This is a genomic window from Streptomyces sp. NBC_00386, from assembly GCF_036063235.1.
Lineage (GTDB): Bacteria > Actinomycetota > Actinomycetes > Streptomycetales > Streptomycetaceae > Streptomyces.
Genome location: NZ_CP107950.1, coordinates 5,291,133 through 5,348,673, shown reverse-complemented (window position 1 = coordinate 5,348,673; position 57,541 = coordinate 5,291,133). Strand labels below are relative to the sequence as shown.

Sequence of the window (57,541 nt, the reverse complement as noted above, 5' to 3'; positions counted from 1 at the left end):
GAATCGATCATCGGCAACTGGTTCGCCAAGGGCGGCGACCGCCGCGACCGGACGGTCCTCGCCACCAAGGTGTACGGGAACATGGGCGCCGAGGGCGACGCGTGGCCGAACCACGACAAGCTCTCCGCCCTGAACATCCGGCGCGCGGTCGAGGCGAGCCTCAAGCGGCTCCAGACCGACTACATCGACGTCTACCAGTTCCACCACGTCGACCGGTCCACCCCCTTCGAGGAGATCTGGCAGGCCGTCGACGTCCTGGTGCGGCAGGGGAAGATCCTCTATGTGGGGTCCAGCAACTTCCCCGGCTACAAGATCGCCCAGGCCAACGAGATCGCCGCACGCCGGGGCGGGACCATCGGCCTGGTCAGCGAGCAGTGCCTCTACAACCTCGCCGAGCGCCGCGCCGAGATGGAGGTCATCCCGGCCGCCGAGGAGTACGGGCTCGGCGTCATCCCCTGGTCGCCGCTGCACGGCGGACTGCTGGGCGGTGTGATCAAGAAGGAGGTCGAGGGAGGCCGCCGGGCGAGCGGCCGGTCCGCCGACGCCCTCGCCAACACGGCCGTACGCGCCCAGATCCAGTCGTACGAGGATCTGCTGGAGAAGCACGGTCTGGAGCCCGGAGAGGCCGCGCTGGCCTGGCTGCTGACCCGTCCCGGCGTCACCGGCCCCATCGTGGGCCCGCGCACCGCGGAGCAGCTCGAATCGGCGCTGCGCGCGGTGGAGCTGGAGCTGTCGGAGGAGGTCCTGGAGGGGCTCGACGAGATCTTCCCGGGTCCGGGCCCGTCCCCCGAGGCGTTCGCCTGGTAGCGGGGCGGCGTCCAGCGGTGGCGGTCGCTGTCCGGCCGCCGCCGCCAGGGCCACGGCGGTCGCTATCTGACCGCCGCCGCCATGGCCACGACGAAGAACATCAGCACGAGCACACCGGCCATGATCCGGTTACGGGTCTTCGGGTTCACGCCAACGAGGTTAACGGGCCGCCGGGCCGGTCCCGTCGCCCGCCCCCAGTGGGCAACCGGCCACCGTTTCGTATCGGGGCTGCTCACCGGGCACTCCCGACGTCGGCAGGTTGCTGCGGACGAGACACAGCTCACCCACCGTCCAGGGCTTCCCGGCGAACGCGTCCAGCGCGGCGACGTACGGCTTGAAGTCCGCGGAGTCGCGGCTGCGGGCCACCGTCAGGTGCGGCCGGTAGCGGCGGTGCTCCTCCATCTCGACGCCCGCCTTGCGTCCCGCCGCCTCCGCCCGGTCCGCCAGCAGCCGCATGGTCTGGATGTCCCCCGCCGCGCCCACCCACAGGGCACGCCCGCCGAAGTGCCCGCCGCCGCGCAGGGACAGCGGGAACGGGTCGGTGCGACGGGCGGACCGCAGCAGCCGTTCGGTGAGGTCCGGGACGAGGTCGTCGGCGACCTCTCCGTAGAACGCGAGGGTGAAGTGCCAGCCGGGGCGGCCCGTCCAGCGCAAGGCGTCCGCACCCGGCGTCCGCTGCAACGCGTCCACCGCAGGGGCCAGTTCACGCACCGCTCCGGCAGGAGGCAGTACCGCGGCGAAGAGTCTCATGGGGCCAGCCTTCCAGGGAACGGCGATCAGCACACGGGAGTGCGCGAGGCGGCCGGCCGCGTGAGCCGGCCGACCGCCTCCGAACCACCTGGTCACACCGCGGTGGCGAGCCGCTCCTCGCTCCGCTCGCGCGGGACGAAGCGGATCCTGGGGCGGCCGTGATGCCACCCGAGGGAGACCCGCAGGCCGCCGAGGCGGGCCAGGACCAGACCGATCGCCGTCGCCGCGGTCATCGAGACCAGCCCGCCGAGCGCGAAGCCCACCCGGGGACCGTAGACGTCGGTGACCCAGCCGACCAGCGGCGCGCCGAGCGGCGAGCCGCCCACGAAGACCATCATGAACAGCGCCATGACCCGGCCGCGCATGGCCGGGTCGGTGGCCATCTGGACCGAGGTGTTCGCGGTGACGTTCACCGTCAGTCCGAAGATGCCGATCGGGACCATCAGGAGCGAGAACAGCCAGAGCGTGGGCGCCGTGGCGGCCACCACCTCCAGCGCGCCGAAAGCCACCGCGGCCGCGATCAGCACCCGCAGCCGGGCCGTACCGCGCCGGGCGGCGAGCAGCGCGCCGGCCAGCGAACCCAGCGCTATCAGCGTGTTGAAGAGGCTGTAGGCCCCGGCGCCCGAGTCGAAGATGTCGTCCGCGTACGCCGAGAGCCAGACGGGGAAGTTGAAGCCGAACGTGCCGATGAAGCCGACGAGGACGATCGGCCAGACCAGTTCGGGGCGCCCGGCGACGTAACGCAGGCCTTCGCGGAGCTGGCCCTTGGCGCGCGGCGCCCGCTCGACGACGTGCAGTTCACGGGACCGCATCAGCAGCAGGCTCGCCAGCGGGGCCACGAACGACAGGCCGTTCAGCAGGAAGGCCCAGCCGGTTCCCACGCCGGTGATCAGCAGGCCCGCGACGGCGGGTCCGACCAGCCGCGCGGACTGGAAGTTGGCCGAGTTCAGGCTGACCGCGTTCTGCAGCTGGCCGGGGCCGACCATCTCGGAGACGAAGGACTGGCGTGCCGGGTTGTCGACGACGGTGGCCATACCGACGGCGAAGGCGGCGAGATAGACGTGCCAGACCTGGACGTGGCCGGAGAGGGTGAGGAAGGCGAGCACGAGGCCGGTGAGGGCCATCGCCGTCTGGGTCACCAGCAGCGTGGGGCGCTTGGGGAGACGGTCGACGAGAACACCGCCGTACAGGCCGAAGAGCAGCATCGGCAGGAACTGGAGCGCGGTGGTGATACCGACCGCGGCGGAGGAGCCGGTCAGGCTGAGCACCAGCCAGTCCTGGGCGATGCGCTGCATCCAGGTGCCGGTGTTGGAGACGACCTGGCCCAGGAAGAACAGGCGGTAGTTCCGGATCTTCAGCGAGCTGAACATCGAGGAGGAGCGGGGGGAGTCGCGGGCGGCTGTGGAGTCGTGGGTGGCTGGTGCGGGGGCGGAGTGTGCTCCGGATCCCGTACTCAAAAGGGCTCGCCTCCAGTGCGATCGTGGACGTCGGCGTCATGGGGGGCGTCGGCGCTTGCGGGGAAGGGCGGACCCTCCGTTGCTCCGAGACCGGTGATCCGGACCGGGACCAGCGATCCGGCCGGTGACCGGCGACCCGGACCGAGATCAGTGATCCGGACCGAGACCGCTGATCAGCGTCGTGACCGGTGATCCGGACCGGGATCAGGGAGCGAAGGAGGACCGCCGTCGGTCAGATGTGCGCGAGCTTCTCCAGGACGGGAGCGGCCTCGCGGAGCTTGGCCCATTCGTCCTCGTCGAGGGCCTCGACCAGTCCGGCAAGGAACCCGTTCCGCTTGCGGCGGCTCTCTTCGAGCATCGCCTCCGCCTTGTCGGTCTGCGTCACCACCTTCTGGCGCCGGTCCTCGGCGTGCGGCTCCAGCCTGACGAGCCCCTTGGCTTCGAGCAGCGCGACGATGCGGGTCATCGACGGCGGCTGCACGTGTTCCTTGCGGGCGAGCTCGCCGGGCGTGGCGCTGCCGCAGCGGGCGAGGGTGCCGAGCACCGACATCTCGGTGGGGCTCAGCGACTCGTCGACCCGCTGGTGCTTGAGTCGACGCGACAACCGCATCACTGCGGAGCGCAAGGCGTTCACGGCGGCCTCGTCGTCGCCATGGGTGAGGTCAGGCATGTTCTTTAGCGTAACTCATTACTCTCGCTAAAGAACAATGGGGCCCCCGTGAAACGCGCCATCCGACACGGGGATCACTCATATGAGTGAGATCGCACCGGAAAGTGACCCGATTCCGGTCGGGAAGAGGCGACCCTCGACTTCATGGGGACCAGCGTGCTCAGCCTGCGTATCGACGGGGAGCTGCTCGACCGGCTCCGACAACATGCCGCGAAACGCGGAATGAGCGTCCAGGACTATGTGGTCCGGACGCTCATTCGCGACGACTTCGACGAGCGGTTCCAGACCGCTGTCGAGGAGACGGAGAAGTTCTACGGGGTCACGTGATCCCCCGCACGGCCGAGGCCGCTCAGGTCAGGCCGAGGGCCGGCATGAGGTAGTAGAAGGTGAACACGGCCGACACCACGTACATGGCGACCGGGATGTCACGGCTGCGGCCCGCCGCCAGGCGCAGCACGACGAAGGTGATGAAGCCCATCCCGATGCCGTTGGTGATCGAGTAGGTGAACGGCATCATCATCATCGTCACGAAGGCCGGGATGGCGATCGTGTAGTCCGCCCAGTCGATCTCCTTGACCGAGTGGGACATGATCAGGAAGCCGACCGCGATGAGCGCGGGGGTGGCGGCCTGGGCCGGGACCATCGTGGCGACGGGGGTCAGGAACAGGGCGACGGCGAAGAGCGCGCCGGTGACCACGTTCGCGAAGCCCGTACGGGCACCCTCGCCGACGCCGGCCGTGGACTCCACGAAGCACGTGGTGGCCGAGGAGGAGGAGGCACCGCCCGCGGCGACGGCGATGCCGTCGACGAAGAGGACCTTGTTGATGCCGGGCATGTTGCCCTGCGCGTCCGTCAGCTTGGCCTCGTCGCTGATGCCCATGATCGTGCCCATCGCGTCGAAGAAGCACGACAGCAGCACGGTGAAGACGAAGAGGATGCCGGTCAGCACGCCGACCTTGCCGAAGCCGCCGAAGAGGCTGAACTGGCCGATCAGACCGAAGTCCGGGCTGGCGACCGGGTTGCCCGGCCACTTCGGGGTGGTCAGACCCCAGGACGGGACGGTGGTGACGGCGTTGATGATCACCGCGGCGACCGTCATGGTGACGATCGAGATGAGGATGGCGCCGGGCACCTTGCGCACGATCAGCGCGAGGGTGAGCAGGGTGCCGAGGACGAAGACCAGCACGGGCCAGCCGTGCAGGTGACCGTCGGTGCCGAGCTGGAGCGGGACGGTCGTCTGGGCGATGTCCGGGATGCGCGTGACGAAGCCGGAGTCGACCAGGCCGATCAGCATGATGAACAGGCCGATGCCGATCGCGATGCCCTTGCGCAGGCCGAGCGGCACCGCGTTCATGACGCGCTCACGCAGACCGGTGGCGACCAGGAGCATCACGATGAAGCCCGCGAGGACCACCATGCCCATGGCGTCCGGCCAGGACATCCGGGGCGCGAGCTGGAGGGCGACGACCGTGTTCACGCCGAGGCCCGCCGCCAGCGCGATCGGCACATTGCCGATGACGCCCATGAGGAGCGTGGTGAAGGCCGCGGTCAGCGCGGTCGCCGTCACGAGCTGCCCGTTGTCGAGGTGGTGCCCGTACATGTCCTTCGCGCTGCCCAGGATGATCGGGTTCAGCACGATGATGTACGCCATCGCGAAGAAGGTGGCGAAACCGCCGCGGATCTCCCGCGGAAGGCTGGAACCCCGCTCGGAGATCTTGAAGAAGCGATCGAGGGCGCTCTGCGCGGGCCGGGACTCCGGCTCCTGCGGGGCGGGGGCCTTGGTGGCGGCCGAGGTGGACATGCGGGTCCTCAAACGTGCGGGGGACGGGGAACGTGATCGAGCCTGGTCAGCGATCGACCACCAGAAGGTTTCCCCCAGATCCCTTTTGGTGATTCATACGAATACAACTGGCCAGACTCGGACCGTTTCAGTATGAACATATGAGTCAGAAATCGCTATCTCCGCGCGTAGACCCTTGCCGCACAAGGGAGGCCGGGTGCGGACACAACCGGTCGCCGACCCTCGTAAGCTGTGCACATGGCGAAGTGGACCCCCAAGCACGAGGCGCCGGAGCCCCTGGAGGGCCCCGTCGTCGCCACCATCACGGGCGGCACGATCCTCTGGTTCGTCCTCTTCCTGGTGCAGCTGCCGTTCTACGGCTGGTTCGACGACCACGGACACCTGTGGTGGCTGTGGACCTGCCTGGCCGGCGCGGGCCTCGGGCTGATCGGCATCTGGTACGTCCGCAAGCGTGACGCCGCGATCAAGCGTGCCCAGGCTGCCGACTCCCCCGCCACCCCCGTGACGGAGTAGGGGCTCTTCTCCACCCACGGCAGCATTGCCCGCCGTCTCCTCTCCTCCCCAAGTCGGAGGTTTGGCCCACTCGGCGGGTGAAGCCGCAAATCCGCACGTACCGTCGAGGGCATGACCCACACCGACGCGGACGCCGGACTCGATCCGGTTCACCCGGTGCCCATACGCGTCTCCCGGCGTGCCGAGGGGCTGTCGGCCGCCGAGGTGGCCGAGCGGGTCGCGCGCGGCGAGGTGAACGACGTCCCGGTGCGCAGCAGCCGCTCCATCGGCGAGATCGTCCGGGCGAACGTGTTCACCCGGTTCAACGCGATCATCGGTGTCCTCTGGCTGGTCATGCTGTTCGTGGCACCGTTCCAGGACAGCCTGTTCGGCTACGTGATCATCGCCAACACCGGGATCGGCATCGTCCAGGAGTGGCGGGCCAAGAAGACCCTGGACTCGCTCGCGGTGATCGGCGAGGTGAAACCGACCGTCCGCAGGGACGGGGTCGCCGCCGAGGTGAGCTCCTCGCAGATCGTGCTCGGGGACCTCCTCGAGATCGGGCCGGGCGACAAGGTCGCCGTCGACGGCACCTGCGCGGAGGCCGACGGGCTGGAGATCGACGAGTCGCTGCTCACCGGCGAGGCCGACCCCGTGGTCAAGCACGCCGGCGACCCGGTGATGTCGGGCAGCTTCGTGGTCGCGGGCAGCGGCGCCTTCACGGCGACGAAGGTGGGCCGGGAGGCGTACGCGGCCCAGCTCGCGGAGGAGGCCTCGCGGTTCACGCTGGTCCACTCGGAGCTGCGCAGCGGTATCTCCACGATCCTCAAGTACGTGACGTGGATGATGATCCCGACCGCCATCGGCCTGATCATCAGCCAGCTCGTCGTCAAGCAGCACGGCTTCAAGGACTCCGTCGCGCGGACCGTCGGGGGGATCGTGCCGATGGTCCCGGAGGGCCTGGTCCTGCTCACCTCCGTCGCCTTCGCGATCGGCGTCATCCGCCTTGGCCGAAAACAGTGCCTCGTACAGGAACTTCCCGCCATCGAGGGCCTCGCCCGCATCGACACCGTCTGTCTCGACAAGACCGGCACCCTCACCGAGGGCGGCATGAACGTCACCGAGCTGCGGCCGCTCCACGGCACCGACGAGTCGTATCTGCGCAAGGTCCTCGGCGCCCTCGGCGAGTCCGATCCACGGCCGAACGCCTCCCTCCAGGCGATCACCGCCGCCTACCCGGACAGCGAGGAGTGGCGCTGCACCCAGTCCCTGCCCTTTTCCTCCGCCCGCAAGTACAGCGGCGCCGGCTTCAGCGAGGGCAACGGCGAGTCCAGCACCTGGCTGCTCGGTGCCCCCGACGTCCTGCTGGCCCCCGGGGACCCGGCACTCGGCGAGACCGAGCGGCTCAACGAGGCGGGGCTGCGGGTGCTGCTGCTCGCGAGGACCACCAAGGACCTCGGCGACCCCGGTGTCACGGAGGCCGCCCGACCCGCCGCCCTGGTCGTGCTGGAGCAGCGGCTGCGCCCGGACGCGGCCGACACCCTGCGCTATTTCGCCGATCAGGACGTCAAGGCCAAGGTCATCTCCGGCGACAACGCGGTGTCGGTGGGCGCGGTCGCCGGAAAGCTGGGGCTCACCGGCGAGGTCGTGGACGCGCGCCGGCTGCCGGACGAGCGCGAGGAGATGGCGAAGTCCCTGGAGAAGGGAACGGTCTTCGGGCGGGTCACCCCGCAGCAGAAGCGGGACATGGTCGGCGCCCTGCAGTCACGCGGGCACACGGTGGCGATGACCGGCGACGGCGTGAACGACGTCCTGGCCCTGAAGGACGCCGACATCGGGGTGAGCATGGGCTCGGGGTCCGAGGCGACCCGCGCGGTGGCCCAGATCGTGCTGCTGAACAACAGCTTCTCGACGCTGCCCTCGGTGGTCGGGGAGGGCCGCCGGGTCATCGGGAACATCACCCGGGTCGCGACGCTGTTCCTGGTGAAGACGGTCTACTCGGTGCTGCTGGCCGTCCTGGTGGTGTGCTGGCAGGTCGAATACCCGTTCCTGCCGCGCCACCTGACCCTGCTGTCGACCCTGACGATCGGCGTCCCGGCGTTCTTCCTCGCCCTCGCCCCGAACAAGGAGCGCGCCCAGCCCCACTTCGTACGGCGGGTGATGCGGTACTCGATCCCGGGCGGCGTGGTCGCGGGAACGGCGACCTTCGTGATGTACCTGATCGCGCGCCACTACTACACGGGAGAAGGCTCGCTGGAGGCGGAGACGAGCGCCGCGACGCTGACGCTGTTCCTGGTCTCGATGTGGGTGCTCGCGATCATCGCCCGGCCCTACACCTGGTGGCGGATCTGCCTCGTCGCCTCGATGGGCGGGGCGTTCCTGCTGGTGCTCGTGGTGCCGAGGCTCCAGCACTTCTTCGCTCTGAAGCTGGTCGGCACGACGATGCCGTGGGTCGCGGTGCTGATCTCGGTGACAGCGGCGGCCGTCCTGGAGTTCCTGTGGAGATGGGTCGACCGCCGCGTGCCCGCGTAGGGCTACGTCACCTGATGGCCGTGCGTCCGGTCACCGCACGTCGACGTAGTCACCCGCGGCGCTGACGGCCGGGGTGGTCGAGGTGCCCGCGAAGCTGTAGCGGAAGTAACCGTCGACGGTGGCCGTCGTGGTCGTCTTCAGGTTGCCGGAGCTGTCCGTCTTGACCGTCTTCAGCGTGGTGTAGGTGCTGCTGGTCTTCTTGCGGAACTGCAGCTTCACCGGCTGACCCGTGTAGCCGTGGTACTTGAGGTCGTCCCAGTTGGCGCGGGACAGCTTGCCGGTGACCGTGACGGTCTTGCCCTTCTTCACCGGCTCCGGCGCGGCGTTGACCGTCTGCGTGGAGGCGCGCTGCACCCGGGCGGTCTCGTAGGCCTCGCTGACGATGTAGTCGCCGTCGTTGCCCACGGCGGCGGCCCACACCCTCCAGGTACCGGCCAGGATGTTGCCGTAGATGTTGTCGTTCGGGTCGGCTACGACCGTGACCTTGCAGGTCCCGGTGGTGGCGCCGGTGGCGGTGCAGGTGCCCGTCTCGGCGTCCGGGACGATCGCGCCGTCGACGTTGTCCAGGTCCGAGCCGTGCCACAGCATGGCGTAGCCGTCGTAGATGCCGGTCGGGTCGGTGGCCGTCACCGTGATGGTGAAGGTCTTCTTCTGGGTGGTGCCGACGACGATGTCCTTGCCGCTGTTGACGGTGACGCTCGTGATCTTGGTGTCGCCGACGACCTCGTCCGCGGCCGTGGAGCCGGTGAACGGCGTGATCTTCGAGGTGGACGGCGCCATCGAGGCGAGCGACCTGTGACCGTCCGCCTGCGCGGCCGGCACGGCGAGAGCGGAGAGAGCCAGGGCGCCGGAGACGGCGGCCACAGTGGCACGTATGCGCATGCGTTCCCCACGTAGAGAGTGGGCCCCGGCGATGGCCGGTCCTGACAGTTCGTCACCACTGGGACCCGAGTGATGGTGGAGTCTGATGACCCGGAAGAGAAGATCGCTCACAACCGCCAATAGTTGTACGCCTGTTGAACTTTTTTCTGCGGCCGTGCGAGCGGACGGGGACAGACGGGAATCCCCGGCCCGAGGAGGGCCGGGGATTCAGGTCGGATCAGGTGACCGGGTCACGCGACGGGATCACGCGACCGGATCAGGTGCTACCGCACGTCGACGTAGTCACCCGCGGCGCTGACGGCCGGGGTGGTCGAGGTGCCCGCGAAGCTGTAGCGGAAGTAACCGTCGACGGTGGCCGTCGTGGTGGTCTTCAGGTTGCCGTGGCTGTCCGTCTTGATGGTCTTGACGGTGGTGTACGTGCTGCTGTTCTTCTTGCGGAACTGGAGCTTCACCGACTGGCCCGTGTAGCCGTAGTAGTCGTGCAGCTCCCAGTTGGCGCGGGTGAGCTTGCCGGTGACCGTGACGGTCCTACCCTTCTTCACCGGCTCCGGCGCGGCGTTGACCCTCAGCTTGGAGTAACGCTGGAGCTTGCTGGTGGTGAGCGCGTCCTGGTCGATGTAGCCGACCTTGCTCAGGTCGGCGCCGTCGTCGCTCGGGTCGACCCCGTTGAAGGCGACCGCGAGGCCCATGGCCTTCCACGTGGTGGCGTCGGCGTTGACCAGTTCGTCGCCCGGGTAGATGTCGATGGTGCTCTTGCAGGTGGCGGTGGTCGACGAGGTGACGGAGCAGGACGGGAAGTCGTCACCGACCAGGATGCCGACCCGCTCGTCGAAGGAGCCGCGGTAGAGCTCGACGTCCAGGAAGAAGTCGTCGGCGGTGATGTCGACGGAGGCGCCGTGCTTGACGCTGAAGGTGACCGGGACGGTGACCTGGTTGGCGATGCCGGCAACGATCGGCTTGCCGCCGTTGACCTTCACGTTCGAGAAGGAGAGGTCGAGGGCGTAGGGCGTGCCGGTGGTGGAGCCCGTGGATCCGGTGTACGCGGCCTTGCCCGAGGCGGTACGGGCGACATCCTGCACCTTGGCGATGTCCGCGCGGTGGTCGGTGGAACCGGCGGCGTGGGCGCCCGGCGCGACGAGGGCGGAGAGAGCCAGGGCGCCGGAGACGGCGGCCACGGTGGCACGAAGACGCATGCGATCCCCCAGTGAAGACAGGGCCCGGTTGTGGTCGTTCCTCACGGCTCGCGGTCACAGGGGCCCAAGTGATGGCGGAGTCTGATGACTCGTTAGGAAGATCGCCGGGATGCTCGAACGGTTGCACGGAAAACGAAATCTTTGTGCGGTCCATACGGAGATCGGGACGGATATCGGGACAAACAGAAATCCCCGGCCTTGAGGCCGGGGATTTCCGGTGACATCAGGTGGTACCGCGTGTTCAGGCGGTACCGCGTGTTCAGGTGTTACTGCACGTCGACGTAGTCACCGCCGGCGCTGACGGCCGGGGTGGTCGAGGTGCCCGCGAAGCTGTAGCGGAAGTAACCGTCGGCGGTGGCCGTGGTGGTCGTCTTCAGGTTGCCGGAGCTGTCCGTCTTGACCGTCTTGAGCGTGGTGTAGGTGGTGCTGCCCTTCTTGCGGAACTGCAGCTTCACCGACTGGCCCGTGTAGCCCTGGTACTTGGCGTTGTCCCAGTTCGCGCGGGTCAGGGCGCCGGTGACCGTGACGGTCTTGCCCTTCTTGACCGGCTCGGGGGCGGCGTTGACCGTCAGCTTGGACAGGCGCTGGACGTTCTTGGTGCCCAGGTCGCCCTGCCACTTGGCGTTGTCGCTGTCGTCGACGGCGAGCGCGCCGACCTTCCAGGCACCGGCCTGGGCGTCGGTCAGGTCCACCTCGGCGGAGCCGGCCGGACGGAACTCGATCTTGGCCGTGCACTTGGCCACCGTGGAGGAGGAGGCGGTGCAGGTGCCGGGGTCGTCGCCGAAGATGACGTCGGTCGGCGAGGTGACCGAGGTGCCGCGGTAGAGCATCGGGCCGTTCACGAAGGAGCTCAGGCTGACGCTGGAGGGGTGCGTCACCGTGTAGGTCGCGCTGATCGTGACCTGCGCGGAGGCGCCGACCACGATGTTCTTGCCGCCGTTGATCACGACGCTGGAGAAGGTGACGCCGGACAGCGGGTTGCCTGCGGCCTGCGCGGCCGGCACGGCGAGAGCGGAAAGGGCCAGGGCGCCGGTGACGGCGGCCACGGTGGCTCGTATGCGCATGGGGTTCCCCAAGTGGAGAAAGGGGGTCCCGGCGGTGGTCGTTCCTCACGGCTCGTCGTCGGCACGGGACCCAAGTGATCGATGAGTCTGTTGACTCAAGGGTGAGATTAGTGAGGGGTGGGACTGGTTGTACGGGCGGGGTGAAGGAATCGCAGTTTTTAGGTTCGCGTTACGCGGGGATGGCGAAACCCAGAGAAAAGCCCGGCCCCGGAATTCCCGGGACCGGGCGAAACGCGCCGTCCGAACACGGCGGAACCCGACCGGCCCGACCGCCCGGTCCGCCGGGGGCGGTCCGCCGGGGGCGGTCCGCCGGGGGCGGTCAGTCGAACCAGCGGTCCCGGGCCAGCTCCTCCGTGCGGGACGGGTCCTCGAGCAGCGCGGCCACCTCGAACCGGCGTGGCCACTGGCCCGCCGCCCAGGCGAGCCCGGAGGCGACACCCTCCAGGGTGGCGGCGTGCAGCACCCCGTCCCGGCTCCGGCGCCAGTCGAGTTCGGTTCCGTCGACCACGAGCTCCTCGTGCTCGACGTACGAAGCGGGGGTCGCGGGGCCCAGCAGGACCCGTACGGACTCCGGTACGTCGTGCTCGGTGCCCTCGGAAGTCACCTCGCCGGTGACGGACTCGCTGAGCCGCCGCACCTGGAACAGCTCGGCGAGCTCCGCGGCCCGCGACGGGGGCACCGGCAGCAGCGGCACCCCGGTGGTGAAGGCCAGCAGGTCCGGGGAGTCCACGACCACCGCGTCGGCCGCGTCCACGACCTTCACCTCGCCGTCCACGACCGCCCGCAGCTCGTCCGGCAGTGTCACCCGCTCGGGGTCGAGATCGGCCAACGCGCTGTACAGGGCGTGCAGTTGGGTTCCGGAGACCCGGCGTCCGGGGTCGGCGAGCCGGTCGAGCAGTTCGGCCGCGCCGCCCGGCTCGTCGAGCAGGGCGGCCACGGACGTACGGACACCGAGCGCCCGCAGGACCTGCTCGTCGTCGAAGCCGGTCGCGTCGGCCTCGTCGTACAGGCCGCGCAGCAGCGGATCGCCGCCGGCGGCCAGCAGACCGGCCGGCCGGCGCCCGTCGAGCACCGGATGCCCGCGCAGCCACCACGCCGTGTACGGGCGGACGATCTCGTGCGTGCCGTCCGGAAGCAGGACGCGCACCTGCTGGATGATCGCGTCGCGCAGCGGCGGCTGGGCGAGCAGCGCGAGGGCCTCCGGCCACCGGTCGTCGTCCACCAGGTCCAGATCCCGTACGGCCACGATCTCGGTGGCGACGGGCGGCACCGGCGAGTCGGGCAGCCGGTCCAGGACGTCCTCGCACCACACGTCCACCGCGTCCAGCAGACCCGCGTCGTCGGGTTCGGCGAAGTCCCCTTCGCGCGGCTCCAGTTCGTCCGGATCGAGGACGACGTCGGTGGCCCGCACCAGGGCGAAGCCGGCCAGTACGCCGCAGGCCGCGAGGGGCTGCTCGCCCCAGCGGTCGGCGAGCTCGGCGTCGACGAAGGCGAGTTCGTCCTCGCGCACGATCCGGGCGAACGGGCTGCCGGGCAGCACGAGTTCACCGGCGGGCACGAGCTCACCCTCCTCGTCCGGCAGGGCGAGAGCGCCGAGCCAGGGCTCGTCGCCGGGTTCGAGCGCGGCGTCACGGACCAGCGCGAGGACGGTGTCCGCGAGCTCCTCCGCGTCCAGGGTGTCCTCGTCCCACACCCCGCCCTCGTCGTCGAGCGAGGCGGCCACCGCGGCCCGCACCTGCGGGGTGGTGAGCACCGCGCGGGCCGAGGCCGGGAGAGCGCCCAGCTTCTCCAGCAGGGGGTGGGCCGCGTCCGGGTGCGCGACCTTGAGGCCGAGCCGCGCGAGCGTGCCGGGGGCCACCAGGGACCCCTCGGCGGTGGGCAGCAGGATCTGGCGGGGCCCGATCGTCGTACGGCCGTCGGCCAGCGGCACCGGCAGTCCCGACAGCCGGTCCGGGTCCACCCCGGCGAGGCTGTCGTACAGGCGGTACCACCACTCCGGGTCCTTCTCCAGGCCGGCCAGCCGGTCCACGGCCTCGGTGAGCGGCACCCGGGCGACGCCCAGCGTGCGCAGCTCCACCCGCCGTTCGAGGCCGGCCGGCAGCAGGCCGGTCAGCACCTCCGCGAGCACCCGGACGGTCTCGGCGCCCGCGCCCTCCACCACCTCGGCGTCGCGCGGCCGCAGGGCTGCGGGGTTCTCCGCGGGGCTGCTCCCGGGCCAGTCCTCGGGGGCGTCGACGTCCGGCAGCCGGGCCGGCGGGGTGGCGGGCGGCAGGAACGCGGTGCGCGGCAGCCGGTCCAGGATCGCCTGGCGCAGCGCTCCGTCGAGCTCGCCCTTGCCGAGCGGGCCGGGCACCAGGTCGATGATCCCGGTGTCCACCGGCCGCCAGTCGGCGAGGAGTTCGGCGTAGGCGTCGGCCGCGCGCTCCACCAGGAAGTCGGTCAGCGGGCCGGGGGCCGCGTGGCGCCGGGTGGTGTCGAGGGGGAGGGAGGCGATGAGCAGCGCCGGGACGCCGAGGGCTTCGTCGCTCGGTGTCGGCGCGTGCACGACGGGGCTGGTCCTCGGGCGGGCCGGGGATCCCTCCGTGTCGACCGGGACGGCCCAGGTCACGGACCAGTGCGGGCGCAGCCGCTCCTCGACCGGGCGGCCGGCGAGCAGGGCGGGGTCGAGGGGGCCGTGCGCCGCGACGGTGCGGTAGCGGGTGGTGCCGTCGCGGGAGTCGTCGATGAGGGCGCCGTGCTCGACGGCGGTCCGGCGCAGGGTGCGGATCTCCGCGTCGCCGATCTCCACCACCACTTCCTCCAGGCCCGGAAGGGCCAGCAGGAGGGCGTCGTCGATGGTCCGCAGGAGGCGCTCGGCGAGATCCTCCGCGGCGGTGTCGCGCAGCGGCATGATCACGGCGGTGTCGTACGGGTCCGGGGCGGTGCCCTCGGCCGCGAACGGCAGTCTCAGCAGCGGCACATGGCCGTCCCGTCGGCGGATCTCGTCGCCGAGACCGGGGCTGTCCGCGGCGATGCCGGCGGCGAGGTCGTGGGCCTCGGCGAGCGCCCAGCGGACGCCGCCGCTCCGGCCGACGACGGCGGGCTCGTCGGTGACGGCGAGGACCGCGGCGAAGCCGACGCCGAAGCGGCCCACGGCGGTGTCGTGCGCGTCCCGCTTCGCGGAGGCCCTGAGGGTGGCGAGGGACTCGACGCCGGCCGCGTCGAGGGGGGCGCCGGTGTTGGCCGCCACCAGGACGCCGTCGCGGAGCGTGAGACGCAGGCGGCCCGGGGTGCCCGCGCGGGCCGAGGCGTCCGCGGCGTTCTGGGCGAGTTCCACGACGAGCCGGTCGCGGTACCCGCCGAGGACCAGGTCCTCCTCGGCGTTGGCGTCCTCGCGGAACCTGGCCGGGCTGGCCGCCCAGGCGTCCAGTACTCCGCGGCGCAGGCGGGCCGTGCCGAACGGATCCGCACCCTCGGCAGCAGGCCGCACGAACTTACTCACGGGTTCACTCTCCCTCTAGCCTGGCGCGACCGCGAATGCTGCACCGGGTCGCGGCTTGAAGGTACCGCGCGCGCTCCCCCGCTCCGGGCGGGGTCCGCGTGCCGGTTCGCTGCGCTGGCGTTCGCGGGTCTCGGTCCGGCCCGGTGCGGTCCGGTCCGGTGCGGTCCGGCCCGGTGCGGTCCGGCCCGGTACGGTCCGGCCCGGTACGGTCCGGTGCGGTCCGGTGCGGTCCGGTGCGGTCCGGTCCGGTGGATGGGGCGGGGCCGTGCCGGTACATCCGCCCGTCGCCGTTGGATCAGACGTGGGTTTTCTGGGGAGCCGCTGCTCGATCCGGGCGTAAGCGACGGGCATCCGATGTACCGGCACGGCCCCTCCCGCGCGCTGCCGACTGCGGGCGCTTCGTGGTTCCGGCCGTTCGCTACGGGTGCGTGGCGGCTTGGGCGCAGCCCCTCACGGGCGTGATCTCCAGCCCCTCCGGCGCTTGAGGAGCGGGGTCCGGGGCGGAGCCCCAGGGGGCCGCCTTCCTCCGGGCCCGCCTTTTGGGTGCAGGGGCAACATTCAGCCCCTCCGGCGCTTGAGGAGCGGGGTCTGGGGCGGAGCCCCAGGTACGGGACGGGTAGGGGCGGAGGGGGCGAGAGAAGGCTGGGTGCGCACCCGGCTGGGGGGCACACCCGTGCCGGGGACGGTGGGAGCACCGGTTCCAGGCCCCGGGGCCAGTGAAAAGCCCCGGTTCCAGGCTCCAGGGCCGGCGAGGACCTACGAGTGGCCCAGTTCCGCCGTGGATTCGTCCGTGGTGGCCGGCACCGAGCCCGAGTCGGGGGACGGGCGGAGCGGGAAGGGGTCCACCTGGGTCTCGTCGATCACCGGAAGCGGCGGCCGCGGAGGCGTCGGCATGACCGCTGCCTCGGAGTGCCCACCGCACCCGTACGCGAGAGACACCACACGCCCGTCCGCCGGCGAGAACTCATTCGCACAGACACCGAACGCCTGTCCGAGCGAGCCCCCGATACGGTTCAGGAAGCCACAGCTCACGCACGTCGCGGGCGCGGCCTGCGCCATCGCCGTCTTGGCGCCGTACGAGTCCTCCCAGCGGTCGGCCGCGACATGCAGCCCGTACCGGGAGAGCACCCGGGCCCGGCGCAGCCCCAGTTCCTCGGCCACGGCGGCGATCGAGCCCCGGCGCGGAGCCATCGGCAGGTTCGCGGGCGTTCCCGCGGTCACCTCCGCGTCCTCCGCCTCCACCAGCTCGGCCATGTCCTCGGAGACCGCGGAGTTGGGCGCGGGCTCGTCCTCGCCGGAGTAGCCCGGCTCCAGCCGCAGATCCTCGGCGTCCGTGGGGAGCAGGTCCCCCGGTCCCATGTCGCCGGGGCGGAGCCGCTCGCTCCACGGCACCCACTCGGGGGCCAGCAGAGCGTCCGTGCCGGGCAGCAGAACCGTCTCGTCGAGGGTGACGATCTTCGCCCGGGAGGCGCGGGCCACGGTCGACGCCCAGCGCCAGCCGCGGTACCCGGGTTCCTTGCACTCGAAGTAGTGCGTGACAACGCGGTCCCCCTCGGAGACCAGCCCGAGGTGCTCGCCGACGACGCCGGGGTAGGCGGCTTCCTCGGCGGCCGCGCGGGCGAGATCGACGGCCTCTGCGCACAGGCGGTCAGGGGTGCGGCTTCGCGTTGTCGCTGCGCTCACAGGTATCGCTTCTCTCCTACGCCGTCTCACGGGTGCGCCATTCCTCCGGCGGGGGTGCGGACGGAGCGGACCGGTGGGCCGCGTCGACGTCCGCGCCCGATCGCACTCGGGCGCACCTACGCCATCCATTCTGCGGGATGGCCGAGAGGCGCGCGGCCGAGAACAATCGCCGCAGGCGCGTTACGCACGCTACCTTCTCCTGGCCCCTGGGCCCACACCGGCGGCCGTCTTCGGCGCTCCACTCCGGGATCTTCGCCGCTCCACGGCCCCCGGACCCGGCCGCTCCGCAGCCCGTTACCCGCTGCTCCACTCCGAAAGTTTCCCATCCACCCACCCGTCTCGCCCAGTCCGATGGGCCCCACTCGGCACCCATACGCGCGGTAACCGCACTACGCACCCCGAAGTCGGGGCACTATGACGGAGTGGCATCCGCAAGGTCACCCCAGGGAGCAACCGGTGTCGGTGGCGCCAAGGGGAGCAACCGGAGTGGCGGATCGGGCCGGGTGACCGGATCCGTCCGTGCGGTGGGGCGTGCCCTGCACTTCCCGGTGACACGGACCGCCCGCGGCATCCGCAAGGCGACGCACGCGCACGGAGCGGGCGAGTCGGGCCTCGGGAAACTGATCGAACTGCACGCGGTGAACGGCGCGGGCGATGTCATGATCACGGTGGCCCTGGCGTCCACCGTGTTCTTCTCCGTGCCGACCGACGAGGCCCGCGGAAGGGTCGCCCTCTACCTGGGCATCACCATGGCGCCCTTCGCCGTCCTGGCCCCCGTCATCGGTCCGCTGCTCGACCGTCTGCCGCACGGCCGGCGGGCCGCGATGGCGGGCTCGATGCTCGCTCGGGCGATGCTCGCCCTGATGCTGGCGGGCGCGGTCGTCACCGGCACCTTCGAGCTGTATCCCGCCGCGCTCGGCGTACTCGTCGCCTCCAAGGCGTACGGCGTGGTGCGCAGCGCCGTCGTACCCCGGCTGCTGCCACCCACGTTCTCCCTGGTCAAGGCGAACTCCCGCGTCACTCTGGGCGGGCTCCTGGCCACCGGTGTGGCCGGGCCGATCGCCGTCCTGCTCCATTCGCTGGGGGCGCGCTATCCGCTCTACGGCGCCTTCGTGATCTTCATCGGGGGCACGTTCCTGTCGTTCTCGCTGCCGCCCAAGGTCGACTCCGCCAAGGGCGAGGACACGGCGCTGCTCGCCGCCGACCCCGAGCATCTGCACGGCCCGCGCCTGAAGAAACCCCCGCGCCCCGGGCTGCGGACCGTGGGAACGGCCGTCACCCACGCTCTCGGCGCCAACTCCTCGCTGCGCTGTCTGTCCGGCTTCCTGATCTTCTTCCTCGCCTTCCTGCTGCGCGAGCACCCGCTCACCGGCAAGAGCGCCGCGGTCTCGCTCGGCCTGGTGGTCGTCTCGGCGGGAGTGGGCAACGCGATCGGCACGGCCGTCGGCGCCTGGCTGAAGCAGCGCTCCCCGGAGATCATCATCGTGACGGTGGTGGCGGTCGTGCTGGGCACCGCGATCACGGCGGCGCTCTTCTTCGGCACCCTGATGGTGGCGTGCCTCGCGGCGATCGCCGGCTTCGCCCAGGCCCTCGCCAAGCTGTCCCTGGACGCCCTGATCCAGCGAGACGTCCCCGAACTTGTCCGGAATTCGGCCTTCGCACGCTCCGAGACGCTGCTCCAGATGGCCTGGGTGCTCGGCGGAGCCATCGGGATCGCGATGCCGCTCAACGGCCCGCTCGGCCTCTCCGTGGCGGCCGGGATCGTGGCCGTGGGGTGGCTGACGACCGTGCGGGGACTGCTCAAGGTGGCCCGGCGCGGCGGATCGGCCCGCGGTCACGTCTCCTGAGCCGCGCGGGGGCCACACACGGCACGCCGCACCCCACGTGGGGGCACCGGTGGGCCTGCCCGATAGCCTTCGGTCATGACCTCCCTGCCCCGCGGCAGAGCCGCTAATGGACAACGCGCTGCGCGCCGTCGCCGCGCCGTCGCCACGGTCGGCGCCGTTTCCGCCGGACTCCTCGTCCTGTCCGCCTGTGACAAACCGACCCCCATGGCCACCGTCACGGTCGGCGACAAGTCGGTGAGCTCCGAGGCCGACTGCTACAACGACGGCGACGCCCTGAAGGCCACGGACCTGTCGGGCTGCCTGCGGTCCAAGGACATCAAGTCCATCACCGTCGACCCCGACGAGACCGTGCGGTTCGGCGTGGACCCGGACATCGCGGACAAAGGCTGGACGCTCCTGATGAACGGGCAGCAGCTGCTGCCCGAGACCACCAAGAAGACGTACCTGACGATTCCGGGCAGCGTCTTCTTCAACCAGCAGTACGGCGCCACCGGCAGCTCGACGCTCGTCTCCATCAAGGAGGGCAAGGCGACGGCCACCGGCCTGTGGTCCTTCAAGTTCAAGAAGGACACGGACAACTGATCGCCGCCGCCGGGCCGAGTGTGCTCGTGGCCACCGCCGTCCCCGCGGAGCGGGAAGCGGTGGCCGCGGCGTCGTCCGGCACGGCTCGGGAGATACGGCTCCCGGGGGCGACGCTCCACCGGACCGGCGGGCACGATCTGCTCGCCGCCGGTGTCGGCCCCGCGCTCGCCGCCGCCTCCGTCTCCGCCGCACTGACCGCCGCCGCCCTCGGCGGCACTCCCTACCGCCTCGTCGTCTGCGCGGGGATCGCCGGCGGATTCCAGCCCGGCGCGCCCGTGGGATCGCTCGTGGTCGCCGACGACATCGTCGCGGCGGACCTGGGCGCCGAGGCGCCGGAGGGCTTCCTGCCGGTCACCGAGCTCGGCTTCGGGACCGTCAGCCACCGGCCCCCGAAATCACTCGTACGAGAAGCCGCGGCCGTCACCGCCGGCCGCGTCGGAACGGTCCTCACGGTGTCGACCGTGACCGGCAGCGCCGCGCGTGCCGCCGAACTGCGCGCCCGGCACCCGCGTGCCCTCGCCGAGGCGATGGAGGGCTTCGGGGTCGCCGAGGCCGCCGCCGCCCACGGTGTGCCGGTGCTGGAGATCCGCGCGGTGTCCAATCCCGTCGGCCCGCGGGACCGCGCCGCGTGGCGCATCGGCGACGCCCTCGCGGCCCTCACGGGCGCCTTCGGGAAGCTGGGGCCCCTGCTGGAGAGTTGGAACCCTCATGAGCACACCGACTGAATCCGCCGAAACCCTGCGGATCGCCTACTCGCCCTGCCCGAACGACACCTTCGTCTTCGACGCCTGGGCACACGGCCGCGTCCCCGGCGCGCCCTCCCTCGACGTGACCTTCGCGGACATCGACATCACCAACGGCATGGCCGAGCGCGGCGAGTTCGACGTGCTGAAGGTGTCGTACGCCGTGCTGCCGTACGTCCTCGACGACTACGCGCTGCTGCCGTGCGGCGGCGCGCTCGGGCGGGGCTGCGGGCCGCTGGTGCTGACCAGGGAGGCGGGCGCCGACCTGACGGGCCGTACGGTCGCGGTGCCCAGTGAGAGGTCGACGGCGTATCTGCTGTTCCGGCTGTGGGCGGCGGACACGGTTCCCGGCGGGGTCGGCGAGATCGTGGTCATGCCGTTCCACGAGATCATGCCGGCCGTGCGGGACGGGAAGGTCGACGCGGGACTCGTCATCCACGAGGCGCGTTTCACGTACCAGAACTACGGGCTGCACAAGCTCGCCGACATGGGCGAGCACTGGGAGCACACCACAGGACTGCCGATCCCGCTGGGCGCGATCATCGCCAGGCGGTCGCTGGGGGCCGAGCGGCTCCGGGAGCTCGCCGAGGCCGCCCGCGCCTCGGTCCGCGCCGCCTGGGACGACCCCGAGGCCTCCCGCCCCTACGTCCTGGAGCACGCCCAGGAAATGGACCCGGGCGTCGCGGACCAGCACATCGGCCTGTACGTCAACGAGTTCACGGCCGATCTGGGCGAGCCCGGATACGCGGCGGTCCGCGGGCTGCTCACGCGTGCGGCGGCCGAGGGGCTGGTGCCGCCCCTCGGACCGGACGCGCTGGCGTTTCCCTGATGCCCGGTTCCCGCTCCGGAACCGGCGAGGTCCCTCAGGAACCCGGTTGCTCCGGCCGCTGACGGCCGGTCATACGTCGAGCTGGTCGGCGACCGCGCGCAGCAGGCCCGCGATCTTCTTGCCGGAGACCTTGTCGGGGTAGCGGCCCTGTTCCAGGGTGGGCGTGATGTTCTCGAGGAGGGTCGTCAGGTCCTGCACGATGGACGCCAGTTCATCCGGTTTGCGGCGCTGGGCGGCCGCGACCGAGGGAGTCGGGTCCAAAAGGGTCACCGAGAGGGCCTGATCGCCGCGCTGACCGGCGACGACGCCGAACTCGACACGCTGGCCGGGCTTGAGGGCGTCTACTCCGGCGGGCAGGACCGAGGAATGGACGAAGACGTCGCCGCCGTCGTCGCGGGAGAGAAAGCCGAAGCCCTTCTCAATGTTGAACCACTTGACTTTGCCGGTGGGCACGTCTGTCCTCGTCCTCGTACTCGTCGGAAACTTCTCTGGGAACGTCTCGGGCGGTTGCAGGGGCAACTGCCCGGGAAACGCCTCTGGATAGCACTACAGCGGGTCAGTCGACCCGCCGGTACCAAGGCTAATGGTCCGTCGGCTCGTGACAAGACGTCGCTGGATTGTTCCTTCGCGCAGGGAACTACCCTGGTGGAGTGCGTGACAAAACCCAAGCGAATTCCCCCGAAGCCGGTGACAGGCTGATCCGTGCCGGTGCCATCGTGTTCTTCATCGGCGCATTGGCCACACTGGTCACCGTGGCCCCGCTGTTGCTCGGTACGAAACCTTTTCCGTTCTACATGTTCGGCTTGAGCATGCTCATGGGTGCCGGATTCCTGCTGGCCGGCGCGGGTGTGCTCCAGTCCGCCGCGCAGGGCCGCCGCCGGGCCCGCGCCGCCCGTTCCTGACGGCGGTCGGTCCCGACGGTCGGACGGTCGGTCCTGCGGCCGCCGGTCCTGAGGGTGGTCGCCCTTGCGGCGGCTGTTCCCGTGGGCCGGGGCCGGGTTCGGCGTGCCCTCAGCGGTGGTTCTCCAGCCACGCCGGGAACTCCGTGAGGTCGCCGAGGACGACGTCCGCGCCCGCCGCGCGCAGTTCCTCGGCGTCGCACGGCCCGGTCGCCACGGCCACGCTGTACGCCCGCGCGGTGCGCGCTCCGCGTACGTCGCCGGTGTGGTCGCCCACGTACACGCTCGCGCCGTGCTCGCGCAGCGCGACCGCCTTCTGTTCGGCCCACAGGCTGCCGACGACGTCGTCCGCGTCGATGCCGAGGTGGTCCAGGTGCAGCCTGGCGTTGGGCTCCCACTTCGCGGTCACGACGACGGCGCGCCCGCCGGCCGCCCGCACCGCCGTGACGGCCTCGCGCGCGCCGGGCATCGCGAGCGAGCCGGTGATCGCGTACTCCGGGTACATCGCGCGGTAGAGGTCGGCCATCGCCGGTATGTCCTCGGCCGGGAACCAGTGGGCGAGTTCCTCCTCCAGCGGGGGCCCGAGACGCGTGACCACGAGATCGGAGTCGATGTACGTCCCGGTCCGTGCCGCCATCGCCTCGAAGCAGGCGTGGATCCCGGGGCGGGAGTCGATCAGGGTCATGTCGAGGTCGAAGCCGACAGTCAGCGCTGGTGAGGTCATATGGGCCATTGTGCCCAGGTCGCCGGGGAACCGGTCCAGGCCTTTTCGCGGGGCGCCTCGGGGTGCGGGTCCGGGTGCGGTCCCGGACGGCCTCACGGGGCTCGGTCGGGTCTCTCCCGGACGCCGGTCCCGCGTCGCCGTCTCACCCGGACGCCCGTGCCCCGTCGCCGTCTCCCCCGGACGCCCGGGATCACGTCTCTCGCGGGCGCCTTCCGGGGCCGTGCCGGGCGTCAGCGGTTTCGCTGGGAGCGCCAGACCAGGTACAGGGCCGAGGCGATCGCCGCGCCACGGACGACGAAGGGCCAGGTCTGGGTCATCGCCTCGTTCATGTGGCCCTCGGCGACGGGCGTGCCCCAGCGGCCGGCCGAACGGCCCCAGAGCCAGACGAGGCCGGCCGTGGCGGACAGGCCCGGCAGGACGAGGACGGCCCATTTCGACTCCGCCCGGGTCAGCCGGCGCGAGCCGTAGGCGATCAGCCAGCCAAGGCCGAGCGCGAACCAGTTGCCGAGGACCGCGCCGGCGACGAGGAGGGCGGCGGCGAGCAGGAGCAGCGGGTTGGTGTAGCCGCCGAGGCGCGGGAGGAGACGGCGGGGCAGGCGGCGCAGGGCCCCGGCCCCGGCGGGCGGCTCGTCCTCGGGGGCCGGTGCCGTCTCCTCGGCCGGGTTCGCCTCGTCCGCGGGCGCGCCGTCCTTGTCCCCCGGGGGCGGCTTGAGCAGCTCGGGGATCTCCACGCCGCCGACGAACCCGGGCACGCTGTCGCCGAGCCCGAAGGGGCTGCCGGTGGCACGCCACCAGTCGGGCCGCATCGCGCTGTCGCCCAGTTCGGACGCGCTCGCCAGATGAGGCGGGGACGGCGCGTCGGCCCCGGCGCTCTCGGCGGGCTCCTGGGCCGGGCGGGGGCGGGGGACGACGCGGCGCAGTCCCTTGGGGCGCGCCTCCGGTCCGGCGGCGGCGCGCTGGGACGGCACGGCGGCCCAGGTCCGGGTGCCGTCCCCGGTGCCTCCGGTGCCCCCTCCGGCCGCCGCGACGATCGCGTCGGGGGTGCCGAGACGGTCGAGGATGCGGCGGACCGCGGCGGGGGTGTCGGCGATGGCTCCGGCCCGGCGGCGGCCGATCTCCTCGCGCAGTTCCGTGACCAGCCGCATGCGGGTGGCCGACGGCAACTGCCGCCGCTGGGCCAGGTCTCCGACCCGGCTCAGGTAGTCGAAGACCAGCTGGTCGCTCTCGATCCCCACGAAGTCCCCTCCGGGGCGGGTGCGTTGGATACCCCGTGGGGACGAAGGTACCGGTTTCCGGCGCGCGGGAGCGTCCGGTCCGGGGCTCGGTCTGCCGTACGACGTCCGCCGGCCCGGGAGATCTCGTGGCCTCCTGACGGTCCACCGGCCGGGGGCCGGGCCCGGCGGGCGTGCCACCCGCTACCGTTGACAGGATGAGCCCCGAGACGATCGCCCCGCGGTCCCTGGCGGAAGCACTCCGCGCGCGGGACGACGCCTCGCTGTCCGCCCTCCTGCGGTCCCGGCCGGACCTGATCACCCCCGTCCCCACGGATCTCACCCAGCTCGCCACGCGGGCGGGCACCCGGGCGTCGGTCGTACGCGCCCTGGAGCGTCTGGACCGTTTCACGCTGCAGACGGCGGAGGCGCTCGCGGTGGCGCGGGAACCGGCGACGTACGACGAACTGCTCGGGCTGCTGGCGGGCGACGACGCCGACCCGGCGGTCACGGCGGCCTTCCCGCACGCGCTCGGGACCTTGCGCGAGCAGGCCCTCCTGTGGGGGGCCGACGACCGCCTCCGGCTCGTGCGCACGGCACGTGAACTGCTCGCCCCGTCCCCGCAGCACCCGTCCCCGACGGGGCTCGGGCCGACGGTCGGCGAGGCCACGGCCGGCATGTCGCCGGGGCGTATCCAGGAGATCGTGGCCGCGGCGGGGCTGGCGTCCACCCATGACTCCGTGTCGGCGGTGGCGTCGCTGAGCGGCCTGTTCGCCGACCGGAGCCGGATGTCGGCGCTGCTCGACGAGGCGCCCGCCGAGGCGGTGGGGGTGCTGTCCCGGCTGGTGTGGGGGCCGCCGTACGGGCAGGTGACGGCCGAACCGGCGGCGCATCTTCGCTGGCTGATCGGGCGGGGGCTGCTGCTGCCGACGGCACCGGGCACGGTCGTGCTGCCGCGGGAGGTCGCCCTGCATCTGCGGGCGGGCCGCGCGCACCGGGTGACGGAACCGGTGGCGCCCGCGGTCGAGGCCGCGACCACCCGGCGTCCACAGGCTGTGGACGCCGCCGCGGCCGGTCAGGCGTACACGACGCTGGCGACCGTCGAGGAGCTGCTGAAGGACTGGCACGAGGGCGGTCCCGCCGTGCTGCGCGCGGGCGGCCTGAGCGTGCGGGACCTGAAGCGGACGGCGGTGGCGCTCGACGTCCCCGAACCGGTCGCCGCCTTCTGGGTGGAACTCGCCTACGCGGCGGGCCTGGTGGCCTCGGACGGCGAGGCGGAGGAGCGCTACGCGGCGACACCGGCGTACGACACGTGGCTGGAGCTGCCCGCCGCGGAGCGCTGGGCGCGGCTCGCCTCGGCGTGGCTCGCGGCGACCCGCACGGCCGGTCTGGTCGGCGGACGGGACGCGAAGGACCGTACGCTCTCGGCGCTCGGCCCGGGTCTCGACCGCTCCGCGGCACCCGAGGTCCGCCACCGCGTCCTCGCCCTGCTCGCCGAGCTTCCCGAGGGCGCCGCTCCCGACACGGACTCGCTCCTCGCCCGGCTGTACTGGGAACGGCCCTCGCGCAGTGTCCGGCCCGCTCCGGACGAGCTGCGGGCCCGGCTGGCCCGCTGGACGCTGTCCGAGTCGGAGCTGCTCGGGGTGACCGGCCGGGGCGCGCTGTCCGCGCAGGGGCGGGCGCTGCTGGGGCTGCCGGCGACAGCGGACGCGAAGGCGGCGGAGCCGTCCGGCCCGGGTGACAAGCTTCCGGCCCACAAGCGGCACCACCCCGTGACCGCCCCCGTGCCGCACTCCCCCGCCGAGCGGGCCGCGACGGCGGCCCGGGCCGCCGCGCTCCTCGCGCCGCTGCTGCCCGAACCGCTCGACCACGTCCTGCTCCAGGCGGATCTGACGGCGGTCGCGCCCGGCCCGCTGGAGCGTCCGCTGGCCGACACGCTCGGGGTCCTCGCGGACGTCGAGTCCAAGGGCGGGGCGACGGTCTACCGCTTCACCCCGGCCTCGGTGCGCCGGGCTCTCGACGCGGGCCGTTCGGCGTCCGACCTGCACGCCTTCCTCGCCGCTCATTCCCGTACGCCGGTCCCGCAGCCGCTGGCCTATCTGATCGACGACATGGCGCGCCGGCACGGTCACCTGCGGATCGGGGCGGCGTCTGCGTACGTCCGCTGCGACGACGAGGCGGTGCTCAACGAGATCCTCGCCGACAAGCGTTCGCAGGAGTTCGCGCTGCGACGGATCGCGCCGACGGTGCTGGTCGCGCAGACCGACCCGGCGAGCCTCCTGACCGGCCTCCGGACGATGGGCTTCGCGCCGGCCGCCGAGTCGGCGGAGGGCGACGTGCTGATCAGCCGGGCGCACGCCCACCGCACCCCGCCGCGCACGGCGCCCGAGCCCGTCCCGGACGGTCCGCCGGTCCCCGACGCCACGCTCCTGGGTGCCGCGGTCCGCGCGATCCGGGCCGGTGACCTCGCCTCCACGGCCCCGCGCAAGGACGACCCGGCCGCCGGCCGCCCCGGCAACGGCGAGCTGCCCCGCACCAGCCCCGCCGAGACCCTCGCGACCATGCAGGCCGCCGTGATGACGGGCGAGGCGGTGTGGATCGGCTACGTCAACGCCGAGGGGTCGGCCAGCCAGCGCGTCATCGCCCCCATCCGGGTCGAGGGCGGCTTCGTCACGGCGTACGACCACACGGCGGACGAGGTCCGCACCTATCCGCTGCACCGGGTCACGGGGGTCGCGGAGCTGGCCGACGACCAGCCGTGATCAGCCGCCGGTAGGGCACACTGGACGTTTGGCCGAGCATCCGCGCCGGGTGCCGCCACGCAGAAAGGGACGGGTGTGAACGGACCCCTCATCGTCCAGTCCGACAAAACGCTTCTGCTGGAAGTCGATCACGAGCGGGCCGACGCCTGCCGCCGGGTCATCGCCCCCTTCGCCGAGCTGGAGCGGGCGCCCGAGCACATCCACACCTACCGGGTGACGCCGCTCGGCCTGTGGAACGCGCGGGCCGCCGGGCACGACGCCGAGCAGGTCGTGGACGCGCTGGTGGAGTTCAGCCGCTATCCGGTCCCGCACGCGCTGCTCGTGGACATCGCCGAGACGATGGACCGCTACGGACGCCTCACGCTGAGCAAGCACCCGGCCCACGGGCTCGTCCTCACCACCACCGACCGGCCCGTCCTCGAAGAGGTGCTGCGCTCCAAGCGCGTCGCGCCGCTCGTCGGCAACCGGATCGACCCGGACACCGTGGCCGTGCACCCCTCCGAGCGCGGCCAGATCAAGCAGACCCTGCTGAAGCTCGGCTGGCCGGCCGAGGACCTCGCCGGGTACGTGGACGGCGAGGCGCACGCCATCGAGCTCGACGAGACCGGCTGGGCGCTGCGGCCCTACCAGCGGCAGGCCGTGGAGAACTTCTGGCACGGCGGGTCCGGTGTGGTCGTGCTGCCCTGTGGCGCGGGCAAGACGCTCGTCGGAGCGGGTGCCATGGCGCAGGCCAAGGCGACCACGCTCATCCTCGTCACCAACACCGTCTCCGCCCGGCAGTGGAAGCACGAGCTGGTGAAGCGGACCTCGCTGACCGAGGACGAGATCGGCGAGTACAGCGGCACCCGCAAGGAGATCCGTCCCGTCACCATCGCCACCTACCAGGTGCTGACGACCCGGAGGAAGGGCGTCTACCCGCACCTGGAGCTCTTCGACTCCCGCGACTGGGGCCTCATCCTCTACGACGAGGTCCACCTGCTGCCCGCCCCGGTCTTCAAGTTCACCGCCGACCTCCAGGCCCGGCGCCGGCTGGGGCTGACCGCCACGCTGGTACGCGAGGACGGGCGCGAGTCGGACGTCTTCTCGCTCATCGGACCCAAGCGGTTCGACGCGCCCTGGAAGGAGATCGAGGCGCAGGGCTACATCGCGCCTGCCGACTGTGTCGAGGTGCGGGTGAACCTCACCGACTCCGAGCGGCTCGCGTACGCCACCGCCGAGAACGAGGAGAAGTACCGCTTCTGCGCCACCACCGCGACCAAGCGGAAGGTGACCGAGGCGCTGGTCCGCCGGTTCGCGGGTCAGCAGATCCTCGTGATCGGCCAGTACATCGACCAGCTCGACGAGCTGGGCGAGCATCTGAACGCGCCCGTCATCAAGGGCGAGACCAGCAATGCCCAGCGGGAGAAGCTGTTCGACGCCTTCCGGGAGGGCGAGATCAGCGTGCTCGTCGTGTCCAAGGTCGCCAACTTCTCCATCGACCTGCCGGAGGCCACGGTGGCCATCCAGGTCTCGGGCACCTTCGGCTCCCGCCAGGAGGAGGCCCAGCGTCTGGGCCGCGTCCTGCGCCCGAAGGCCGACGGCCACCAGGCCCACTTCTACTCCGTGGTCGCCCGCGACACGATCGACCAGGACTTCGCCGCCCACCGCCAGCGCTTCCTGGCGGAACAGGGCTACGCCTACCGGATCATGGACGCCGACGAAATCCTGGCCGACACCGAGTAGCAGAATTCCAGCCCCGGCCGGCGAAAATTCCAGCCCCTCCGGCGTTTGAGGAGCGGGGTCCGGGGCGGAGCCCCGGGGGTGGGCAAGTCAAACGGGGCCGAGCCTCTGCCGGCGGGACCGGACCGGGGTGCCGGAGCCGGTCCCCGGCAAAAGGAAGCGGGCGTACACGTCAGTGGCGCCGTACGCCCGCTTCTTCGCCGTATTCGCCGAGCAGGACGACTCCGATGGCCGCGCGCCCGAACACCTTGACGGCCTTCAGCGCGTCGCCGAGGCGGTGGCGGTGGTCGACGGAAGTGACGGCCGTCGCGCCGTGCGCGACGGACCCGGGATGGGCAGGACCTGGGGTGAAAGTGACTGCGCTCATATCTCCATGGTGCGACTGTCCCGACCCGAACGGCGTCGGTCCCCGGACCGAACCCCGCCCATCCCCAGGTACGGCTCCGGACGGTCCGCCCTACGCCTCACGGCGGACCCCGCCCCCTAGGGACTCAGGGGCCGGACCCTGACACGCCAGGCGGGCACCGGAAGGACGCGGCGCTCGGGCACCGGGAAAACCATTGGCCCCGGCATCCGTCCTTCGCCTAGAATCTTCGGTCTTGCCCGCCTCCCTTCACGGAGTGCCGCCGCCCGGCCGGAAACCGGACGGCACCCGGAATCACAACGGATTCCGCAGGGATTCCCGACGGATTCCCGACGAAATCCGCAGCGATTCACGATCTGCATCATCGCGCAGCACTGCCAGAGCACCGCGGTACTCCCGCAGCACCCCACGCAGGTTTCCGGAGGCAATTCCCCGTGTCCCCCCTGTCCGACGGTCCGGCCGGCGCCCCGACCGATTCCGACGATCCCCTCTCCCGCGAGCGTTCCCACCTCGCCCGGTCCCGTTCCGCGCTCCGCGCGATGCGCGAGGACGCGGAGAACCTCGACATCCGCGACGTCACCGCGAACTGGGTGAACGCCGAGGTGCTGCACCGGCAGATCGCCGAGCGCATCAAGGCCCTCGCCGACCTCAGCCACACCCCGCTGTTCTTCGGGCGGCTCGACTATCTGCACGCCCCGGGCTCCGACCTGGCGGAGGGCGCCGAGGGCGAGCGGTTCTACATCGGGCGACGCCATGTCCACGACGACGACGGCGACCCGATGGTCATCGACTGGCGCGCGCCGGTGTCCCAGCCGTTCTACCGGGCCTCCAAGAAGGACCCGATGGACGTCGGGCTGCGCCGCCGCTTCGGCTACACCGGCGGCGACCTCACGGCCTACGAGGACGAGCACCTGTCCGACCCGGCCGAGGCGGCGTCCACCAGCAAACTGCTCCAGCAGGAGATCGAGCGCCCGCGCGTCGGCCCGATGCGCGACATCGTGGCGACCATCCAGCCCGAACAGGACGAGATCGTACGGTCCGGGCTGTCCGGTTCGGTCTGTGTGCAGGGAGGTCCCGGCACCGGAAAGACCGCCGTCGGCCTGCACCGGGTCGCGTATCTGCTGTACGCGCACCGGGAGCGGCTCGCCCGCACCGGCACCCTGGTGATCGGGCCGAACAAGTCCTTCCTGCACTACATCGAGCAGGTCCTCCCCGCGCTCGGCGAGCTGGAGGTCAGGCAGGCGACCGTCGACGACCTCGTCGCGCATGTCGAGGTGCGCGGAAGCGACGACACGGCCGCGGCCGTGATCAAGGGCGACGCCCGGATGGCCCAGGTGCTGCGCCGGGCCGTGCGCTCGCACGTGACCGTCCCGGCCGAGCCGGTGGTGGTGGTCAGGGGGTCCCGGCGCTGGCGCGTCCCGGCGTACGAACTGGAAGAGATCGTCCGGGAGCTGCTCGACCGGGACATCCGGTACGGCGCCGCCCACCAGGCCCTTCCGCAGCGCATCGCGCATGCCGTGCTGGTCCAGATGGAGCGCTCCGGGGAGGCGCCGGACGACCGGGTGCAGGACGCCGTGGCCCGCAACGCCGCCGTGAAGGCCGCCGTGAAGGCGATCTGGCCGCAGGTCGACCCCGCGAAGCTGGTGCTCCGGCTGCTGACCGACGCCGAGTTCCTCGCCGCGCACGCGGAGGGGCTGCTGGACGAGGGCGAGCAGAAGGAGATCCTCTGGGCGAAGCCGGTGCGCAGCGTGAAGAGCGCGAAGTGGTCGGCCGCCGACGCCGTGCTGATCGACGAGGCCACGGATCTCGTCCAGCGCACGCACTCCCTCGGGCACGTGGTGCTCGACGAGGCGCAGGACCTCTCCCCGATGCAGTACCGCGCGGTGGGCCGGCGCTGCACGACGGGGTCGGCGACCGTGCTCGGGGACCTGGCGCAGGGGACGACCCCGTGGGCGACCCGGAGCTGGGAGGAGGCCCTCGGGCATCTGGGCAAGGGGGACGCGGTCGTCGAGGAGCTGACCGCGGGTTTCCGTGTCCCCACGGACGTCATCACCTACGCCTCCCGGCTGCTGCCGCACATCGCGCCCGGTCTCGCACCGGTCGCCTCGGTGCGTGAGAACCCGGGCTTCTTCGAGGTGCGCGCGAGCACGGCGGACGCCGAAGTCCTGGGCGCGGTGGAGGAGTTGCTGGGTCACGAGGGGTCGGTCGGGCTGATCGCCGCCGACGCCCGGATCCCCGTGCTCGCCGAGGCGCTGACGGCGGCCGGGCGGACGTATCTCGGTCCGGGCGAGGAGACGACGGCCGAGACCCGGCTGACCCTGGTGCCGGCCTCACTCGCCAAGGGCCTGGAGTACGACTACGTGGTCCTGGACGAGCCACAGGCCGTCGTCGACGGCGAGCCCGACGAGCGCACCGGGCTGCGCCGTCTGTACGTGGCGCTCACCCGTGCGGTCTCGGGTCTGGTCGTGACCCACGCGGCACCGCTCCCGGCGGAACTGGGCTGACCTGCCGAGCGGACGGCCCCCGGCCGCGCCCTCGCCACGGACACCGACGGCCCCCGGCACGTACGCCGGGGGCCGTTCACCGTGTGACGCGGGGCCCTACTTGAACTTCCGGCTGGTGGCCAGGTAGACCTGCTTGGCGTTCTCACCGAGGCGCGGCCCGGTGATGAACGTCTTGCGGTCGCTCAGCGAGTTGTTGGAGACCAGATAGGTCCGGCCGTTGTGGCTCATGAACCAAGGCCCTCCGGAGGCACCGCCGTTCATGGTGCAGCCGATCATGAACTGGGCGGGGACGTTGCTCGCGAGCACGAACCGCTTCGTGGCGCCGTGGCAGTCGTACATCTTCGAGCCGTCGTAGGGCGACTCGGCCGGGTAGCCGCGGACCTTCATGGACGTGACCTTGTTGGCGGCCGGAGCGCCGAACCACACCGGCAGCGCCGAACCGAGCTGCTCCTGAAGGGACTTGCCGCCCTTCTCGGGCTTGACGTGAAGCACGGCGTAGTCGTACCCGGAGGCCGCGTTGCCCGTGTGGCCGCCGCCCTTCATCCACTGGGACGAGGTGGTGGCCCAGTCGGCCCACCAGATGCCGTACGGGGAGACGGACTTGGCGCGCGGGTCGGTGATCTGACGGCTGCTCAGGCTCGCGCTGTTGTTGTACGAGGGGACGAAGGCGATGTTGCGGAACCAGCCGCCGCCCTTGCCCGCGTGCACGCAGTGGCCCGCGGTCCACACCAGGTTGGACTTGCCGGGGTGGGCCGGGTCGGTGACGACGGCGGCCGAGCAGACCATGTTGCCCTGGGGCGAGGAGAAGAACATCTTGCCGACGGGCGGCGCGTAGTGGTGATAGGTGCCCTTGACCTTGGCGGCGGTCTGCTTCTTCACCTTGCCGTCGGGCAGGTAGGAGGTGGCACCGCTGCCCGAGCCCGAACTGGTGCTGCCCGCCTGGGCGACCGGGATGCTGGCCTTGGCCTCGGCCATCTTCTCCGGGGACCAGAAGTCCTTGATGTACGGGTTGGCGAAGTCCTCGGCCTTGGAAGCCCAGTTGCTGTAGTCCTTCCACCCCCCGAGCCTCCACTTGTCCAGGGCGGCGCCGCTGAGTTCGGTGGGAATGCCCGCGGGCAGCTTGTAGCCGCCGATCGAGACGGAGCCGTCGTCCTGACCGGTGTCGACTCCCTTGTCGGCCTGGGCGGACGACGTGGGCTTGGCGACGGCCCCCTCGTCGTCCTTCTTGCTGTCACAGGCCGTGGTGGTGATCATGACGGCCGCGATCACGGCCGCGGCCGCCGCGAGCGTGCGGCTGCGTATAGATGGCATGGAGCCTGGTCCCCCTGATGCTGCTGTGTTGCCGCACCGCTTTCGCCGGCACGCACATATGTGTGATTGTCATGCCCCGGCCGATCGGGGCACGACCAAATATGCACGCAAAAAGCTGCTCGGTGATCGCCGTGCGACTCTCACAACACAACAACTACGTGGCGGAGATGGATCCGTGACCTGCCGGACCGGATCGCCCGCGCCCGACCGGAACGCGGGACCGACGCGCGGGACCCGCCCCGTGGAACCGGCCGCCTACGCGTCCACGGCCGTGCGCCACTCCCGTACCGACTCCGCGGAGACCGGCCCCGTCCAGCCCCCGGGACGTGCGGCACCGCCGATGTGGAAGGCGTCGAGGCCCGCCGCGCGCAGCTCCGGCAGATGGTCGAGGCGCAGACCGCCGCCGACCATGATCCGCGGTTCGTACCCCGGCTCCCCATTGCGGGCGCCCTCGGCCGTGAGGACGGGGAGTCCGTCGTCGACGCCCGTCGGGGACCCGGCGGTCAGATAGGCGTCGAGACCGGGCAGGTCCGCGAGCTGCTTGCGCAGGGCGTCACGGTCGGCGGCGCGGTCGATCGCGCGGTGGAACGTCCAGCGGCAGCCGTCCAGTTCGGCGACGATCCGCTCCAGGGCGGCCAGGTCGGGGCCGCCGTGCTCGTCGAGGAAACCGAGGACGAACTCGTCCGCGCCCGCGTCCCGCAGGTCGCCCGCGGCCCGTACGAGAGCGTCGACGCCCGCCGCGCCGCCGGCCGAGAAGCCGTCGGACAGGCGCAGCATCACGCGCAGCGCGATGTCGACGGAAGCACGGATCCCGGCGAAGGTCTCCACCGACGGGGTCAGCCCGTCGGCCGCCATGTCCGTGACCAGCTCCAGCCGGTCCGCCCCGCCGGCCTGGGCGGCGACCGCGTCCTCCACGCCGAGGGCGATCACCTCCAGGACTGCGCTCTTCCGCTCACTCATCGGACCTCTTCTCCTGGGCCGCTATAGGTCTAGTCCAATCAAACAGTACGCGGGCGGGAGCGGCGGCGCGAGAAGATCACGGCGAACGAAGGGGAGGTCGCGGCGGTTTCCGGCCTGGGCCCCTCCGGGAACCTCCGGCCCGCGGGCCCGACCCCGCCCTGTTCCAGCCATAGTTGAACTCTCATATACCCTCCTCATGCGTGGAGATCATGTAAAGGTCACGTGAAAGGGTGGGGCAGTGCGACGACGCGGGTGGGGTGCGGCCGTTCTGGCGGTCGCGGCGGTGTCCGGGACACTGATCGTCCAGGGGACGGGCGGCGGGGACGCGGACGGCTCCGGGGGCGACGGGAGGTCCGGGCCGATCCGGACCAGCTCGACCACCGCCGCGCTGACGGTGGCCGACGGTGGCACGTCCGCCCGGCTGGACCGGCGGGACACCGCGCCCTTCAGCATGCTCGGCGTCACCTGGGCCGAGGCGTCCGCACGGGTGAGCGGCGCCATCGAGGTCCGGACCCGGGACACGGCACGTCACACGTGGTCGACGTGGCTGCGGCTGGACGGTGACAGCGGCGAGGGCGAGCGGGGCGCGTCCCGCGGCGGCACCACGCCCGCGTGGGTGGGCCCGTCCGACGGGGTCCAGGTGCGGATGTCGAGCGGTGCGTCGCGGCGGCTGCCCGAGGGTCTCCGGCTGGACATGATCGACCCCGGCGGTACGACCTCAGCGATGGAGCCCGCCGGGTTCGTGATGGACCCGGTCGACCCGACCGGCGAAGCCGACCCGGCCGGGACGGCGGACGCGACCGATCCGGCCACGACGGCCGCCCCCGCGGACACCCCCTCTCCCGACCCGTCCTCGACCCGGACCTCCGGGCCCTCGTCCGGTCCGACGGACTCCGCCGAACCCACGCAGACGCAGCCGTCCACCGGGAGCGCGAGTCCCTCCCCGGCCGTCTCCGCGCCGGACTCGGCCTCGCCGACCGCGACCGTGCCCCCGGCCCCGCCGTCCACCGCGCCCCGCCCGCCGATCACCTCGCGCGAGGGCTGGGGCGCCGACGAGTCCATCAGCCCCGAGGAGCCCGGCTATCTGCCCGGAGGGAAGATCAAGGCGGTGGTGCTGCACCACACCGCCACCTCCAACGACTACACCTGCGCCGAGGCCCCGGCTCTCATCCGGGCCGTCTACGCCTACGACGTACAGCAGTTGACCTGGAAGGACATCGGCTACAACTTCCTGGTCGACAAGTGCGGCACGATCTACGAAGGCCGCAAGGGAGGCGTCGACCGGCCCGTGATGGGCGCGCACGCCTACGGCTTCAACTCCGAGACCACGGGCGTCGCCGTCATCGGTGACTACAGCGACATCGCCCCCTCGAAGGAGGCGATGACCTCGGTCGCCCGGCTCGCCGCGTGGAAGCTCGGCCAGTACGGCGTCGACCCGACGGGCACCACCACCCTCACCGCGGGTGCGAGCGGGCCGAACTACTTCCGCCGGACATGGGACGCGGGCACCAGGATGACCTTCCCCGTCATCCACGGCCACCGCGACGGCTACAACACCGTGTGCCCCGGCGACGCGTACTACGCCATGCTGCCCACGGTCCGCGCCTGGGCGGGCGGGACGGTCGAGGGGCTCAAGCTCGGCTCGGTCACCGGTACCGGTGTGTCCGGCACCACCGTCCTCACCGACACCGCCGTCACCGTGAAGTGGTCGGCCTCGACCCCGGCCGCCCTGGTCAGGCAGTACGACGTCCTGGTCGACGGCGAGGTCGCGGCCACCGTCGCCGGCGCCGCCTCCTCCGCCGGGGTGAACCTGGCCCCGGGTACCCACAAGGTCTCCGTGCGGGGCGTCCACCAGTCCGGCCGGACCGCGATCACGGAGGAAGTCACCGTCCTCGCCGAGCCCGCCCCGGCCCTCACGCCCCCCGCCACGGCCACCCCGCCCACGACGAGCCCCACCACCCCCGCGGCGACCACCTCGCCCACGGCCGGGGCCACCACCCCGGCCGCGACCGCCTCGCCCACCGCGAAGGCCACCACCCCCACCCCGACCGCCTCACCCACCACGAAGGCCACCACCCCCGCCGACACCACGCCGCCGGTCTTCTCCACCCAGCCGAATCTCGCCCTGCGCACCGGCACGGTGAGCACCACGGCCGTCCCGCTCACCCTGACGTGGAAGGCCACCGACACGAAGGAGCTGAAGGAGGTCCGCCTCACCGCCCCGGTCGCCAGGACGTACGGCCCGACGGTCACGAGCGCGAGCCTCACCGCCAAGTCCGGTGCGGCCACGACCTGGAGGATGACGGCGTACGACCGGGCCGGCAACGCCCGCGCGGCCTCCGTGAGCGGCACCCCCGTGATCCTCCAGGAGAGCGCGGCCACCAGAACCGGCACCTGGACGTCCAAGTCGTCGAGCGGCTACCTGGGCGGCAAGTCGTACGGCAGCTCCACGAAGAGCTCCTCGCTGACCTGGACCTTCACCGGACGCTCGGCGGCCCTGGTGGTCTCGCGCGCCGCGGCCTCCGGCCAGGTGTACATCTACCTGGACGGCCGGAAGACCGCCACCGTGGACCTGAGGACGACGACCACCAAGTACCGCGACGCGATCTGGGCGACGACCTGGACCGCCGCCGCCAGGCACACGGTGAAGCTCGTGGTCGTCGGCACCGGCGGGCGGCCCACGGTCACGGCCGACGGGCTGGTGTACCTCAAGTAGTCGTCCGGCCTGTCGGGGTCATCGCGCCGTGCCGGTGCGATGGCCCCGTCGGCCGGATCCGTCACGCTCGCCGAGGATCCGTTCCGCGGTTCAACCGACGGTTCAACCGAACAGATTGAGCTCTTCCTCCCGCGCCCCCACCAGCTCGTACGCCGTCGTCTTCGGGACCGGCCGCCCCGAGAAGAGCCGTACGAGGGTCGCGGCGTCGCCGATGTAACGGGCCGGGGGACGGTCGCCGGGGACACCGCCCAGGCGCAGCGGGTCGTCGAGCTGGTCGAGGTCGGCGTGCAGCGGGACCCCGTCGCTCTCGCGGCTGAAGCGGACCAGGAGCGCGAGGGCGTGCGGGAGCCCCTCCCCCTCGTAGGCGCCCGGTTCGCCGAACGCCTCGCGCACGTCTCCGGCGTGGATCCACTCGCCGAGCGCGACCGCGTCGAGCACGCCCCGGGTACGGGCGATCGCCGGGCCCGCCTCGGTCATCCCGCGTTCCAGTTCGTCGACGACCCGCGCCGTCGGCCAGTCGGCGCGCTCGGCGATGTCGCGGTCGTTGACCTCGGCCTCGAACACCCCTGGTTCGAAACGGCGCTCGACGACCCGTGTCAGCACGGCCGAGCAATGCGCCAGCACGTCCCGCACCGTCCACGCCGGACACCCGGCCGTCAGGCGGGCGAAGTCGTCCTCCGGGCGGGCCCGCAGCAGCGGGATCAGCGCGTCGCGCTCGGTGCGCAGGAGCAGACCGGGCAGTTCCGGGTCCCGTACATCGTGTGCGTCTTGAGGAATCATGACTCCACGCTAAGGGCTGTCCCGCGCAGTTCGAAGGAGATGTGCGGGGACAGCGCGCGGAGGAAGTCCCGGGCGTCGAAGATCTCGCCGGCGGAGGCGACGCCGACCGTCCTGGTGCGTCCCGTCAGGATGCGGTCGAGCGCCTCCACCACGAGCGGAGCGGTGACGGCGTAGATGTCCTGGCCCCGTGCCACGGCACGCCGTTCGGCGCCGCCGGAGCGCACCACGACGTCGACGAGGAAGGTCTGCCCGGACCGCCCGCGCTCGTCGACCGGGCTCGGAGAGGGGGTGTCCGCGTCCGCCAGTTCCCCGGCCGCCTCGACGGTCATGTAGGTGCGCACCTCGGAGACGGCGAAGTGGCTGGGCACGGTGACCACGTCGGCCATCGAGAACTCCCCGAGAACGGCGCGCGGGCCCATCGGCTCGGGGAACGGCCACTCCAGGGTGGGCAGGGCGTCCTCGACGTACTCCAACCGCCCTCCGGTGTAGCGGACGCGCCGGCCGCCGCGCCGCTCCCGGGAGACCGCGCCCGCGGCGCGCGTCCCGGCGGTGGGGTGCCAGCCGCTCAGCCCGTACGCGATGTGCGCCTCGTCGGCCGCCGTCCACTCGCCCATCGCGGCGGTGACCAGCAGGTCGCCGAAGCCGCCGTAGAAGGCCATCGCGGGGACGATCACCGTTCCCGCGGCCCCGGCCGGCTCCGCGAAGTGCGCGAACGTGTCGAGGTTGGCCTCGATCTCGGCCGCCACGTCCACGTACGGGATCCCGGCGCGCAGGGCCGCCTCGATCACGGGGCCGGCCGTCGTGGCGAACGGCCCGGCGCAGTTGACCACCGCCGCGGCGCCGGTCAGCGCCCGGTCGAGGGACGCCGGATCGTCGACCGTGGCCGGCCGGACGTCCAGGCCCGGCCACGAGGCCGCCAGTTCCTTCAGCTTCTCGGCGTCCCGGCCGGAGAGGACCGGGGTGAACCCGCGCTCCAGCAGCTCGGCCACCACGAACCGTCCGGTGTGCCCGTACGCGCCGAACACCGTCACCGCCTGCCCCGACTCCATGGGTTCTCCCCCGTGCTCGAAGTGAACTGCCTTGATCCGTAAGGACATCCTGGCGAGAACGGGCGCCCCGCACGAGTGTCCGGAACGCCAGGCCCCATACAATTCCGGACATGACTTCTGTCGCGCTGGCCGTCACCGACGGGATGCTGCACTTCGAACTGGCCCTGGCCTGCGAGGTCTTCGGCTCCGCTCCGGACGCCGTGCGGGTGCCCTGGTACGACCTCGCGCTCTGCGGGCCGAAGGCGGTGCGCGTCGGCCCGTTCCGGCTGGAGCCCGATCGCGGCCTCGACCGGCTCCCGTACGCCGACACGGTGATCGTCCCGGGCTGGGCCGACATCGACCGGGAGCCGCCCGCCGCCCTCGTCGACGCGGTGCGCGCGGCCCACGAGGCGGGCGCGCGCGTGGCCTCCCTGTGCACCGGCGCGTTCGTCCTGGCCGCCGCCGGACTGCTGGACGGGAAGCGCGCGACCACGCACTGGGCGCACACCCGGACCCTGGCCAGCCGCCATCCCCGGGTGCTGGTGGACCCGGACGTCCTGTACGTGGACGACGGCAGCGTGCTCACCTCCGCCGGCAAGGCCGCCGCCATGGACCTGTGCCTGCACCTCGTCCGCCTCGACCACGGCTCCTCGGTCGCCAACACCGTCGCCCGCAACCTGGTCGTGCCCCCGCACCGGGACGGCGGCCAGGCCCAGTTCGTCAGCACGCCGGTGCCCGCACCCGACCACCATCCGCTCGCCGAGCTGTTCCCCTGGGTCATCGAGCGGCTGGACCGTCCGCTGACCGTGGAGGACCTGGCCCGCCAGGCGCGGATGAGCTCGCGCAACCTGGGCCGCCACTTCAGGTCGGTGACCGGCACCACCCCGCTCCAGTGGCTGCTGACCCAACGGATCCGCCATGCGCAGGAGTTGCTGGAGACCACCGACGCGGGCGTCGACGCCATCGCGGCGGCCACCGGCATGGGAACCGGGACGACACTGCGCCGGCACTTCAACCGCACGGTGGGCGTGCCCCCGGACGCCTACCGCCGCACCTTCCGCGCACGGACCCGCCCCGGCCCCGCGCCCGCGGACAGCACCACGACGGGGACCGAGACGGGCACCACCACGGGGAGCCCCGCGGCGGGGACAATGGCGGCATGGCAGCAGAGAGCAACCGCCACCCGGCCCACGCGGAGCTGACGAAGCGCTGGGCGGACACCGTCCTGGCCGCACGTGAGGGCGAGGGCGGGTCCGGCCCCGCGCCGGAGCCCTACGGGGCCGACCTCCTGGCCCGCTGGGCCGAGCCCCGGCGGCGGTACCACACCACCGACCATCTCCTCGCGGTCCTCGGCCACATCGACGTGCTGGAGGCCCACGGGGAGCGCGCCGGCGATCCGGCCGCCGTGCGCCTGGCCGCCTGGTTCCACGACGCCGTGTACCTCCCGGACCGTTCGGAGAACGAGGAGCGCTCCGCCCGGCTCGCCGAACGCGCGCTGGCCGAACTGGGCGTCGACCCGGACCGCACCGCCGAGGTCTCCCGGCTCGTCCGGCTCACCGTCTCCCACGACCCCGCCGACCACGACACCGACGGCGCCGTCCTGTGCGACGCGGATCTCGCGATCCTGGCCTCGCCCCCGGCCGCGTACGCCGCCTACACCGCCGCCGTCCGTGAGGAGTACGCCTTCGTCCCCGACGACGCCTTCCGGGTGGGCCGCGCGGCCGTCCTGCGTCAACTCCTCGACCTGCCGAGGCTGTTCAGGACCCCGTACGGCGAACGTGTCTGGGCGGCACCGGCCCGCCGGAACATGGAGGACGAACTGGCGTCGCTGACGGAGGCCTGACGGGGGAGCTTCCGGTCCCTCCGGCGGGTGAGGAGCGGGGTCCGGGGCACAGCGCCGGGTCCGGGGAGGGGCGAGGGGTGCGAGAAGTGCCGAGGGGAACGGGGAAGGGCGAGGGGAACGGGTTCGACTGCGGGCGCCGGACCACGTACCAAGGAGCCATGCCTCCGAGCCCCGGCCCCCTGAAGCCGGACATACCCGCCGCCCGGGCCTTCGCCCCCGGCTCCGCCCCGGACGTCACCCCGGCCACCGGCCGGCCCCGTATGCCCCTGTCCGTCTACGTCCTCGCCCTGTGCGTCTTCGCCCTCGGCACCAGTGAGTTCATGCTGTCCGGGCTGCTGCCGTCCATCGCGACGGACCTGGGCGTGACGATCCCGCGGGCGGGACTGCTGATCTCGGCGTTCGCGATCGGCATGGTCGTCGGCGCGCCGCTGCTCGCCGTGGCCACGCTCCGGCTGCCGAGGCGGACCACCCTCGTCGCCCTGATCGCGGTCTTCGGGCTCGGCCAGGTGGCGGGAGCCCTGGCGCCGGACTACACCGTGCTCTTCGCCTCACGTGTCGTCAGCGCCCTGGCCTGCGCGGGCTTCTGGGCGGTCGGCGCGGCCGTGGCCGTCGCGGCGGTGCCGGTGACATCGCGGGGGCGGGCGCTGGCCGTGATGATCGGCGGCCTGTCGATCGCGAACGTGCTGGGCGTGCCCGCGGGCGCCTTCCTCGGCCAGGGACTCGGCTGGCGGGCCGCCTTCTGGGCCGTCGGAGCGGCGTCCGTCGTCGCGCTCGTGGGCATCGTGACCCTCGTCCCGCCCATCGCGCCCCCGGACGTGCGACCGCGGATCCGGGGAGAACTGCTCGTCTACCGCGACCGGCGGGTCTGGCTGTCCGTCGGCACGATCGTGCTCACCGCGGCCGGTGTCTTCTGTGCCTTCAGCTATCTCGCCCCGCTGCTCACCGAGGTCGCCCATCTCCAGGAGAGCTGGGTCCCGACCGTGCTGGCGTTGTTCGGCGCGGGCGCGGTCATCGGAACGACGCTCGGCGGGCGGTTCGCCGACGCGTATCCGTTCGAGGTCCTGCTCTGCGGCATGGCGGCGGACATCGTCGTCCTCGTCGCGTTCGCCCTCCTCGGACGGTACGCCGTCGCGGCCGTCCTTCTCTCCTTCCTCCTCGGGATCGCCTGCTTCAGCACCGCCCCGGCCCTGAACGCCCGGATGTTCCAGGTCGCGGCGGCCGCCCCGACCCTGGCTGCCGCCACCACCACCGCCGCCTTCAATCTGGGCAACACCGCCGGTCCCTGGCTCGGCGGGGCCGTCATCGACGCGGGGCTCGGATACCCGGCCACCGCCTGGGTGGGCGCGGCACTGACGGCCGCCGCCGTCTGTCTGACGCTCGTGGCCAGGAAACCCGTACGTTCCCAGGAGTGATCCGTCCTATTCTCGGCCGCATGACAGACATGGGCGGGGACCAGATCGAGGAAGCCGTCGCGAGCTGCGCCGCGCTGCTGCGGGCGGCGGCCGGACGTGACTGGGACGGTGCGCGGGCGGGTCGGCTGGAGTGGAGCTGCCGGCGGACCGCCGAACACATCGCGAGTGATCTCATCGCGTACGCCGGGCAGCTGGCCGGGCGGGCCGCCACGGCGTACGTGCCGTTCGAGATCACGGTGGACGAGGGCACCGGCGACGCGGGGGTCGTCGACGTGATCGAGACGACCGGCGCCCTGCTCGCCGCCACCGTCCGCACGACCCCGCGCGAGGTGCGCGCCTTCCACCCGTACCCGTTCCGCAGCGCGAACCGCGAGGGCTTCGCCGCGATGGGGGTCGCCGAGGTCCTGCTGCACACGCACGACATCGCCGAGGGCCTCGGCCTGCCGTACGAGCCGCCGGCCGGACTGTGCGCCCGGGTCCTCACCACGATCTTCCCGCACGTGCGGCCCGAGCCCGACGCCCCGTGGAACACGCTCCTGTGGGCCACCGGACGTGGCGGCCTGCCCGGCCGGGAACCGCTCACCGAGTGGCGCTGGAACAACAACCTGGTGATCGGCACCGAGCGGCTCACCCTCCAGGGGGTCACCCCGGCCGCCGCGGCCGATCTGCACACGGGCGGCACGGGCGGCTTCGAGTGGATCGAGGGCGGCCCCTTCGAGGGCACCCGGGACGCCTCCGGGATGGTCGTGAGCGCCTACGAGAAGGGACTGCACCGGCCGGAGTGGGGGATATTCGTGCTCGTGCGGCGCGAGGACGGGCGGGCGGTCGGCACGATGGGCTTCCACGGCGTGCCCGACGAGAAGGAGCGCGCCGAGGTCGGGTACGACCTCGCGGAGAACGCCCGCGGCCAGGGGTACGCCACCGAGGCCCTGCGCGCCCTGGCCGAACACGCCCTCGCCCGCGACGACGTCAAGCTCCTGTTCGCGGCCATCGACCGGGAAAACGCTCCCTCCCAACGCGTGGTCGCCCGCGCCGGATTCACCCGCGTGAGCGAGGACCTGGAGCAGTTCGGCCACGAACTGCACGACAGGGAGGGGTCGTTGCGGCTGTACGCCCGCGACAGCTGAGACCGTCGGAGTGTCCCGGCGCGCCTCCGCCCCGTACGCCGGCCCGCACTCCGCCGGCCTCACCGCGCGAGCGGGTTTCCCCGGTCACCGCGCGCGCTTGCGCCGGCGCAGACCCGCCCCGTGCAGCAGTCGTACGACCTCACGGCTGCTGACCTCCACCGCGCCCGCGGTGACCGCGTCGGCGTAGCGGTGCGAGGGGATGTCGTAGTGGTCGCGCTCGAAGGCCCGCGGGGGCGCGCCCAGCCGGTCGGCGAACGCGTGGAGTTCGTCGTAGGAGACATCGCTGATCAGGTGGGACCACACCCGGCCGTGGCCCGGCCAGGTGGGCGGATCGATGTACACGGTCACGAGGGCGGACTCGTGCCGGTCGCCGAGCCGAGCGCGCCCACCGGGGAGATCTTCACGCCCGCCTGGTGGCACACCCAGTGCGGGTCGGGGCCCAACTCGGGCTCCACCTCCAGTGCGTGCGGGTCGCCGCTGGAGCACACCGGGCACAGCGGCCACCGTCCGTGCCGCTCCAGGATCGCGTCCTGCACGTCCTGGGCGACGAGCCCGGCGACGAACCCGGCGCCTTCCGGCCACTGCTCGACCCACCAGCGGCGCTGCACCACCGAGTCCTCGACCAGGGAGACGACGTCCGCCTCGGCCACCTGGCCCGCGATCAGGTCGGCGAGCACACGGGCCCGCGCCGCGTGCAATGCCTGCTCCAAGGGGCTGAGGGGGCTGCCGGTGGGGTCCATGCCCCTATTGTGCGCACCCTTGACCGTATGCCCCAAAGGAAAATATCTTTCATGGTGTGACCCATGACGTGAAGGAAATTTTCGCGGGTGAGGCACCGCCCGCCCCCGCGGCCCTCGCGGCCAAGGTGCGGACCCTCGCCCCCTCGATGACACGCTCCATGCAGCGGGTCGCCGAGGCCGTCGCCGGTGACCCGGCCGGGTGCGCGGCCCTCACGGTCACCGGACTCGCCGAGCTCACCGGCACCAGCGAGGCCACGGTCGTGCGCACGGCCCGCCTCCTCGGCTACCCCGGATACCGCGACCTGCGCCTCGCGCTCGCCGGGCTCGCCGCGCAGCAGCAGTCGGGCCGGGCCCCCGCCGTCACCGCCGACATAGCGGTCGACGACCCCATCGCCGACGTCGTCGCCAAGCTCGCCTACGACGAGCAGCAGACCCTCGCCGACACCGCCGCCGCGCTCGACACCGTCCAGCTCGGCGCCGCCGTCGCCGCCATCGCCACCGCCCGCCGCGTCGACATCTACGGTGTCGGCGCGTCCGGGCTCGTCGCCCAGGATCTCCTGCAGAAACTTCTGCGGATCGGGCTCATGGCCCACGCGCACAGCGACCCGCACCTCGCGGTGACGGGCGCGGTGCAGCTGCGCGCCAAGGACGTGGCGATAGCCATCACGCACTCCGGCTCGACCGGCGACGTCATCGAACCGCTGCGGGTCGCCTTCGAGCACGGGGCGACGACGGTGGCGATCACCGGCCGCCCGAACGGACCGGTCGCGCAGTACGCCGACCACGTCCTCACCACCTCGACCGCCCGTGAGAGCGAGCTGCGCCCGGCGGCCATGTCGTCGCGCACCAGCCAGCTCCTGGTGGTGGACTGTCTGTTCGTGGGGGTCGCCCAGCGCACCTACGAGACGGCAGCGCCCGCGCTGTCCGCCTCGTACGAGGCCCTGGCGCACCGCCACTCCCCGCGCGGCGGCCGCTAGCCGCACCGCACGACCGGCGGACCCGGGATTTCAGGGCCGCGACACCGACCGGCGGAGCTGGAGCCGGTGCCGCGGGACACACCGGGAACTTGAACCAGCAGGGAGAGTGCGGTCCCGCGGGCGGCTGTCGGCGCCCGCGCGGCGGTGCCGCGCGTCGTCCCGGCCCGCGCCCCGCCCCCGGGGCCGCGGATACGACACCTCACCGGAAAGAGCCGACCCTGTCATGACCTCCATGCCCAACTACGGCGATCTTCGAGCAGAGTTGGAGACGCTGACCACCGAGGCGTTCCGCCCCGAACTGTCGGACATCGACCGTCTGTCCACGCTGGAGATCGCGCGGCTCATGAACGGCGAGGACACGACGGTGCCGGCGGCCGTCGCCGCGCAGCTCCCGCTCATCGCCGCCGCGATCGACGGCATCGCGGAGCGCATGGCCCGCGGCGGCCGCCTCGTCTACGCGGGCGCCGGCACCGCGGGCCGCCTCGGCGTCCTGGACGCCTCGGAGTGCCCGCCCACCTTCAACACCGATCCCTCCCGGGTCGTCGGCGTGATCGCGGGCGGCCCGACCGCCATGGTCACCTCGATCGAGGGCGCCGAGGACTCCCGGGAACTCGCGGCGGCCGACCTGGACGCGCTCGCCCTGACGGCCGACGACACCGTGGTCGGCGTCTCCGCCTCGGGCCGCACCCCGTACGCCGTCGGCGCGGTCGAGCACGCCCGCAAACAGGGCGCGCTCACGGTCGGCCTGTCCTGCAACGCGCACAGCGCGCTCGCCTCGGCCGCGGACCACGGCATCGAGGTCGTGGTCGGCCCCGAACTTCTCACGGGCTCCACCCGGCTGAAGTCCGGCACCGCGCAGAAGCTCGTCCTCAACATGCTCTCGACGATCACGATGATCCGGCTCGGCAAGACGTACGGGAACCTGATGGTCGACGTACGGGCCTCGAACGAGAAGCTGCGGGCCCGCTCCCGCCGCATCGTCGCCCTCGCCACCGGGGCCTCCGACGAGGAGATCGAGCGCGCGCTCGCCGCCACCGACGGCGAGGTGAAGAACGCCATCCTGACGATCCTCGGCGGCGTCGACGGGCCCACCGCCGCCCGCCTTCTGGAGGACTCGGAGGGCCATCTGCGCGCCGCGCTGGCGGCTTCGGCCGGCTGACCAGCACGCTCGGGGAGTGAGCACACCGGACTCCATCACAGCGGCGGCCATCCTCCCCCTCGTGGGCGGACCCGCGAACGTCCTCACCGTCGCCCACTGCATGACCCGGCTCCGGCTGGGTCTGCGGGACGGCGACCTGGTGGACGAGGCGGGCCTGCGGGCCCTGCCCGCCGTCCTCGGCCTGGTCGCGGACGACGGCTCGTACCAGATCGTGCTGGGCCCCGGCACGGTCGCCCGGGTGACGCCCGCCTTCGAGGCGCTGCTGGCGAGCGCCCCGGCACCCCTCGCCCCGCCCGGCACGGAACCGGCCACCGCTCCGGGTGCCGAAGCGGCGACCACCGCGGACCGGCTCGCCCTGCGCGGCGCCGAGCTGAAGGCCTCCCGGACCCGCCGCAACGCCACCCCCCTCAAGCTGTTCCTGCGGCGCATCGCGGACGTCTTCGTGCCCCTGATCCCCGCCCTGATCGGCTGCGGGGTCATCGCCGGCCTCAACGGCCTGCTGATCAACCTCGGCGTACTGAGGGGCCTGACCCCCGCGCTGACCGCCATCGCCGCCGCCTTCATGGCGCTGATCGCCGTCTTCGTGGGACTCAACACGGCCAAGGTGTTCGGCGGCACCCCGGTCCTGGGCGGCGCGGTGGCCTCGGTCGTCGTGTACGCGGGGGTCGCCAAGGTGACCGTCCTCGGGGTGACGCTCGCCCCCGGCCAGGGCGGTGTGCTCGGCGCCCTGGCCGCGGCCCTGCTCGGGACGTACGTGGAGAAGTGGTGCCGCCGCTGGGTGCCGCCGACCCTGGACGTCCTGGTCACCCCCACCCTCACCGTGCTGCTGACCGGCCTGGTCACCCTGTACGCGCTGATGTACGCGGCCGGTGAGCTCTCCGCCGCCATCGGCACCGCCGCCGCCTGGCTGCTCTCCACCACCGGCGCCCTCGCCGGGCTCGTCCTCGGCGCCCTGTTCCTCCCCCTGGTGATGCTGGGCCTGCACCAAGCCCTCATCCCCATCCACACCACGCTCATCGAACAGCAGGGCTACACCGTCCTGCTGCCCGTGCTCGCCATGGCGGGCGCCGGCCAGGTGGGCGCCGCCCTCGCGGTCTACGTCCGGCTGCGCCACGACACCTCGCTCCGTACGACGATCAGATCGGCGCTCCCGGCCGGGCTCCTCGGCGTCGGCGAGCCCCTGATCTACGGCGTCTCCCTGCCCCTCGGCCGCCCCTTCGTCACGGCCTGCGCGGGCGGCGCGGCGGGCGGTGCCTTCATCGGCTTCTTCTCGATGCTGGGCGACCGCGTCGGCTCGACCGCCATCGGACCCTCCGGTGTGGCCCTGTTCCCGCTGCTGTCCGGCAACCGGGGCCTCGGCGTCACCGCGGCGATCTACGCGGGCGGCCTGCTGACCGGGTACGCCGTCGGGTTCGCGGCCACCTACTTCTTCGGCCTCGGCGGCGCTCTCCGAGACGGTCCCGACGGCGGACTCGACCGTGACACCGGCGGCGCGTCACCGGCCCGCCGATCGGAACAGGCCGCCGTCTAGGACCTGTCCTGGCCGCGCTGTCGGTGGCGCGTGCGAGGCTGGAAGCATGAACCACGCACAGCTGGCCGAACTGGGCCGCGCCCTGCGGGTGCTCGGGGAGCACGGCGACGCCCTGAGCACCGACACCCCCGACGCCAAGCTGCACGAGGTCAAGGCGGACCTGAAGCGGGCCCTGAACCTGCTCGACGAGACGGTGGCGACGGCCAAGCCGACCACCCGCTGCTCCGAGCACCCGAACGGCCCGGTGGACGAGAGCGCCCCGGACCGCTGTCTGCTCTGCGAGACCCGCCGCCGCACCGCCCGCCGCACCGAGGTCAACGACGCGTACACGCACGGCCGGCCACTCGCCCCGGACGAGCTGCCCGACCGCACGATGTCCCGCTACGGAGTGCGCGGCGACCGCCCCCAGCCCCAGCAGCGCTGGCTCCCGGAGGTCTGGAACGGCCAGACGTGGCTCCTGTGCGGCACTCCCCGCCGCGACCGCCAGGAGGCCGAGCGCTACCTCGCCGCCGAGCGCCGGGCCCCCCGCCCCGGCATGGCCTACCGCCTCGTCCACGAGTTCACGGACTACGAGGTGCTCCGCATCTGGGGCACCCCGGTCAAGGTCGACATCGAGCCTATGGGCAACCTGTAGGCAGCCCGGAGAACCTTCAGACAGGCCGGGGGGCTTTCAGCCAGGCCGGGGGCCCGAAGGCGGGCCCCCTCCCCGGCCCCCGGGTCAGGGCAGCCGCCCCTCCGCGTTGAGCCGCCGCACCCGGGCGCGCAGCACCTCCCCCGGCGGTGCCTCGCCGAGTGCCTCGGGCGGACAGTCCCACTCGATCCCCCCGCCGGGCGGCCGCAGTTGTACGAGGCCGCCCTCGCGCCCCATCACCTGCCCGAGCCGCCCGTCCCGCACGTCGATCGCGTACTCCTCACCCGACGTCGCCTCCATCGCACCGCACCTTCCACGCTGAGTGTTCGCTTTCACCACCCAGCGTGGCCATCACCCCCCTAGCCTGGGAAGGGACGCCGGTCCAACAACCCCACCTGTGTGACAGGGAGTCGCGATGCCCGGCCCCAAGGACCTCGACCCGTCCGCCTCCCCCCGCGCGATGATCGGCGCCGAGCTGCGGCACGCCCGCGAGAACGCCGGCCTCAGCCAGGCCGAACTGGGCGAACCCCTCTTCGTCAGCGGTTCCTTCATCGGCCAACTGGAGTCGGGCACACGCCGCTTGCAACTCGAATACGCCGTCCAGATAGACGAGATCCTCGGGACGAAGGGCTTCTTCGAGCGCAACTGCCGGGCGCTGGCGAGGTCGAAGTACCCGGACCACTTCGTGGAGGCGGCGGAGCTGGAGGCGGCTGCCTCGGCAATCAGGCACTACCTTCCGCTGCTCATCCCGGGCCTGCTGCAGACTCCGGCGTACGCCGCGGCCCTGTTCCGTACTTACCGGCCAACTGCCTCCGACGCGGACATCGAGGAGTTGGTGGCCACCCGAATGGAGCGCACCCGGCTCCTGGCCGATCCAACAACCCCGCTGTTGTGGGTGGTTCTGGACGAGGCAGCAATCCGCCGACCCGTCGGCGGGGCGGCAGCCATGGCAGCGGCCCTCCGTCACACGGCCGACCTCGTGCACCGCCGCCGGATCATCATGCAGGTCCTGCCGTTCGCCGCCGGCGCCCATGCCGCGATGGGCGGCTCCCTGAAGCTCATGGAATTCCCGGACGCTCCCCCGCTCTGCTTTATCGAGGGGATCGACATGGGCAAGCTGGTGGACGACCCGGCAACGGTGGCTCGCCACAACCTGACCTTCAGCCTCCTGCAGGCAGCGGCGCTTTCACCGCAGGCTTCCCTGGCTCTCGTCGAGTCGGTGGCCCATGCTTACGAACATGGAGACCAACACCACTGATCGCCAGCCGAGTTCGCGCACCTGGCGCAAGTCGACCTACAGCGCAGGCGACGGCGGCGACTGCCTGGAAGTTGCCCTCGGCGAAAGCCACCCCGTCCCCGTGCGGGACTCCAAGAACCCCGGCCCCGTGATCGCCTTCGGCGCGGAAGCGTGGGGCGCCTTCGTCGGGCACCTCGGCGCCACCGGCTGACCGGCAAGAGCGCAAAAAGGGACGGCGCCCGCGTCGCGGCGGGCGCCGTCCCTCCCCCGTTCCCCCCGTTACCGGGAAGCTGTCAGGTCAGCTAAGGGAACCCAGCGCCGCCGCGTCGTACGGGGCCAGGTCCTCGAAGCGTCCGGCCAGGACCTTCGCCGCCCACTCGGGGTCCTGGAGCAGCGCGCGGCCGACGGCGACGAGGTCGAACTCGTCGCGCTCCATGCGGTCGAGGAGGTCGTCGATGCCCTTGACCGGGGAGCCCTCGCCCACGAAGGCCTTGATGAAGTCGCCGTCCAGGCCGACCGAGCCGACGGTGATGGTGGGCTTGCCCGTCAGCTTCTTCGTCCAGCCGGCGAGGTTGAGGTCGGAACCGTCGAACTCGGGCACCCAGTAGCGGCGGGTGGAGGCGTGGAAGGAGTCCACTCCGGCGGCGGCGAGCGGGGCGAGGATCGCCTCCAGCTCCTCCGGGGTCTCCGCGAGCCGGGCCTCGTACGCCTGCTGCTTCCACTGCGAGTAGCGGAAGATGACGGGGAACTCGGGCGAGACCGCGGCACGCACCGCGGCGACGATCTCCGCCGAGAACTTCGTACGGGCCACCGGGTCGCCGCCGTACGCGTCCTCGCGCCGGTTGGTGCCCGCCCAGTGGAACTGGTCGAGCAGGTAGCCGTGGGCGCCGTGCAGTTCGACACCGTCGAAGCCGATGCGCTCGGCGTCCGCGGCGGCCTTGGCGAACGCCTCGATGACGTCGTCGAGGTCCTGCTGGGTCATGCTCTTGCCGGTGACCTCGGCGCCCTCCTTGTAGAGGCCGGAGGGGCCGACGGGCGGGGCGTCCGTGAAGGGCGGCTCACCCGCCTTGCGGACCATGCCGATGTGCCAGAGCTGCGGGACGATCGTGCCGCCCGCCGCGTGCACGGCGTCGGCGACCTTCGTCCATCCGGCGAGCTGGTCCTCGCCGTGGAAGCGCGGCACCGCGTCGCTCTGTCCGGCCGAGTCGTGGCCGACGTAGGTGCCTTCGGTGACGATCAGGCCGACTCCCGCGGCGGCGCGGCGGGAGTAGTAGCCGACGACGTCCTCCCCCGGTACACCGCCCGGCGAGAACATCCGGGTCATCGGGGCCATGGCGATCCGGTTCGGGACGGTCAGGCCGTTGATCGAGACGGGACGGGACAGGATCTCGGCTGCGCGGGTCGCGGCGTCAGCGGTCACGTGGGGGCTCCTCGAAGAGGTGGTCGGTATGACGTCGAGCGGTCTGCGAAGCAGGAGATTCCGTGCGGTATGTGCACATGCATCAACTGCTCGTCAGCGTCAACCTCCGCACCGGGCGGGGCATTCCGCCGTACCCGCTCCCACCCCTGTGATCCGGGCCACGTCGTGGACCCGGCGTACCCCCGGGAGCCGTCCGGGGGCGGGCCGGGAAACGCCCGAGGGCGGCACCCCCCTTGCGGGAAGGTGCCGCCCTCGGAACGTCAGGACGGTTGATCGACCGGGGTCGATCAGAAGTCCATGTCACCGCCCGGCATGCCGCCCGGAGCGCCGCCGGCAGCGGCCTTCTCCGGCTTGTCGGCGATGACGGCCTCGGTGGTCAGGAACAGCGCGGCGATGGAGGCGGCGTTCTGCAGAGCGGAACGGGTCACCTTCGCCGGGTCGATGATGCCTTCGGCGATCATGTCGACGTACTCACCGGTCGCGGCGTTCAGGCCGTGGCCGACGGGCAGGTTGCGCACCTTCTCGACGATGACGCCACCCTCGAGACCACCGTTGACGGCGATCTGCTTGAGCGGGGCCTCCAGGGCGAGACGCACGGCGTTGGCGCCGGTCGCCTCGTCACCCGTGAGCTCGAGCTTCTCGAAGACCGAGGAAGCCTGGAGCAGGGCCACGCCACCACCGGCGACGATGCCCTCCTCGACAGCCGCCTTCGCGTTGCGAACGGCGTCCTCGATGCGGTGCTTGCGCTCCTTGAGCTCGACCTCGGTGGCGGCACCGGCCTTGATGACGGCCACGCCGCCGGCCAGCTTCGCCAGACGCTCCTGGAGCTTCTCGCGGTCGTAGTCCGAGTCCGAGTTCTCGATCTCGGCACGGATCTGGTTCACACGGCCGGCGACCTGGTCGGCGGAGCCGGACCCGTCGACGATCGTGGTCTCGTCCTTGGTGATGACGACCTTGCGGGCGCGGCCCAGCAGGTCCAGACCCGCGTTCTCCAGCTTGAGGCCGACCTCCTCGGAGATGACCTCGCCGCCCGTGAGGATGGCGATGTCGCCGAGCATGGCCTTGCGGCGGTCACCGAAGCCCGGAGCCTTGACGGCGACGGACTTGAAGGTGCCACGGATCTTGTTGACGACCAGGGTCGACAGGGCCTCGCCCTCGACGTCCTCGGCGATGATCAGCAGCGGCTTGCCGCCCTGCATGACCTTCTCCAGGAGCGGGAGCAGGTCCTTCACGTTCGCGATCTTGGAGTTCGCGATCAGGATGTACGGGTCGTCGAGGACGGCCTCCATACGCTCCATGTCGGTGGCGAAGTACGCCGAGATGTAGCCCTTGTCGAAGCGCATACCCTCGGTGAGCTCCAGCTCCAGACCGAAGGTCTGGGACTCCTCGACGGTGATGACGCCTTCCTTGCCGACCTTGTCCATCGCCTCGGCGATGAGCTCGCCGATCTGGGTGTCGGCGGCGGAGATGGAGGCCGTCGAAGCGATCTGCTCCTTGGTCTCGACATCCTTCGCCTGCTCCAGCAGGGCACCGGAGACGGCCTCGACGGCCTTCTCGATACCGCGCTTGAGGGCCATCGGGTTGGCGCCGGCGGCGACGTTGCGCAGACCCTCGCGCACGAGCGCCTGGGCCAGCACGGTCGCCGTGGTCGTACCGTCGCCGGCGACGTCGTCCGTCTTCTTGGCGACTTCCTTGACCAGCTCGGCGCCGATCTTCTCGTACGGGTCCTCGAGCTCGATCTCCTTGGCGATGGAAACACCATCGTTGGTGATCGTGGGGGCGCCCCACTTCTTCTCGAGGACGACGTTACGGCCCTTGGGGCCGAGGGTGACCTTGACGGCGTCAGCGAGCTGGTTCATCCCGCGCTCGAGACCGCGCCGTGCCTCCTCGTTGAACGCGATGATCTTGGCCATGTGAAGTGGTCCTCCCGGACGGGGTGGATTGCTCCGGATCGTGCCCGCGCCCGCGACGGACGGCCTGCAAGCCTTGTGGTTCCTTGCCCCACAGGCCCGCGGGCCTCGCTGACCCGATCCAAGTTCTGTCACTCTCACTGGGAGAGTGCTAACGCCAATGATTAGCACTCGACCACTGCGAGTGCAAGCGCCTCTCACGAAAACGGGGCCGATGGGCGACCTCCACGCGCGCCCTGGAGGGCGGCCCTCGCGCGGCCCCGCACGGGCACGCTCGCGGGCGCGCGCAGGACAAGCGGAGGACGGCCGGAGGTGGCCGGGGACGTACGAGGGGCCCGCATCCCTGTGGGATGCGGGCCCCTCGTATGTGAGTTGCGTCGGTGGTCGTTCGCGCCCGATCAGACGGCGAGTTTGACCATGTCCGCCTGCGGACCCTTCTGGCCCTGCGAGATTTCGAACTCCACTCGCTGACCCTCTTCAAGGGTGCGGTAGCCGTCCATCTGAATCGCGCTGTAGTGCACGAAGACGTCCGCACCACCGTCGACCGCGATGAAGCCGTACCCCTTCTCCGCGTTGAACCACTTGACGGTGCCCTGAGCCATGCCTAACTCCCCTATTACTGGCCCTTGCACAGATCCACACTTCGCGGATCCGGGTCAGACCTCACCCCCCAACGGTTGGGGGTGTGCGCCGGAACGCGTCGACCGCGGCTGAATGTATCTGTCCAACTGCCCTCTGCAACAGGTCAATCGGACGAGAATTCTGGGCATGGCCGATCAATGATATGCGGAGAATGCGCAAGGATTCGGGGCAAGTCGGGCCCCGCAAATGCCATAAAATGCCCAAAAAGGCGAGCCAGTTTGGCTACTTCTTGTCGGCCCGCGAACGCTCACTCATATGCGTCCGGCATGAAACCAACATCCAAATTGGAGCGGCTTCCCCAACTCTAGCGCGCTCAACCCTACAGAATTGCCCCCTCCGTTTGTCTTACGGAGGGGGCAATTATGTGAACGCACTGTGTTCGGCATTACCGAGGGTAACGATCAGCCTCCGGCGACGGCCGGAATGATCGAGACGCCCACACCGTCCGGAGTCGCCGTCTCCAGGCCCTGCTCGAAGCGAACGTCGTCGTCGTTGACGTACACGTTGACGAAGCGGCGCAGCTTGCCCTGGTCGTCCAGGACGCGCGCGGCGATGCCCGTGTGGTTCTTCTCCAGGTCGCTGATGACCTCGGCGAGGGTCGTGCCCTCGGCCGTCACCTCGGCGGCGCCACCGGTGTAGGTGCGCAGGATGGTGGGGATGCGGACGTTGACGCTCATGATGCGAGGCCAGCCTCTCGGAAGGAGTCGAGGTTCGGGCGGATGGTCGCGGTCAGCCCGGTGTCCGAGGCCACCGCGTCCAGGGTCTTGAGGCCGTCGCCGGTGTTCAGCACGACCGTGGTGAGGGTCGGGTCGAGGAGACCGTTCTCGATCAGCTTGCGGGTGACGCCGACGGTCACGCCGCCGGCCGTCTCCGCGAAGATGCCCTCGGTGCGCGCGAGCAGCTTGATCGCGTCGACGATCTGCTCGTCGTTCACGTCCTCCACGGCACCGCCGGTGCGCCGCGCGATGTCGAGCACGTACGGCCCGTCCGCGGGGTTGCCGATGGCGAGCGACTTGGCGATGGTGTCCGGCTTCTGCGGCCGTACGACGTCGTGGCCGGCCTTGTAGGCGACGGACACCGGGGAGCAGCCCTCGGCCTGGGCGCCGAAGATCTTGTAGGGCCTGTCCTCGACGAGCCCGAGCTTGATCAGCTCCTGCAGGCCCTTGTCGATCTTCGTGAGCTGGGAGCCGGAGGCGATCGGCACGACGAGCTGGTCGGGGAGCTTCCAGCCGAGCTGCTCGCAGATCTCGTACGCCAGGGTCTTGGAGCCCTCGGCGTAGTAGGGCCGCAGGTTGACGTTGACGAAGCCCCAGCCCTCGCCGGCCGGGTCGCCGATCAGCTCGGAGCAGAAGCGGTTCACGTCGTCGTAGTTGCCCTGGATGCCGACGAGCTCGCCGCCGTAGACCGCGGCCATGACGACCTTGCCCTGCTCCAGGTCGTGCGGGATGAACACGCAGGAACGGAAGCCGGCGCGGGCCGCCGCGGCGCCCACGGCGCCGGCGAGGTTGCCCGTGGAGGAGCAGGAGAGGGTGGTGAAGCCGAAGACGCGGGCCGCTTCGATGGCCTGGGCGACGACGCGGTCCTTGAAGGAGTGCGTCGGGTTGCCGGAGTCGTCCTTGACGAAGAGCTTTCCGGCGTCGACACCGAGCTCACGGGCCAGGTTGTCGGCCTGCACGAGCTTGGTCCAGCCGGGGTTGATGTTGGGCTTGTCCGCCACGTCCGCGGGGACGGGCAGCAGCGGCGCGTAGCGCCAGATGTTCGCGGGTCCCGCTTCGATGCGCTTGCGGAGTTCTTCGGTCTCGTAGGCCGAGAAGTCGTAGGCGATCTCCAGCGGGCCGAAACACTCCTCGCAGGCGAAGACCGGGCCGAGCGGGACGCGGTGCCCGCATTCGCGGCAGGAGAGCGCCGCGGCCGGGCCGAGGTCCACCGCTTCGGCGGAGTTCGTGGTACTTGCAACTGTCTGCGCAGCCATGGAGGCGAGGCCCTTTCCTCATCTTCCTCACGACGCACTTCGCCGTGAGACGGATTTGGCACCTTCCCGAGCCGGGAGCCTCGCGACGCGATCGACATCGATCGGTACGAGACCGGCTGGAGGGTTGCCGGGGCTTCATCGGGCCGTATCCCTCTGCCCCTCTGGATGAGCGGTATTTGATTGTTGAACTGTTGAACGCGATACGTACCGACGATCCAGGACATGCGATGGTCATCCGCGTTGTTCAAGACTGTAACCGAAGGCCAGGACAGTTGAGATAGTCGTCCGAACCGCGAGACGACGGCAATCGATCTGCCGCTGGCCGCAGCGGGCACGCCGATGAGAGCGTGTGATCAGACAGTGAGGAGCCGCAGACCGTGCTGAAGGACGTCGAAAGCTGGCTGAGCACACGCTCCTGGTCCGTGACCGACCGCCCGCTCCACAAGATCATGGCCGCGAAACGCATCACGGGATCGACGGTCAGTGTCGTGCTGCCCGCGCTCAACGAGGAGGAGACGGTCGGCGAGATCGTCGCGATCATCCGCCACGACCTGATGCAGCAGGTGCCCCTCGTCGACGAGATCGTCGTCGTCGACTCCGGCTCGACCGACCGCACCTCCGCGGTCGCCGCCGCCGCGGGCGCGAGGGTCGTGCACCGCGACGACATCCTCCCGCGGATCCCGGCCGTGCCCGGCAAGGGCGAGGTGCTGTGGCGGTCGCTCCTCGTCACGAGCGGGGACATCGTCTGTTTCATCGACGCGGACCTCAAGGAGTTCTCGTCCGACTTCGTCTCCGGGATCGTGGGCCCGCTACTCACCGATCCCGGCGTCGACCTGGTCAAGGCCATGTACGACCGCCCGCTGGGCGGCGCCTCGGGACAGGGCGGCCGGGTCACCGAGCTGATGGCCCGCCCCCTGCTGAACATGCACTGGCCGCAGCTCGCGGGCTTCGTCCAGCCGCTCGGCGGCGAGTACGCGGCACGCCGCTCGCTGCTCGAACAGCTCCCCTTCCCCGTCGGCTACGGCGTCGAACTCGGCATGCTGGTCGACGCCCTGCACCTGGTGGGCCTGGACGCCCTCGCCCAGGTGGACGTCGGGGTGCGCAAGCACCGCCACCAGGACGGCCAGGCACTCGGCCGCATGGCCGCCGCGATCTACCGCACCGCGCAGCTCCGGCTGGCCCGCGGTCACCTGATCCGCCCCGCCCTCACCCAGTTCGAGCGTGGCCGGGACGGTTTCCAGCCGCGCACGTACTCGGTGGACACCGAGGAAAGGCCGCCGATGAGCGAAATCTCCGAGTACCAGCGGCGCAGGGCCGCGTAGACCGGCCCTGACGGCCGCGATCACATACGGCCGAAGGGGCGCGTTTGAGCGTTTCGACACGGGGCTAGGTTTCGAGGCATGGCTTCAACGCATGGTGCCCACAGGATTCTGGTCGCCTCCAACCGCGGCCCGGTCACCTACGAGGTACGGGAGGACGACTCGCTGCACGCCAGACGCGGCGGCGGCGGCCTCGTCTCGGGACTCTCGGCGATCGGGCCGGACGCGGGCGCCCTGTGGGTGTGCTCGGCCCTCGGCGACGGCGACCGGGAGGCGGTCCGGCGCGGGGTCGGCGAGGACGGCGTACGGATGCTGGCCATCGACGCCGAGGTCCACGCCGACGCGTACAACGGCATCGCCAACTCCGTGCTGTGGTTCGTCCACCACCTGCTCTACCAGACCCCGCTGGAGCCGGTCTTCGACGCGGAGTTCCGGCGCCAGTGGGAGTCGTACCGGACCTACAACCGGGCCTTCGCCGAGGCGCTGGCCGAGGAGGCGGCCGAGGGCGCGGCCGTACTGGTCCAGGACTACCACCTGTGCCTCGTGCCCGGGATGCTCCGCGAACTGCGCCCCGACCTGCGCATCGGCCACTTCTCCCACACCCCGTGGGCGCCCGAGGACTACTTCCGGATGCTCCCCGACGACATCCGCGCGGAACTGCTGGACGGCATGCTCGGCGCTGACCGCGTGGCGTTCCTGACCCGGCGGTGGGCGACGGCCTTCACGCGCTGCGTGGAGACGGCCGCCCCGGAGCGGTACCGGGTGGCCTCGTCCCCGGAGGACCGGCCGGAGATCGAGCACCTCGACGGCTCCCCGCCCGGTCGGACCCTCGTCGGTGTGCACGGCCTCGGCGCGGACGCCGAGTTCCTGCGCGAGCGCTCGCACCGGGCGGACGTCGAGGAACGGATGGCCGCGCTGCGCGAGGAGATCGGCGCCGGCCGCAGGACGATCGTGCGCGTCGACCGGACCGAGCTGTCCAAGAACATCGTGCGGGGGCTGCTGGCGTACCGGCAGCTGCTCGACGACCACCCCGAGTGGCGCGAGCGGGTCGTCCACGTGGCGTTCGCCTACCCCTCGCGGCAGGACCTCGCGGTCTACCGGGACTACACGGCCGAGGTGCAGCGCGTCGCCGACGAGATCAACTCCCAGTACGGGACGCCCGGTTGGACCCCGGTGGTGCTGCACGTGAAGGACGACTTCGCGCGCTCGCTCGCCGCCTACCGGCTGGCCGACGTCGCCCTCGTCAACCCCATCAGGGACGGCATGAACCTCGTCGCCAAGGAGATCCCGGTCGTCTCCGACGAGGGCTGCGCGCTGGTCCTGTCGCGGGAGGCCGGGGCGTACGAGGAACTGGGTGAGGACGCGATCTCCGTGAACCCGTACGACGTGACCGGGACGGCGCGGGCGCTGCACGAGGCGCTCGGCATGCAGCCGGGCGAACGAGCCGAACGCACCAAGCGCCTGGCCGCCGCGGCCACCGCCCTCCCCCCGGCCCAGTGGTTCCTGGACCAACTCCAGGCACTGGAAACCTGAGCACATTCCGTTTCCCGGCCGGGGAACGTTTCAGCCCCGGCCGGGGAAATTTCAGCCCCTCCGGCGTTTGAGGAGCGGGGTCCGGGGGCGGAGCCCCCGGGTACGGGACGGGTAGGGGCGGAGGGGGCGAAACCAGCTTGCGGCCCGCCCGCCCGCTCAGGCGAGTTCGGCCGCGAGGGCCGCGAGGAGGCGGACGACTCCCGGCGGCCCGTCGACCACCAGGTCGGCACGGTCGGCGAGTTCGGCGACCTCGGAGCTGCCGCTGCACACCAGAAGGCCGGCGATCCCGTCGGAGCG

The 57,541-nt window shown here is 71.7% G+C and carries 50 protein-coding genes, 1 pseudogene and 1 riboswitch (2 of these 52 only partly in view); of the genes and pseudogenes, 25 read left to right on the top strand and 26 right to left on the bottom strand.

All coding sequences use genetic code 11. From position 1 onward, the window contains the following. Nucleotides 1-807, top strand: the 3' portion of a protein-coding gene (locus OG780_RS23615; protein WP_328451244.1) for an aldo/keto reductase. Its footprint begins 186 nt before the window's first position; 807 of the gene's 993 nt are visible here — the last part of the coding sequence; the start codon falls outside the window, past its left edge; it ends in the stop codon at nt 805-807. Nucleotides 808-966: 159 nt separating this feature from the next. Here OG780_RS23615 and thpR read toward each other — a convergent pair whose 3' ends face one another. From thpR to OG780_RS23600, 3 genes are all read right to left on the bottom strand, one after another. Beyond that, entirely contained in the window at nt 967-1,557 is a 591-nt protein-coding gene (thpR, locus tag OG780_RS23610; protein WP_328451242.1) for an RNA 2',3'-cyclic phosphodiesterase, read from the bottom strand. A gap of 92 nt (nt 1,558-1,649) precedes the next feature. Continuing rightward, entirely contained in the window at nt 1,650-3,014 is a 1,365-nt protein-coding gene (locus OG780_RS23605; protein ID WP_328451240.1) for an MFS transporter, read from the bottom strand. 232 nt (nt 3,015-3,246) lie between these two features. Further along, nucleotides 3,247-3,684, bottom strand: a complete 438-nt coding sequence (locus OG780_RS23600) for a MarR family winged helix-turn-helix transcriptional regulator (protein ID WP_326787097.1) — start codon at nt 3,682-3,684, stop codon at nt 3,247-3,249. A 144-nt stretch (nt 3,685-3,828) separates the two neighbouring features. Between OG780_RS23600 and OG780_RS23595 the strand changes: the two genes are divergently transcribed. After that, the gene (locus tag OG780_RS23595) at nt 3,829-4,011 is read left to right on the top strand and encodes a ribbon-helix-helix protein, CopG family (protein ID WP_103551026.1); all 183 of its coding nucleotides are present in this window, start codon (nt 3,829-3,831) and stop codon (nt 4,009-4,011) included. A gap of 22 nt (nt 4,012-4,033) precedes the next feature. Here the strand turns inward: OG780_RS23595 and OG780_RS23590 are convergent, their stop codons facing one another. Beyond that, nucleotides 4,034-5,485: an NCS2 family permease gene (locus tag OG780_RS23590; RefSeq protein WP_328451237.1), complete on the bottom strand. Its 1,452-nt coding sequence runs from the start codon at nt 5,483-5,485 to the stop codon at nt 4,034-4,036. Between the two features lie 237 nt (nt 5,486-5,722). Between OG780_RS23590 and OG780_RS23585 the strand changes: the two genes are divergently transcribed. Further along, on the top strand, nt 5,723-5,998 hold the full coding sequence (locus tag OG780_RS23585; protein ID WP_328451235.1) for a DUF2530 domain-containing protein: 276 nt from the start codon (nt 5,723-5,725) through the stop codon (nt 5,996-5,998). Between the two features lie 111 nt (nt 5,999-6,109). After that, complete coding sequence (locus OG780_RS23580; RefSeq protein WP_328451233.1) at nt 6,110-8,509, top strand: cation-translocating P-type ATPase; 2,400 nt, start codon at nt 6,110-6,112, stop codon at nt 8,507-8,509. Between the two features lie 30 nt (nt 8,510-8,539). Here OG780_RS23580 and OG780_RS23575 read toward each other — a convergent pair whose 3' ends face one another. From OG780_RS23575 to OG780_RS23555, 5 genes are all read right to left on the bottom strand, one after another. After that, nucleotides 8,540-9,391 (bottom strand): DUF5707 domain-containing protein, encoded by an 852-nt coding sequence (locus OG780_RS23575; RefSeq protein WP_328451231.1) that lies wholly within the window; start codon nt 9,389-9,391, stop codon nt 8,540-8,542. Between the two features lie 263 nt (nt 9,392-9,654). Next, nucleotides 9,655-10,584 carry a hypothetical protein gene (locus tag OG780_RS23570; RefSeq protein ID WP_328451229.1) on the bottom strand — a complete coding sequence of 310 codons (930 nt, stop codon included), beginning with the start codon at nt 10,582-10,584 and terminating at the stop codon, nt 9,655-9,657. Nucleotides 10,585-10,850: 266 nt separating this feature from the next. Next, complete coding sequence (locus OG780_RS23565; protein WP_328451227.1) at nt 10,851-11,648, bottom strand: hypothetical protein; 798 nt, start codon at nt 11,646-11,648, stop codon at nt 10,851-10,853. Nucleotides 11,649-11,967: 319 nt separating this feature from the next. Then, nucleotides 11,968-15,129 (bottom strand): sacsin N-terminal ATP-binding-like domain-containing protein, encoded by a 3,162-nt coding sequence (locus tag OG780_RS23560; protein WP_328451225.1) that lies wholly within the window; start codon nt 15,127-15,129, stop codon nt 11,968-11,970. 756 nt (nt 15,130-15,885) lie between these two features. Next, nucleotides 15,886-16,812: a DUF3027 domain-containing protein gene (locus OG780_RS23555; protein ID WP_326787087.1), complete on the bottom strand. Its 927-nt coding sequence runs from the start codon at nt 16,810-16,812 to the stop codon at nt 15,886-15,888. A 422-nt stretch (nt 16,813-17,234) separates the two neighbouring features. Here OG780_RS23555 and OG780_RS23550 point away from each other — a divergent pair, with 422 nt between their 5' ends. The 4 genes from OG780_RS23550 (at nt 17,235) to OG780_RS23535 (ending at nt 20,813) form a co-directional block, all read left to right on the top strand. Further along, nucleotides 17,235-18,659 (top strand): MFS transporter, encoded by a 1,425-nt coding sequence (locus tag OG780_RS23550; RefSeq protein ID WP_328451223.1) that lies wholly within the window; start codon nt 17,235-17,237, stop codon nt 18,657-18,659. A 75-nt stretch (nt 18,660-18,734) separates the two neighbouring features. Further along, the gene (locus OG780_RS23545; protein WP_328451221.1) at nt 18,735-19,241 is read left to right on the top strand and encodes a DUF2771 domain-containing protein; all 507 of its coding nucleotides are present in this window, start codon (nt 18,735-18,737) and stop codon (nt 19,239-19,241) included. Between the two features lie 26 nt (nt 19,242-19,267). Then, entirely contained in the window at nt 19,268-19,966 is a 699-nt protein-coding gene (locus tag OG780_RS23540; protein ID WP_326787084.1) for a futalosine hydrolase, read from the top strand. Continuing rightward, nucleotides 19,950-20,813 (top strand): 1,4-dihydroxy-6-naphthoate synthase, encoded by an 864-nt coding sequence (locus OG780_RS23535; protein ID WP_328451219.1) that lies wholly within the window; start codon nt 19,950-19,952, stop codon nt 20,811-20,813. Before OG780_RS23540 ends, OG780_RS23535 begins: the two co-directional genes overlap by 17 nt. Nucleotides 20,814-20,882: 69 nt before the next feature. On the opposite strand, the gene OG780_RS23530 is transcribed toward OG780_RS23535, so the two are convergent. Continuing rightward, nucleotides 20,883-21,266: a cold-shock protein gene (locus OG780_RS23530; RefSeq protein WP_328451218.1), complete on the bottom strand. Its 384-nt coding sequence runs from the start codon at nt 21,264-21,266 to the stop codon at nt 20,883-20,885. Nucleotides 21,267-21,463: 197 nt separating this feature from the next. Between OG780_RS23530 and OG780_RS23525 the strand changes: the two genes are divergently transcribed. Then, entirely contained in the window at nt 21,464-21,715 is a 252-nt protein-coding gene (locus tag OG780_RS23525; protein WP_326787073.1) for a hypothetical protein, read from the top strand. A gap of 109 nt (nt 21,716-21,824) precedes the next feature. Here the strand turns inward: OG780_RS23525 and OG780_RS23520 are convergent, their stop codons facing one another. Beyond that, nucleotides 21,825-22,445, bottom strand: coding sequence for an HAD family hydrolase (locus tag OG780_RS23520; protein ID WP_328451217.1), 621 nt, complete (start codon nt 22,443-22,445; stop codon nt 21,825-21,827). Nucleotides 22,446-22,666: 221 nt separating this feature from the next. After that, nucleotides 22,667-23,671 carry a hypothetical protein gene (locus tag OG780_RS23515; RefSeq protein ID WP_328451216.1) on the bottom strand — a complete coding sequence of 335 codons (1,005 nt, stop codon included), beginning with the start codon at nt 23,669-23,671 and terminating at the stop codon, nt 22,667-22,669. Nucleotides 23,672-23,865: 194 nt separating this feature from the next. On the opposite strand from OG780_RS23515, the gene OG780_RS23510 reads away from it, so the two are divergent. Together OG780_RS23510 and OG780_RS23505 are read left to right on the top strand one after the other, a co-directional pair. Next, a complete protein-coding gene (locus OG780_RS23510) occupies nt 23,866-26,409 on the top strand; it encodes a helicase C-terminal domain-containing protein (protein WP_328451214.1) in 2,544 nt (847 codons plus the stop codon). A gap of 75 nt (nt 26,410-26,484) precedes the next feature. Next, entirely contained in the window at nt 26,485-28,131 is a 1,647-nt protein-coding gene (locus tag OG780_RS23505; protein WP_328451212.1) for a DNA repair helicase XPB, read from the top strand. A gap of 169 nt (nt 28,132-28,300) precedes the next feature. On the opposite strand, the gene OG780_RS23500 is transcribed toward OG780_RS23505, so the two are convergent. Beyond that, entirely contained in the window at nt 28,301-28,495 is a 195-nt protein-coding gene (locus tag OG780_RS23500; RefSeq protein WP_328451210.1) for a hypothetical protein, read from the bottom strand. Between the two features lie 431 nt (nt 28,496-28,926). Here OG780_RS23500 and OG780_RS23495 point away from each other — a divergent pair, with 431 nt between their 5' ends. After that, on the top strand, nt 28,927-30,996 hold the full coding sequence (locus OG780_RS23495) for a HelD family protein (protein WP_328451208.1): 2,070 nt from the start codon (nt 28,927-28,929) through the stop codon (nt 30,994-30,996). Nucleotides 30,997-31,092: 96 nt separating this feature from the next. On the opposite strand, the gene OG780_RS23490 is transcribed toward OG780_RS23495, so the two are convergent. Together OG780_RS23490 and OG780_RS23485 are read right to left on the bottom strand one after the other, a co-directional pair. Further along, nucleotides 31,093-32,307, bottom strand: a complete 1,215-nt coding sequence (locus OG780_RS23490; RefSeq protein WP_328451206.1) for a trypsin-like serine peptidase — start codon at nt 32,305-32,307, stop codon at nt 31,093-31,095. Between the two features lie 255 nt (nt 32,308-32,562). Then, on the bottom strand, nt 32,563-33,267 hold the full coding sequence (locus tag OG780_RS23485) for a copper homeostasis protein CutC (RefSeq protein WP_328451204.1): 705 nt from the start codon (nt 33,265-33,267) through the stop codon (nt 32,563-32,565). 238 nt (nt 33,268-33,505) lie between these two features. Between OG780_RS23485 and OG780_RS23480 the strand changes: the two genes are divergently transcribed. Beyond that, nucleotides 33,506-35,983 (top strand): N-acetylmuramoyl-L-alanine amidase, encoded by a 2,478-nt coding sequence (locus OG780_RS23480; RefSeq protein ID WP_328451202.1) that lies wholly within the window; start codon nt 33,506-33,508, stop codon nt 35,981-35,983. A gap of 102 nt (nt 35,984-36,085) precedes the next feature. Here the strand turns inward: OG780_RS23480 and OG780_RS23475 are convergent, their stop codons facing one another. Then, nucleotides 36,086-36,763: a maleylpyruvate isomerase family mycothiol-dependent enzyme gene (locus tag OG780_RS23475; protein WP_328451200.1), complete on the bottom strand. Its 678-nt coding sequence runs from the start codon at nt 36,761-36,763 to the stop codon at nt 36,086-36,088. Beyond that, complete coding sequence (locus OG780_RS23470; protein WP_328451198.1) at nt 36,760-37,812, bottom strand: saccharopine dehydrogenase family protein; 1,053 nt, start codon at nt 37,810-37,812, stop codon at nt 36,760-36,762. Before OG780_RS23470 ends, OG780_RS23475 begins: the two co-directional genes overlap by 4 nt. 110 nt (nt 37,813-37,922) lie before the next feature. On the opposite strand from OG780_RS23470, the pseudogene OG780_RS23465 reads away from it, so the two are divergent. The 4 genes and pseudogenes from OG780_RS23465 to OG780_RS23450 form a co-directional block, all read left to right on the top strand. Next, nucleotides 37,923-38,873: pseudogene (locus tag OG780_RS23465) on the top strand (helix-turn-helix domain-containing protein); the annotation flags it as partial. A 77-nt stretch (nt 38,874-38,950) separates the two neighbouring features. Beyond that, nucleotides 38,951-39,634: an HD domain-containing protein gene (locus tag OG780_RS23460; RefSeq protein WP_328451194.1), complete on the top strand. Its 684-nt coding sequence runs from the start codon at nt 38,951-38,953 to the stop codon at nt 39,632-39,634. A gap of 260 nt (nt 39,635-39,894) precedes the next feature. Beyond that, nucleotides 39,895-41,046: a Cmx/CmrA family chloramphenicol efflux MFS transporter gene (locus tag OG780_RS23455; protein WP_328458320.1), complete on the top strand. Its 1,152-nt coding sequence runs from the start codon at nt 39,895-39,897 to the stop codon at nt 41,044-41,046. Between the two features lie 20 nt (nt 41,047-41,066). Then, nucleotides 41,067-42,173: a GNAT family N-acetyltransferase gene (locus OG780_RS23450; RefSeq protein WP_328451192.1), complete on the top strand. Its 1,107-nt coding sequence runs from the start codon at nt 41,067-41,069 to the stop codon at nt 42,171-42,173. An 84-nt stretch (nt 42,174-42,257) separates the two neighbouring features. On the opposite strand, the gene OG780_RS23445 is transcribed toward OG780_RS23450, so the two are convergent. Beyond that, a complete protein-coding gene (locus OG780_RS23445) occupies nt 42,258-42,521 on the bottom strand; it encodes a DUF4031 domain-containing protein (RefSeq protein WP_328451190.1) in 264 nt (87 codons plus the stop codon). Next, nucleotides 42,518-42,913 (bottom strand): hypothetical protein, encoded by a 396-nt coding sequence (locus OG780_RS23440; RefSeq protein ID WP_328451188.1) that lies wholly within the window; start codon nt 42,911-42,913, stop codon nt 42,518-42,520. Before OG780_RS23440 ends, OG780_RS23445 begins: the two co-directional genes overlap by 4 nt. Before the next feature lie 56 nt (nt 42,914-42,969). Here OG780_RS23440 and OG780_RS23435 point away from each other — a divergent pair, with 56 nt between their 5' ends. The 4 genes from OG780_RS23435 to OG780_RS23420 all read left to right on the top strand — a co-directional run bounded on the left by OG780_RS23435 (nt 42,970) and on the right by OG780_RS23420 (nt 47,214). Continuing rightward, nucleotides 42,970-43,890: a MurR/RpiR family transcriptional regulator gene (locus tag OG780_RS23435; protein WP_328451186.1), complete on the top strand. Its 921-nt coding sequence runs from the start codon at nt 42,970-42,972 to the stop codon at nt 43,888-43,890. 223 nt (nt 43,891-44,113) lie between these two features. Then, nucleotides 44,114-45,049: an N-acetylmuramic acid 6-phosphate etherase gene (gene murQ / locus OG780_RS23430; protein WP_328451184.1), complete on the top strand. Its 936-nt coding sequence runs from the start codon at nt 44,114-44,116 to the stop codon at nt 45,047-45,049. Nucleotides 45,050-45,065: 16 nt separating this feature from the next. After that, entirely contained in the window at nt 45,066-46,580 is a 1,515-nt protein-coding gene (locus OG780_RS23425; protein WP_328451182.1) for a PTS transporter subunit EIIC, read from the top strand. A gap of 46 nt (nt 46,581-46,626) precedes the next feature. After that, on the top strand, nt 46,627-47,214 hold the full coding sequence (locus OG780_RS23420; RefSeq protein WP_328451180.1) for a hypothetical protein: 588 nt from the start codon (nt 46,627-46,629) through the stop codon (nt 47,212-47,214). Between the two features lie 84 nt (nt 47,215-47,298). On the opposite strand, the gene OG780_RS23415 is transcribed toward OG780_RS23420, so the two are convergent. Next, complete coding sequence (locus tag OG780_RS23415; RefSeq protein WP_328451179.1) at nt 47,299-47,511, bottom strand: hypothetical protein; 213 nt, start codon at nt 47,509-47,511, stop codon at nt 47,299-47,301. Nucleotides 47,512-47,626: 115 nt separating this feature from the next. On the opposite strand from OG780_RS23415, the gene OG780_RS23410 reads away from it, so the two are divergent. Then, nucleotides 47,627-48,469, top strand: a complete 843-nt coding sequence (locus OG780_RS23410; RefSeq protein WP_328451178.1) for a helix-turn-helix domain-containing protein — start codon at nt 47,627-47,629, stop codon at nt 48,467-48,469. Further along, nucleotides 48,450-48,659 (top strand): DUF397 domain-containing protein, encoded by a 210-nt coding sequence (locus OG780_RS23405; RefSeq protein ID WP_328451176.1) that lies wholly within the window; start codon nt 48,450-48,452, stop codon nt 48,657-48,659. The genes OG780_RS23410 and OG780_RS23405 overlap by 20 nt, the downstream gene beginning before the upstream one ends. An 87-nt stretch (nt 48,660-48,746) precedes the next feature. On the opposite strand, the gene OG780_RS23400 is transcribed toward OG780_RS23405, so the two are convergent. From OG780_RS23400 to thrC, 5 genes are all read right to left on the bottom strand, one after another. Next, on the bottom strand, nt 48,747-49,868 hold the full coding sequence (locus OG780_RS23400) for an NADH:flavin oxidoreductase (RefSeq protein WP_328451174.1): 1,122 nt from the start codon (nt 49,866-49,868) through the stop codon (nt 48,747-48,749). A gap of 287 nt (nt 49,869-50,155) precedes the next feature. Then, nucleotides 50,156-51,781 carry a chaperonin GroEL gene (groL, locus tag OG780_RS23395; protein ID WP_326787049.1) on the bottom strand — a complete coding sequence of 542 codons (1,626 nt, stop codon included), beginning with the start codon at nt 51,779-51,781 and terminating at the stop codon, nt 50,156-50,158. A gap of 395 nt (nt 51,782-52,176) precedes the next feature. Then, nucleotides 52,177-52,380: a cold-shock protein gene (locus OG780_RS23390; RefSeq protein WP_005315736.1), complete on the bottom strand. Its 204-nt coding sequence runs from the start codon at nt 52,378-52,380 to the stop codon at nt 52,177-52,179. Between the two features lie 441 nt (nt 52,381-52,821). Then, nucleotides 52,822-53,097, bottom strand: coding sequence for a MoaD/ThiS family protein (locus tag OG780_RS23385; protein WP_326787048.1), 276 nt, complete (start codon nt 53,095-53,097; stop codon nt 52,822-52,824). Then, on the bottom strand, nt 53,094-54,392 hold the full coding sequence (thrC, locus tag OG780_RS23380; protein ID WP_328451171.1) for a threonine synthase: 1,299 nt from the start codon (nt 54,390-54,392) through the stop codon (nt 53,094-53,096). Before thrC ends, OG780_RS23385 begins: the two co-directional genes overlap by 4 nt. 15 nt (nt 54,393-54,407) lie before the next feature. Further along, nucleotides 54,408-54,564, bottom strand: a riboswitch (SAM riboswitch). 205 nt (nt 54,565-54,769) lie between these two features. Here thrC and OG780_RS23375 point away from each other — a divergent pair. Together OG780_RS23375 and OG780_RS23370 are read left to right on the top strand one after the other, a co-directional pair. Then, a complete protein-coding gene (locus OG780_RS23375) occupies nt 54,770-55,714 on the top strand; it encodes a glucosyl-3-phosphoglycerate synthase (protein WP_328451169.1) in 945 nt (314 codons plus the stop codon). Nucleotides 55,715-55,792: 78 nt separating this feature from the next. Further along, nucleotides 55,793-57,244, top strand: coding sequence for an alpha,alpha-trehalose-phosphate synthase (UDP-forming) (locus tag OG780_RS23370; protein WP_328451167.1), 1,452 nt, complete (start codon nt 55,793-55,795; stop codon nt 57,242-57,244). A 156-nt stretch (nt 57,245-57,400) separates the two neighbouring features. Here OG780_RS23370 and otsB read toward each other — a convergent pair whose 3' ends face one another. After that, nucleotides 57,401-57,541, bottom strand: partial view of a trehalose-phosphatase gene (otsB, locus tag OG780_RS23365; protein WP_328451165.1) — the 3' end only. It continues 714 nt past the right edge of the window; the window shows 141 of its 855 coding nt (coding positions 715-855); the start codon falls outside the window, past its right edge — the gene reads right to left on this strand; the stop codon is at nt 57,401-57,403.

Coding starts and splice junctions, on each gene's coding strand:
- thpR (WP_328451242.1), bottom strand. CDS start 1,557: ATGAGACTCTTCGCCGCGGTACTGCCTCCTGCCGGAGCGGTGCGTGAA.
- OG780_RS23600 (WP_326787097.1), bottom strand. CDS start 3,684: ATGCCTGACCTCACCCATGGCGACGACGAGGCCGCCGTGAACGCCTTG.
- OG780_RS23595 (WP_103551026.1), top strand. CDS start 3,829: ATGGGGACCAGCGTGCTCAGCCTGCGTATCGACGGGGAGCTGCTCGAC.
- OG780_RS23590 (WP_328451237.1), bottom strand. CDS start 5,485: ATGTCCACCTCGGCCGCCACCAAGGCCCCCGCCCCGCAGGAGCCGGAG.
- OG780_RS23585 (WP_328451235.1), top strand. CDS start 5,723: ATGGCGAAGTGGACCCCCAAGCACGAGGCGCCGGAGCCCCTGGAGGGC.
- OG780_RS23580 (WP_328451233.1), top strand. CDS start 6,110: ATGACCCACACCGACGCGGACGCCGGACTCGATCCGGTTCACCCGGTG.
- OG780_RS23575 (WP_328451231.1), bottom strand. CDS start 9,391: ATGCGCATACGTGCCACTGTGGCCGCCGTCTCCGGCGCCCTGGCTCTC.
- OG780_RS23570 (WP_328451229.1), bottom strand. CDS start 10,584: ATGCGTCTTCGTGCCACCGTGGCCGCCGTCTCCGGCGCCCTGGCTCTC.
- OG780_RS23565 (WP_328451227.1), bottom strand. CDS start 11,648: ATGCGCATACGAGCCACCGTGGCCGCCGTCACCGGCGCCCTGGCCCTT.
- OG780_RS23545 (WP_328451221.1), top strand. CDS start 18,735: ATGACCTCCCTGCCCCGCGGCAGAGCCGCTAATGGACAACGCGCTGCG.
- OG780_RS23535 (WP_328451219.1), top strand. CDS start 19,950: ATGAGCACACCGACTGAATCCGCCGAAACCCTGCGGATCGCCTACTCG.
- OG780_RS23520 (WP_328451217.1), bottom strand. CDS start 22,445: ATGGCCCATATGACCTCACCAGCGCTGACTGTCGGCTTCGACCTCGAC.
- OG780_RS23510 (WP_328451214.1), top strand. CDS start 23,866: ATGAGCCCCGAGACGATCGCCCCGCGGTCCCTGGCGGAAGCACTCCGC.
- OG780_RS23500 (WP_328451210.1), bottom strand. CDS start 28,495: ATGAGCGCAGTCACTTTCACCCCAGGTCCTGCCCATCCCGGGTCCGTC.
- OG780_RS23490 (WP_328451206.1), bottom strand. CDS start 32,307: ATGCCATCTATACGCAGCCGCACGCTCGCGGCGGCCGCGGCCGTGATC.
- OG780_RS23485 (WP_328451204.1), bottom strand. CDS start 33,267: ATGAGTGAGCGGAAGAGCGCAGTCCTGGAGGTGATCGCCCTCGGCGTG.
- OG780_RS23475 (WP_328451200.1), bottom strand. CDS start 36,763: ATGATTCCTCAAGACGCACACGATGTACGGGACCCGGAACTGCCCGGT.
- OG780_RS23470 (WP_328451198.1), bottom strand. CDS start 37,812: ATGGAGTCGGGGCAGGCGGTGACGGTGTTCGGCGCGTACGGGCACACC.
- OG780_RS23460 (WP_328451194.1), top strand. CDS start 38,951: ATGGCAGCAGAGAGCAACCGCCACCCGGCCCACGCGGAGCTGACGAAG.
- OG780_RS23455 (WP_328458320.1), top strand. CDS start 39,895: ATGCCCCTGTCCGTCTACGTCCTCGCCCTGTGCGTCTTCGCCCTCGGC.
- OG780_RS23450 (WP_328451192.1), top strand. CDS start 41,067: ATGACAGACATGGGCGGGGACCAGATCGAGGAAGCCGTCGCGAGCTGC.
- OG780_RS23440 (WP_328451188.1), bottom strand. CDS start 42,913: ATGGACCCCACCGGCAGCCCCCTCAGCCCCTTGGAGCAGGCATTGCAC.
- murQ (WP_328451184.1), top strand. CDS start 44,114: ATGACCTCCATGCCCAACTACGGCGATCTTCGAGCAGAGTTGGAGACG.
- OG780_RS23420 (WP_328451180.1), top strand. CDS start 46,627: ATGAACCACGCACAGCTGGCCGAACTGGGCCGCGCCCTGCGGGTGCTC.
- OG780_RS23415 (WP_328451179.1), bottom strand. CDS start 47,511: ATGGAGGCGACGTCGGGTGAGGAGTACGCGATCGACGTGCGGGACGGG.
- OG780_RS23410 (WP_328451178.1), top strand. CDS start 47,627: ATGCCCGGCCCCAAGGACCTCGACCCGTCCGCCTCCCCCCGCGCGATG.
- OG780_RS23405 (WP_328451176.1), top strand. CDS start 48,450: ATGGAGACCAACACCACTGATCGCCAGCCGAGTTCGCGCACCTGGCGC.
- groL (WP_326787049.1), bottom strand. CDS start 51,781: ATGGCCAAGATCATCGCGTTCAACGAGGAGGCACGGCGCGGTCTCGAG.
- OG780_RS23390 (WP_005315736.1), bottom strand. CDS start 52,380: ATGGCTCAGGGCACCGTCAAGTGGTTCAACGCGGAGAAGGGGTACGGC.
- OG780_RS23385 (WP_326787048.1), bottom strand. CDS start 53,097: ATGAGCGTCAACGTCCGCATCCCCACCATCCTGCGCACCTACACCGGT.
- thrC (WP_328451171.1), bottom strand. CDS start 54,392: ATGGCTGCGCAGACAGTTGCAAGTACCACGAACTCCGCCGAAGCGGTG.
- OG780_RS23370 (WP_328451167.1), top strand. CDS start 55,793: ATGGCTTCAACGCATGGTGCCCACAGGATTCTGGTCGCCTCCAACCGC.